We start from the raw sequence: 55,214 nt of genomic DNA on the forward strand, positions 1-55,214 counted from the left end.
ACGGCGCTGCGGCTGACCGAGAAGGGCTACCGCGTCGGCGTGCTGGAGACCGGCCGCCGGTTCGCCGACGACGAGTTCGCGAAGACGTCGTGGCGGCTGCGGAAGTACCTGTGGGCGCCCGCGCTCGGGTGCTTCGGCATCCAGCGGCTGACGTTGCTGAAGAACACGTTCGTGATGAGCGGCTCCGGCGTCGGCGGCGGTTCGCTGGTGTACGCGAACACGTTGTACGAGCCACCGGACAAGTTCTACGCCGATCCCCAGTGGGCGCACATCACCGACTGGAAGGACGAGCTTTCGCCGTACTACGACCAGGCGAAGCGGATGCTCGGCGTGGTCGAGAACCCGGCGACGACGGCCGCGGACCGCGTGCTCCAGGACGTCGCCGAGGACATGGGTATCGGCCACACGTACCGCCACACGCCGGTCGGCGTCTACTTCGGACAGTCCGGAGTGGACCCGTTCTTCGGCGGCGCGGGCCCGTTGCGCGAGTCGTGCACGTTGTGCGGCGAATGCATGACCGGCTGCCGGGTCGGGGCGAAGAACACGACGGTCAAGAACTACCTGTACCTGGCCGAGCAGGCGGGAGCCCGGGTGCACCCGCTGACGACCGCGGTGTCGGTCCGGCCGATCCCCGGCGGGTACGCGGTGGACACGCGACGCACCGGCCGCCGGTCCCACCGGACGTTCACGGCGTCCCAGGTGGTGTTCTCGGCGGCTGCTCTGGGGACGCAGCGGTTGTTGCACCGCATGCGCGACACCGGTGTTTTGCCTTCGCTTTCCCCACGACTGGGTCTGCTGGCGCGCACGAACTCCGAAGCGGTACTGGCGGCGCGGTCGCTGCGCCAGGACACGGACTACACGCGCGGCGTGGCGATCACGTCATCGATCCACCCGGACGAGGTGACGCACGTGGAGCCGGTGCGCTACGGGCGCGGCAGCAACGTGATGGGCCTGATGGCAACGGTGCTGGTGGACGGTTCACCCGGGCGCCGTCGTTGGGTGCTGGGGCTGCGCGAGCTGTGGCGGCAGCGTGGTCAGCTGCTGCGGATCCACAACCCGCGGCACTGGTCGGAGCGGATGATCGGGCTGCTGGTGATGCAGACTTTGGACAACTCGGTGACGACGTACACAAAGCGGGGCCTGTTCGGGCGCCGGATGACGACTCGCCAGGGTTCCGGAGCGCCTTCGCCGTCCTGGATCCCGGCGGGGCACGAGGTGACGCGCCGGGTGGCCGCGAAGATCGGCGGGCTGCCCCAGGGCGCGTGGACGGACATGGCGAACATCCCGATCACGGGCCATTTCATCGGCGGCTGCGCGATCGGGGACTCGCCCGATACGGGGGTCGTCGATCCCTACCAGCGGTTGTACGGGTACCCGGGGCTGCACGTGGTGGACGGGTCGGCGATCTCGGCGAACTTGGGGGTGAACCCGTCGTTGACGATCACAGCACAGGCCGAGCGGGCGATGGCGTTCTGGCCGAATCGCGGCGAGGCGGACCCGCGGCCGGCGTTGGGTTCGCCGTACCAGCGGGTGGCGGCGGTGGCGCCATCGAGCCCGGTGGTACCGGCGGAGGCCCCGGGAGCCCTGCGGCTGCCGATCACGCCGGTGTAGCAGTTCGCTCGCTTCGGGCGACTCTGGGCAGGTGAACCGGCCGGAGCCGGTTCCCGACGAGACCGGAGGCCGGAAGTAACCGTCACCTACCCGACGACGCCCGGGCCTCGCGGAGCCGACCGGGGCACCCAGCTGACCTCGGCCCAGACCGGGGGAACCGTGCGGCACGAGGGAAATGTCAGCATCGCGCGCGACTTCACGGTAGACCTCGACAGCCCCGCGTCGGATCCGCAATGGGGCACCACCGGCTCCTTCACCGGCAAAACGACCTGAGCTTCAACGGTCGCGACTTCGGCTGGAGCGCGACGGTGAAGCTCCCCTGATCTGGCGGCCGACCAGGGCTACTGCGTCAAGACCTCCGACGGACGCTTCGCGGCGGTCCGCCTGACTGCTGCGTCGAGCCGTCGCCTCGTTCGCCGATCCGGGCGTGATCGTCGAGCGCGTCCTATCCGGCCACAGGCCGGCGGAGTTGTCCACAACTCCGCCGGCCTGTGGGCAATCCAGGCCCTACTTGCCGAACCCGGCCCGCCGAAGCGCGTCCGCCATGGAGCCGCTCGACCCGGATCCGGACCCGGAGCCGCCGCGCTGACCACCGCCACCACCGCGCTGACCGCCGCCACCCGAACCACCACGGCGCTGCTGACCGCCACCGCCGCCGCCCTGGCCCCGGTCACGACCACCGCCACCGCGCGACGAGGGAGCACCCGGCTCATCATCCAGTCGCAGCGTCAGCGAAATCCGCTTCCGCGGCACATCGACCTCGAGAACCTTCACCTTCACGATGTCCCCGGGCTTCACGACCTCGCGCGGATCCTTCACAAAGTTCTTCGACAGCGCCGAAACGTGCGCCAGCCCGTCCTGGTGCACCCCGACGTCGATGAACGCCCCGAACGCCGCCACGTTCGTCACGACACCCTCGAGCCGCATCCCCGGCTTCAGGTCGCCGATCTTGTCGACACCCTCCGCGAACGTCGCCGTCTTGAACGCCGGGCGGGGGTCGCGGCCCGGCTTGTCCAGCTCGGCCAGGATGTCCGTCACCGTCGGGAGACCGAACGTCTCGTCCACGAACTCGGCGGGCTTGAGCGACGACAGCGTCCGCGTGTTGCCGATCAGCGAGCGCAGGTCCGTGCCCGTCTTCGTCAGGATCCGCCGCACCACCGGGTACGCCTCCGGGTGCACCGACGACGAGTCGAGCGGGTCGTCGCCGTCCGGGATGCGCAGGAAGCCCGCGCACTGCTCGAACGCCTTCGGGCCGAGCCTCGCGACCTCCTTCAGCGCCGTGCGGGAGCGGAACGGCCCGTTCGAGTCACGGTGCGAAACAATGTTCTCCGCCAGCCCCGTCGTGATGCCCGAGACGCGGGTCAGCAGGGGCGCGGACGCCGTGTTGACGTCGACGCCGACCGCGTTCACGCAGTCCTCGACGACCGCGTCGAGCGAGCGCGACAGCGACACCTCGGACAGGTCGTGCTGGTACTGCCCGACGCCGATCGACTTCGGGTCGATCTTCACCAGCTCGGCCAGCGGGTCCTGCAGCCGCCGCGCGATCGAGACCGCGCCGCGCAGCGAGACGTCCATGTCCGGCAGCTCCGCCGAAGCGAACGCCGACGCCGAGTACACCGACGCGCCCGCCTCGGACACGATCGCCTTCGTGAGCTTCAGCTCAGGGTGCTTCTTGATCAGCTCCTGCGCGAGCTTGTCGGTCTCGCGCGACGCCGTGCCGTTGCCGATCGAGATCAGGTCGACCTTGTGCCGGGCCGACAGCGCCGCCAGCTCCGCGATCGACTGGTCCCACTTGTTCGCCGGCTGGTGCGGGTAGATGACGTGGGTGTCGACGACCTTGCCGGTCGCGTCCACGACGGCCACCTTGACGCCGGTGCGGAAGCCCGGGTCGAGGCCCATCGTCGCGCGGGTGCCGGCCGGCGCGGCCAGCAGCAGGTCGCGCAGGTTGGCCGCGAACACGCGCACGGCGTCGTCCTCGGCCGCCTGGCGCAGCCGCATCCGCAGGTCGATGCCCAGGTGCAGGAGGATCTTGGTGCGCCACGCCCAGCGCACGGTGTCGCCGAGCCACTTGTCACCCGGGCGCCCCTGCTGGGCGATGCCGAACTTCGCGGCGATGCGCGCCTCGTAGTCGGTCGGCCCGACCTGCGGCTCGTCGGTGGGCTCGTCCGGCGACATCGTGAGGTCGAGGACCTCCTCCTTCTCGCCGCGCAGCATCGCGAGGATCCGGTGCGAGGGGAGCTTGGTGTAGGGCTCGGAGAAGTCGAAGTAGTCGGAGAACTTCGCGCCTTCCTCCTCCTTGCCCGAGCGGACCTTGGCGACCAGGTGACCCTGGCCCCACATCTTCTCGCGCAGGTCACCGATGAGATCGGCGTCCTCGGCGAAGCGCTCGACGAGGATCGAGCGGGCGCCGTCGAGGGCGGCCTGCGCGTCCGCGACGCCCTTGTCCGCGTCGACGAACACCGCGGCCGCGGCCTGCGGGTCCGTGGTCGGGTCGTTCAGCAGGCCGTCGGCCAGCGGTTCGAGCCCCGCTTCACGCGCGATCATGGCCTTCGTGCGGCGCTTCGGCTTGTACGGGAGGTAGATGTCCTCCAGCCGCGACTTGGTGTCCGCGGCGAGGATCGAGGCTTCGAGGGCCTCGTCCAGCTTGCCCTGGCTCCGGATGGATTCGAGCACCGCGAGGCGGCGCTCGTCGAGTTCCCGCAGGTAGCGCAGCCGCTCCTCGAGCGTGCGCAGCTGCGCGTCGTCGAGCATCCCGGTGACTTCCTTGCGGTACCGCGCGATGAAAGGCACGGTCGAGCCGCCGTCGAGCAGGTCGACGGCGGACTTGACCTGTCCTTCGCGCACGCCCAGTTCTTCGGCGATCTTCTGCTCGACCGACACGCTCACTGCTACACGCTCCTGCTTCGCCTTCGGGGTTCCGATTCTCGCATTCTGCCGTTTCCATCGCCCCGACTTTCGGATGGGGCTCCTTGACAATCATATTGGTCTAGTCCATTTTGTGGTGACCTGCCTCACCGCCTTCGTGGAGGTCGCCCGTGGTCCCCAAGGTTCGTCTAGCCCTGCTTTCGTTACTTTCCGTGGTCGCGCTGAGTCTCGGCGTGACGTTCGTCCTAGCCGGCAACGCCTCGGCGGCGAACATCCTGGCCAACCCCGGCTTCGAAGCCGGCACCTCGGGCTGGACGTGCACCTCCCCGCCGACCGCGGTGAGCAGCCCGGTCCACAGCGGGAGCCGCGCCCTGAACGTGACGCCGACGTCGTCGGACAACGCGCAGTGCTCGCAGACGCTCACCGTCTCGGCGAACACGGCGTACAAGCTGTCGGCGTGGGTCCAGGGCAGCTACGTCTACCTGGGCGTTTCCGGCTCGGCGACGTCCAGCACGTGGACGCCGGGCACCAGCGGCTACCAGCAGCTGTCGCTGAGCTTCACGACCGGCTCGAGCACGTCGCTGACGGTGTACCTGCACGGCTGGTACGGCCAGCCGACGTACTACGCCGACGACGTCAGCCTCGACGGCCCGGGCACCCCGCCGCCGACGACGCCGACCACCCCCACCACGCCGACGACCCCGCCCACCACCACGACCCCGCCGACGACGACCACGCCGCCGCCCACCCAGGGTGACCTGCCGAAGCACGTCCTGACCGGCTACTGGCAGAACTTCTACAACGGCGCCAAGGCGCTGAAGCTGGCCGACGTCCCGACGAAGTACAACATCATCGCGGTGTCGTTCGCGGACGCGACGGGCACGCCGGGCGCGGTGAGCTTCACGCTCGACTCGGGCCTGTCTTCGCAGCTCGGCGGCTACACGGACGCGCAGTTCAAGGCCGACATCAAGACAGTCCAGGCACGCGGCCAGCGGGTCATCATCTCGGTCGGCGGCCAGAACGGCACGATCAGCGTGAGCGACTCGTCGTCGGCGAACAACTTCGCGAACAGCATCAAGTCGCTGATCTCGAACTACGGCTTCGACGGCGTCGACATCGACCTCGAGAACGGCATCAACGCGACGTACATGGGCCAGGCGCTGCGCAGCATCTACAACGGCGGCGGCAAGGTCATCACGATGGCGCCGCAGACGATCGACATGCAGTCCACGCAGGGTGGCTACTTCCAGCTCGCGCTGGGCATCAAGGACATCCTGACGGTCGTCAACATGCAGTACTACAACTCCGGCACGATGCTCGGCTGCAACGGCAGCGTGTACGCCCAGGGCACGGTCGACTTCCTGACGGCGCTGGCCTGCATCCAGCTCCAGGGCGGCCTGCGCGCGGACCAGGTGGGCCTCGGCCTCCCGGCGTCATCGCAGGCGGCGGGCGGCGGGTACCAGGCCCCGGCGAACACGGTGTCGGCGCTGAACTGCCTGGCGCGAGGAACGTCGTGCGGCTCGTTCAAGCCGTCGACGACGTACCCGACGATCCGCGGCGCGATGACGTGGTCGATCAACTGGGACGCGTCGAACGGGTACGCGTTCGCCAACACGGTGTCGGCCGGGCTCGCGGGCCTGCCGTGACCGTGCGGTGAAGGAGGCCCTCCCGGAAGCGCGGTCCGGGAGGGCCTTTCCCGTTCTAGCCGCGCAGCTCGGCCCGCAGCGTTTCGACGTCGGCTTCCGCGGCGAGGAGGACGGTCCGGAACGGGACCCCGGCGTTGCGCGGCCGGCCCAGCGGGTTCGCCCACTCCCGCGCGGCCCGTCCGAGGATTCCGAGGAGGATCCGCCGGCCTTCCGCGTCGCCGCCCAGCAACCGCATCGGCTCTTCGACGACCACCAGGTACCGGTCCGCCGGCAGCCAGTTCAGGTCGCGCAGGCAGTCGGAGAGGGCGTCCCAGTTCCAGCCGAAGTAGTCCGGGAAGCGCAGCGCGTCCGAGAACTGGCCGAACAGCTCGTCCTCGCTCCCGGCGGCGGCACCATCGATCCGGGCGACGGCGATCACGCCTGGCGGCGGGACGGCGTCGATTGCCGCGATCCCCTGGTCCCGTTGCAGGACGATGATGCCGGGTGTCGTCCGCATGGGGACATTGTCGTCACCGGCCGCTCACTTCTCGTAGGTGGTGACGTCGAAGCTGACTTTCGTCGCGCTCACAGCACGGCTCCGCCAACGGTGAAGTGAGCCTCGATCGGCGACCTTGCCGGAACCCAGCCCGAGCGGCGGCTCGCCACCAGCCTCAGGCCCGCTTCGACGAGGAGCCAGCCGAGGCGTTGCCGCCGGGTTTCGGCTCGGCCGGTCACCCTGGCCATGTCCCGTCTCAGCTCGGTCTCTCGCTTGCGGACCAGGTCGATCGCGGCGCTCATCGCGGCTGTCTCCTCGGGTGTCAGGGACAACCTCGCGTCGCCGAAAACCGCCTTGTCGTACCACTGCTCCGTCCACCGCGGCAGTTCACTCAGGAACCGTCCAAAGGGCCGGCGAGGTCCGGGTCGTCGATGAAGTCGGCCGCCCGCATCCGGGTTGTCTCCTGGGCGGAGCGCCACCAGCGTTCGCGCTTGTTCCCGCGTTCGGTGTCCTCCACCACCAGACCGGCCTCGGCCAGCAGTCGGAGGTGCCAGCTGGTGGTCCCGGAGCTTTCGCCGACCCGCTTCCCGAGCCCGGTCGCGGTGGCGGGGCCGTCCGCCTGCTACACCGCAAAGAGTCCTCTGCGATCAGCGCAGCGCGACCAGGCCCACCACGAACAGCACCACCGGAACCACCGCGGCCGCCGAGCTGATCAGCCAGTTTCCGCCGTGCCAGCCCTCCGGGGACGCGTCGACGACCAGCCTGCGGACCAGCGCCGCCTCCACCACCGCCGCCAGCAGGAACCCGAATCCCACGCTGAAGATCGCCGCCGCGCCCACGAAGAACAAGCCCGACGTCGACGCCGCCCCCAGCGGGGCCGCCACCTCCCACCGGACCAGACCCGCCGACACCGCGAGCAGCGCCAGCACCAGCACGAACGCCACCAGGAAGCCGGTCCGGGCGTTCGTCTGGTGCTGGGCCTGCGCGAACCACCAGAATCCCGCGTCGAGCGCCGTCACCACTCCGGCCACCACCAAGAACCCGGCACGGAACGTCAGCACCCGATCACCCTAACGAAACCTGGCTCATGATCGCGGTCGTGTGCCCGTCCGGGTCGGTGAAGAACGCCATCCACTCCTCCACCCCGGACTCGTGGCGGAAGATCAGGTGCGGCGCCCCGACGAACTCGACACCCCGTGCGCGCAGCGTGTCGTAAGCCGCGTTGATGTCCGGGACGGTGAAGTACAGCACCGACTCCGCTCCGCGCGGCTCGCCCGCCGTCAGGAACAGGCGGGTGCCGTCGCAGTCGAAGAACGCCAAGTCCCCGAACGTGTAGAGATGCGTGAGGCCCAGTACCTCGCCGTAGAACGCCTTCGCGCGGTCGAGGTCCGCCACCGTCCGCGAAACCTGCCCGATCGGTCCCAGCATCGGTGCCTCCTCCGAAACCCGGCCCGTGAGCGCACTGCCCGCCGGGGCGCCGCGCCACGCTCGGAGCTCCGCCCGCCCGGACAGGCCGAGCTTGCGGACCGCGTTGCCGACGTGGAACTTGACCGCGTCCCGGCTGGTGCCGCGCCGCCGGGCGATCTCGCCGTTGGTCAGGCCGTGGCGGACCGAGTCGACCACCCGCCACTCGGCGGGGGTCAGCCGGTCGGGGTGCCGTGGCCTGCCGCGCTCGCCAACGCGACGAACTACTCTACCCCGGCGAACCGCACCTCGACGCCGCCCAGCGGGCCGAAGTCCGCCGCCACGTGGCCGCCCGCGTGGATCGGGCACGGCGGGGTCGCCGTCCCCGTCGTCACGATGTCGCCGGGGCGCAACGCGAGGCCGTGGCGGGGCAGTTCCATCGCCAGCCAGTGCAAAGCCAGCCGCGGGTCGCCCAGCACCAGACTTCCGCTGCCGCGGGAGAACTCCTCGCCGTCCGCGTGGAGGACCACCGGGCTGCGCGGCAGGTCGAGGTCGCGCCAGCCCGGCACCGCCCGCCCTTCGACGAACCGGCCCGCGCACGCGACGTCGGCGAGCAGCTGCGGCCCGCCCGCGTGCTGGTGGTCGGTGTAGCGGCTGTCCGGCATCTCGAGCGCGAGGAACATCGTGTCGACGGCGTCGAGCACCGCGGTCAGCGACGGCGACAACCCCGGGTCGGCCTTGAGCCGGAACGCGAACTCGGGCTCGGCGACGCCCATGGTCATCGTGTCGGCCGGCACCGGCTCGCCCTCGGCGTGGCGGTAGCGCTCGAACATCACGCCCGGCAGCGGGCCGGGGACGTCGAGGTACTGCCGGGCGTATGCGGTGGTCGCGGCGATCTTCCAGCCGGACACCGGTCCGGCCAGCCCGGCGAGCGCCACCTGCGCGGCCATGCCCTCGGCGAGGTCACGCGGGCGGGCGTCGTCGGGAAGGCCGTCGAGGCGCTTCCCGGTCTGCCACGCGTCCCAGATCAGCTCGGCCGCCCGCTCTCGGTTCACCCTCGCGATCTTGCCAACCGGAAGACCGGGTGTCGATCGGCTTCCGCGGCGAAGGCCTCGGCCGGGTCGGTGAGCTTCGCGTCGAAGAACGGCGCCGTCACGGGGATCTTGCGGACGTACGCGCGCAGCACCGGCCCGGCCGCCGCGGCGTCGGCCTCTTCGACGGACCACGTCTCGCGCGTGCGGCCGCGCCGCAGCCGGGCGGTGGCGTCGGCGCGCAGGTTGTGCACCCAGCCGACCTGCCCGTACGGCGAGACGAGCCAGCGGTCACCGCCGACCTCGAGGACGTTGACCGGAGTGGTCCGGTCCACTCCGCTCTTGCGTCCTCGCGTGGTCAGCAGGTAGCCGGTGCGCCCGTTGACCGGGATCCCGCGCTCCAGCAACGCCGTCACGACGACGTTCGCGGCCTTGCGCGTCACGCCGAGCTGGTACTTCCTGGCCATCACGGGTGCATAGCGTAGACCCCGGAAAGCTCGCGGACCCTCGTCCAGACGTTCTCGAAGCGCTCGGCGTCCACCACCGGTTTGCGCAGCGCGGCCAGGGCGATCGCCTGCTGGGCCTCGGTCGAGCTCGCCTTGCCGTTGAGGTCGACCGCCGCGGCGCTGAAGTCCTGCACCAGCACGGCGAAGATCTGGTCGACGACCTCCTCGTCGAGGCCGGTGATCTCAGCCTGCTCCAGGACCAGCTGGCCGTACACGATGAGCGTGAACAGCTCGGTCAGCGCGAGCCCGAAGTCGAGGTCGGCCTGCTGGGCCTCGTCCGGCGCGGCCTCCGTCAGCAGCTTGACGAGGTAACCCGCCTGCTCGGTGAACAGCGCGACGTTCGGGATGTGCGACGCCCCCGCGTACGCGGTCTTCCAGTCGTGGAAGCGGACCTTCGACAGGCCGCGCGCCGGGCCCTGGCGGAAGAGGAACTCGTCGTCCGCGGCGTCGGTGCGGGTGCCGACCGGCGCGTACTCCTGCGGCGCGAAGAGGTACGCGGGCATGAACTTCGCGATCAGCGCGAGGTTCACCGCCACCGTGCCTTCGAGCTTGGGCAGGCCGTCGATGTCGTTCTTGGACATCGCGAGGTACGTGTCCGCCTCGAAGCCCTTGGCCGCGACGACGTCGGCGACCAGGCCGATCACCTTCTGCGCCTCGGTCGTCACCTTCATCTTGGTGATCGGGTTGAACAGCAGGTAGCGGCGGTCTTCGGCGTGAGCGCTGCGGAAGTAGTCGACGGCACGGTCGGAGAACAGCTTCATCGCGGTCAGCCGCGCGTACGCCTCGACGAACTCGCGGCGGACGTGCGGGAAGTCCGTGACGGGCTTGCCGTAGAGGACGCGGTTGTGCGCGTGCGTGATGGCTTCGTACAGCGAGTGCGTCGCCATGCCGATGCCGCCGAAGCAGAGGTTGAACTTGCCGATGTTGACGGTGTTCAGCGCGGCGCTGAAGGCTTCGGCGCCGACGTGGAGGATGTCGTCGGCGGTCACCGGGTAGTCCTCGAGCCGGAACTCGGCGACGTACATCTGCGACGGCACTACGTTCTTGACCACGTGGTAGTTCGGGTGCTCGGAGTCGGCGTAGAAGAAGACGTACTGGTCCGGGCCCTCGACGCCGTCGATGCGGCCGAAGACCGACACCGTGCGCGCGCAGTTGCCGTTGCCGATGTAGTACTTCGAGCCGGTGGCGCGGTAGCCGTCGCCGTCCTTGGTCAGCACCAGGTCGGACGAGTAGATGTCGGCGCCGTGGTCCTTTTCGGACAGTCCGAAGGCGCCGACGCCGCCGGCGTCCAACGCCGCCGCCGCGCGCTCACGCGCCGCGGAGTTGCCGCTCTGCCACACCGGGCCGAGCCCGAGGATCGTGACCTGCCACGGGTACCAGTAGTTCAGGCCGTAGAACCCGAGGATTTCCGACAGCGCGGCGACGCGGGCGGTGTCCCAGCGCTTGTCCGGGTTGCCGCCGGCGTTCGCGGACGGCGTCAGGAAGGTCGAGAACAGGCCTTCCTTGCCCGCGAACTCGAGGAAGTCCGAGTAGAAGGTGCGGGCGTGGTAGTCCTCGGCCAGCTTCGCCTTGCCGCGCTGCTCGAACCAGTCGATGGTGGCCCGGAGCAACCGGCGCGTTTCCGCGTCGAAGTGAGCCGGGTCGTACTCGTGCGGGTTCAGCAGCATGGACGCTCCTCCTTGATTACCGACCGGTAACTTAGCAAGACCCCTAGGTGCGGGCAATCTCACTGGGGCCACGTCACCCTCATTGGTACACTGATCATGCGGGCCGCTCAGTTCTGCCTCGGCCCGCTGCTGTTGTCGACTACCACGCGCCGCGGCCGTTGACCGGTCTGCGCCGGGCAGGACAACCCTTCTCAGGTAACGGAGACCAGGGCGCCCCTGCGCCCACATGCACTTATGACGACTTTCGCTGAACTCGGCCTGCCCGCCACCCTCGTGGACTCGCTGGCCGCTCAGGGCGTCACCGCGCCCTTCCCCATCCAGGCGGCGACCCTGCCGCACACCCTCGCCGGGCGCGACGTGCTCGGCCGCGGCCGGACCGGCTCCGGCAAGACCTACGGCTTCGTGCTGCCCCTGCTGGCCCGCCTCTCGGCGGGCCCGACGCGGCGCAAGCCCGGCCGTCCGCGCGCGCTGATCCTGGCGCCGACCCGTGAGCTCGCGACGCAGATCGAGGCGTCCATCCTGCCGCTGGCCAAGCCGCTGGGCCTGAAGACGACCACCATCTTCGGCGGTGTCTCGGCCAACCCGCAGATCACCCGGCTGCGTGACGGCGTCGACATCGTCGTCGCCTGCCCCGGCCGGCTCGCCGACCACATGCGCTCCGGGCACGTGAAGCTCGACGCGATCGAGATCACCGTCCTCGACGAGGCCGACCACATGGCCGACCTGGGCTTCCTGCCCGAGGTGCGCCGGATCATGGACCAGACTCCCTCGCGCGGGCAGCGGATGCTGTTCTCCGCGACCCTGGACAACGGCGTCGACGTGCTGGTCAAGCGCTTCATGAACGACCCGATCACGCACAGCGTCGACTCGGCGCAGTCGCCGGTGTCGACGATGGAACACCACGTCCTGCACCTCGAGGAGACCCACCGGCTGCCGGTGCTGGTCGACCTCACCGCCGCGCCGGGCCGCACGCTCGTCTTCACGCGGACGAAGAGCCGCGCGAAGGCGCTGACCCGCAAGCTCGTGGCGTCCGGTGTCCCGGCCGTCGAGCTGCACGGCAACCTCGGCCAGAACGCGCGCACGCGCAACCTCGAAGCGTTCTCGTCCGGCGCGGCGAAGACGCTGGTCGCGACCGACATCGCGGCCCGTGGCATCCACGTCGACGACGTCCGCCTGGTCATCCACGCCGACCCGCCGGTCGAGCACAAGGCGTACCTGCACCGCTCGGGCCGCACGGCGCGCGCGGGCGCGTCGGGCACGGTCGTGACGCTGATGACCGACGCGCAGGTCCGCGACGTGCGGGACCTGACGCGCAAGGCCGGCATCAAGCCGACGACGACCCAGCTCGGCCCGGGTCACCCGCTGCTGGCGGAGCTGGCCCCGGGTGAGCGTTCCTTCACGGCGTCGCCGAAGCGCCCGCCGGTGGACAACCGGCCGAAGAAGGTCACGGCTTCGGGCGCGGCGCCGGGCGGCGGCCGCGGCCGCCGTGGCGCCCCCGCCACGCCCAAGGAGAACCGGGGCGGACAGCGGTCTCGCGCCGCCGGCCAGGAGGCCCGCTCGGCCGCCGCCGAGAAGTCCGGTGGCCGCAGGTCGGGTGCCGCTTCCGGTGGTTCGCGACGCTCCGGTGCCGCCGCCTCGGGCGGTTCGCGACGGTCGGGTGCCCCGGCCGCCTCGGGTGGCGCGGCCCGTTCCGGCGCTTCGGCCGCGGGCAACCGCGGCTCCGGCGGCGCGGCTGCCTTCTCGTCCGGCACTCGCGCGGGCGGCCGCCGCGGCCGCTGAGCCTCACGCACAGAAACCCCGGGCGTTCCGTCCGGGGTTTCTGTCGTCCCGGCGAGCGGCGCGGCCGCGGATCGCGTGTCATGCTCTCGGCATGGACGACACGGACCTGGTGCAGACCGGAATCGGCCTGCTGGCGTCGGTCTACCGGCTTCGCCTGAACCTGCAGGGCGAGGGCGACGAGCCCGGCTCGAGCGGCTATCCCGAACTGCTCGAAGGTGCCCTCGACTTCACGCTGACCGCGGACTCCGCCGTGCCGCCGGAATACGCCGAAGAGGTCCAGGACGTCGTCAAGCAGGCCGTCGACGAGCTGGCCCGCCGTCAGGAGGCCGTTCTGCGCGGTTTGCTGCTGGGGTTCGTCAAGGTCGTCGAAGCCTATGAAGAAGACCAGCCCGGACCCGACGTCCTGCAGCTCCTTCAGCAGCTTTCGCTCGAGGTCGCGGTGGAGTGAGCGCCGGCGAGGACCGGGTGGGTCAGGATCCGGCCGGTCCGCTCCGCCTCACCGACTCCTCCCAGCCCGCGCCACTCCTGCGACACCAGGTAGAGCGTGTCCTCGCTGAGCGCGCACGCGAAACAGCCCTGTTCCAGCGTCAGCAGCTCCAGGACTTCCCCGCCCTCGCGGACCCGGGTGCACGAGCGCCCCGGCACGTCGGACACCCACACCGCGCCCGAGGCGTCGAGGGCGATGCCGTCCGGGACGCCCTGGCCGAGGTCTGCCCACACCCGGCGGCCGGTCAGCCCGCCGTCCGGGAGCACCGAAAAGGCCGTCAGCCGGTTCGCGTACGACTCCGCGACGATCAGCGTCCCGCCGTCCGGGGTCAGAGCCATGCCGTTGCCGAAGGCGATGCCGTCCGCCACTTCGCGGACCACGCCCGCCCGGCTGACGTGCCGGATCGACCCCGGGCGGTACTCCTCGCCCGCCATCAGGTCGAACCCGCCGCCGTTGACGTAGCAGCCGCCGTCACCCGCGACGACGATCTCGTTGAAGCCGCTCCCGCCGAGGTCGGCGTGGGTGGTCAAGCCGTCGGGGGAGAGCCGCAGCAGGAGGCCGTCCGACGAGGACACGATCAGCGGCTGCCCGTCGAGGAAGTCGAAGCACATCGGCATCGTCGGGAAGTCCGCGCGGAACACGACCTCGCGGCGTCCGGCCGGGGTGACCGCGACGATTTCGTGCGCCACCCAGTCGGCGAACCACAGCCGGCCGTCGTGCCAGCGCGGTGACTCGCCGAACGCGATCCCCTCCAACAGCACGTCAACCACAGGAACTCCTTCGCTCGAGCGACGCTTGCGAAGGGTACGTCGAGGCCGGGAGCCCGGCTTCGACATCCGCGGGGACTAGAGCGACGCGGTCAGCCCGCGGGCCCGCAGCACCGCGCGCTCCAGCGGGCGGAACACCAGCAGCTCGATCCCGACGCCGACCAGCAGGATCAGGAAGATCGCCGCGATCACCGTCTCGATGCTGTTGAGCGACGACCCCTGGTTGAGGTACGCGCCGAGCCCGACGCCCAGCTGCGGCGACAACGCGATCAGCTCCGCCGCCATCAGCGAGCGCCACGAGAACGCCCAGCCCTGCTTGAGCCCGGCGAGGAACCCCGGGAGCGCGGCCGGCAGCAGGATGTGGCGGGCCGAGGAGAGCCGGTTCGCGCCCATCACCTGGCCGACGCGCGGCAGGATCGGCGGGATCTGGTCGATGCCGGACACCAGGCCGTTCGCGATCGACGGCACCGAGCCCAGGAGCACGACGAAGTAGATCGCGCCGTCGTTGATGCCGAACCACAGGATCGCGGCCGGCACCCACGCCACCGACGGCAGGCTCTGCAGCCCGGAGAGCAGCGGCCCGATCGCGGCTCGCACCACGCGGACCTTCGCCACGACCAGGCCCAACGGCGTGCCGATGAGCACGCCGGCGACGAAGCCGAGCGCGGCGCGGTGGACCGACGTCCAGACGAACCCGAACACCTCGCCGGTGACGACGCGACTCCAGAACTCGTCCCACACCGCGAGCGGTGCGGGCAGCTGCGCCTCCGACCAGAACGCCGCGGCCCAGAGGACCTGCCAGACGACGATCAGGAGGAGTAGCGCGGCCGCCGGCGGCAGGAAACCCCAGGCGAACCGCTTCCAGAAGCTCGGGCGGCGCTCGCCGACCGGGGCGTCGAGCGAGTCCAGTCCGGCGCCGACCGCGTCGAGGTCGGGCTCCCCGGCTTGGTCAAGCTGCGGCATGGGTGCTGATCACCTCTCGCAGGTGCGCGGTGATCTCTTCGGTGAGCTCCTCGGCGTCGGCCAGCGGCACGTCCGTCCACTCGCGCACGACCTTGCCCGGCCGCGACGACAGCAGCACGACGCGCTGCCCGAGCCGGACGGCCTCGCGCACGTCGTGGGTCACGAACAGCACCGACGTGCCGGTGCTGCGGTAGACGCGCAGCAGCTCGCCCTGCAGGACGTCGCGGGTGATGGCGTCGAGCGCGGCGAACGGCTCGTCCATCAGCAGCAGCGCCTGCTCCGGGTCGCCGCCGACGCGCAGGGTCGCGGCCAGCGCGCGGGCCAGCGCGACCCGCTGGCGCATCCCGCCGGACAGCTCGTGCGGCCGCTTGCCGCCCGCGTCGGTCAGCCGGACCAGGTCCAGCAGCTCGGCGGCCTTTTCGCGGCGCTCGGCACGGCCGAAGCCGGCCAGGCGCAGCGGCAGCTCGACGTTGCGGGCCGCGGTCAGCCACGGCATCAGCGCGGCCTCCTGGAACATGACCGCGGGCCGCGACGTGTTCAGCGTGATCTCCCCCGCCGACGGCGCGTCGAGCCCCGCGACCAGGTTCAGCAGCGTGCTCTTGCCGCAGCCGGACGCGCCGAGCAGGCAGACGAACTCGCCGGGCGCGACCGTGAGGTCGACGCCGTCGAGCGCGACGACCGCCCGCCCGGCCGGGCCGAACGTCTTGCGGACGCCGTCGAGCCGGACCGCGGTCGCGCCGGTGAAGCTGCTCCGGCCGGTCGGGAGGGTCGTGGTCATCGCTGGCTGCCTCTCGAGATCACTTGGCGAGTTCGGGAGCGTTCACGGCGGGCTGGTTCGTCTCCTTGAGGACCTCGTTCAGCGGACCGAAGTCGGCGAAGCCCTTCAACGCTACCGCCGACTTGACCACACCCGCCGTGACCGAGTCCTGCGCGAGCTGCGGGAACTCGGCCGGGATCGGGTCAGTGGTCAGCTCGATGCCGGAGAACGCGCGGTCGATGACGCCCTGGCTCAGGCTGCTGCCGGCCAGCTCCTTGAGGGCGCCGTTGACGACGGTCTTCGCGTCCGCCGGGTTGGCCTTCGCCCAGTCGATCGCGGCCAGCTGGCCCTTCAGGACGGCCTTGACGGTGTCCGGGTGCTGTTGCAGGAACTCGCTGCGCACGATGACGACGGTGGTCGGGAAGCGGCCGCCCGGCCACAGGGTCTTCTCGTCGACCAGGACCTTGGCGCCGGCGTCGAGCACCAGCCGCGAGGACCACGGCTCGGGCAGCCAGCCGCCGTCGAGCTCGCCCTTCTTGAAGGCGTCGAGCGTCTTGGAGTTGTCCAGGTTGGTGATCTTGACCTGGCCGGTCAGCTGCTTGCCGGCCAGGAACTTCTTGAGCGCGACGTCCTGGGTGTTGGCCAGCTGCGGCGTGGCGATGGTCTTGCCCTTGAGCTGGTCGACGCTGGTGATGTCCGGCTTGACGACCAGCTGCGCACCGCCCGAGACGGCGCCCGAGATCAGCTGGATGGTGCCCTTGGACTTGGTGAAGGCGTTGATCGCCGGGCCGGAGCCGATGAAGGCGATGTCGAGGGAGTTGCCCAGCAGCGCGTTGACCTCTTCGGGGCCCGCGTTGAACGTCTGGGTGGTGAGCTTGGTCGAGCCCAGCTCCTTCTGGAAGAAGTCCTTTTTGACGCCGATCAGCGCGGGCGCGTGCGTGACGTTCGGGAAGAACCCGAGCCGCACCTCGCCGGCGCTGCCCTCGTTCGCGGCCGGGGTGGCGGTGTTCTCCGCGGCGCGGGAACAGCCCGCGAGCACGCCCACAGCGGTCAGGGCGGCCAGCGCCGAGGCCAGGAAGCGGGTTCTGTGGTGGGTGCGCACGTCGGCATCGCCTTTCGGGGTCGGTATCGGGGCGAGGTTCGCACGGTCACCCACTAGGGCGCATAGCCATCCGCATCTCGGGAAATCCGGTGAGATTTCTTGACATCGGCGACCAGGTGCGCTTATGGCAACCGTCCGGACCGCTCGCGCGTGGTGCTCTCGACGACTTCTCGAGGGGGACGCATGAAGACGGTCGCGGAGATCCGGCTGGTCACCTTGGTGACGCTCGCGACGTGGGCGAGCCTCACGCTCGGTCCGATCGGCGCCGACTGGCTGACCGCGCTCGGCGTGGGCGAATGGACGGCCGTGGTGCTGGTGGTGGCCCTCATCCTGACCGGCCCGGCCGCCGGTTTCCTGTACTGGCGGTCGACGGGGAAGCGGCCGGCCCGCCGGGAGCTCCCGCTGCTCGGCTCGGCCGCCCCGGTCACCGTTCTCGGGCTGTTCGGCCTGGTCACCGGGTCGGCGTCCCGGGGTCACACGTTCGTGCTCGTCTTCATGGCGGTCCCACTGGTGATCTTCCTGCTGGTCGTGGCCGCGCGGTGGCGAACCGTCCGGCGCACCGAGGCAACCTCCGACGTCACCCGGACGTGGTACGAGTGACGACGAACTCGGGAGGGAACATGACGAGCCGACGGGGCCAGGGAGCCACCGGCGTCCGCGTGGCGCTGGTCGTGCTGTTCATCGGAATGGGCCAGGCGACGTTCGAGTGGTTCAAGTCGCTCGGGATGGACGCGGTGACGAGCCTGGTGGTCTGGGCGATCCCGGTCATCACCGGAGCGGCGGTGACGCTGGTGCTGTGGCTGGCCTCCGACCGGGCGTTCGCGCTGCGGAACTGGCTGCCGGTGGCGGTGAGCATCCCGGTGTACCTGGGCGGGGCGTTCGGCCTGGTCACGGGCGAGGCGACCATGGTGGCTTCGATCGTCACGGGCGTGGGGCTCGGGATCGCGGTGGTGTCGGTGGCCGGGCTTCTCCGGTCCCGGCGGGACCACGCGGAGGCTCGGCACTAGTTGTCCACAGCCCTGGCCTGATGTGGGTAATCGGGGCCCGGGCTGCGGTTTTCCGGCTTTTCGTCGGGATGCGGCGATACGCTGGAACAGGGGTGGCCCCCAGGGTGGGCGGGCCCTGCTGGGGGGGCGTTCTGGGGCTCGGTCACGCGGCTCGGTCACGCGGCTCGGTCACGCGGCTCGGTCACGCGGCTCGGTCACGCGGCTCGGTCACGCGGCTCGGTCACGCGGCTCGGTCACGCGCCTCGGTCCGGGGGCTCGGTCACGCGGCTCGGTCACGCGCCTCGGTCTGCGGGGCTCGGTCACGCGGCTCGGCCCGGAGGCTCGGTCACCGGAGCAGGAATCCTGCCGGCACCCCCTGCGGCCGGCTTGGCCAAGCGCTCGCTCCCGCTGAGCCCCGGTGTGGCGTCCGGCGTCCCGCACCGAACGCCACACCGAAGTCAGAGGCGCAGCAGCAGGGACACGTCGCCGAACTCGTGCCACAGGTATCGGCGCTCCACCGCCGCGTCGTACGCGCGCTGGACCAGGGCTCTTCCCGCCACCGCCTCCAGCAACAGCAGGTGGGACGCGTCCGGGGCGTGCAGGCCCGTCACGATTCCGTCCACCACCCGCGCCGGGCGGTCCGGGCCCAGGACCAGGTTCGTCCAGCCCTCCGCCGGCCCCTCGGGCAGTGCGGACTCCAACGCCCGCGCGACCGTCGTGCCCACCGCGATCACCCGGCCGCCTCGGGCACGCACCCACGTCACCAGTGCCGCGGTCGTCGGTGGCACCCGGAACCGCTCGGCCTGGGGCGGCTCGCCCGCCTCGGGCGAGGACACCCCCGTGTGCAACACCAGCGGCGCGAACAGCACACCGTCCGTGACCAGGCGCGTGACCAGCGCATCCGAGAACGGCCGCGCCGCCGAGGGCATCTCCGCGCTGCCCGGCTCGCGGGCGAACACCGTCTGGTAGTCCGGCAACGGCCACGCGCGCGGCACGTACCCGTAGCGGATCGGGCGCCCCACCGCCGTCAGGAACCCCTCGACCGGCCCCTCGACCGACACCGCCGCGCGCCACAGCCGCGTCGAGCCCGGTGCGGCCGGGGCCAGCAGGCTCAGCGACGCTCCCCCGGGCAGCTCCAGCCGCTCCCCTGCCCGGCCGTCGAGCAGCGGCCCGCCGGGTGCTCGCAGCTCGACGACCCAGGTGCCGTCGTCGAGCTCCGTCGAGAAGTGGACGACGACCGGACGGCCGCCCCGGACGGCGTCGACCGCCGCCGGCAACGTCCCCGATGTGTTCACCACCAGCAGGTCGCCGGGGCGCAGGTGCGAACCCAGCGACGAGAACACCGTGTGGTGGACTCCCGACGGCGAAGCGACCAGCAGCCTGACTTCGTCCCGTGCCAAGCCACGCGCCTCGGGCGGAGCCGATGCCGACAGCTCCTCCGGCAGGTCGAAACGGATGTTCATGCGCTCACCAGCAGGTCCGCGGCCCGGTAGCGGCCGCTGGGCGGACGCGAGTCCAGCAGCCGCAGGAACGCCGGGACGGCCGTCTCAGGCAGCGGCCGGTCCGAGATGTCCTCGCCCGGGAACGCGCGCTGGTGCATCGCCGTGCGCAGGTCGCCCGGGTCGACCGCGTACACCGCCAGGTCCGGGTTCTCCGCGCCGAGCACCGCCGTGACGTGGTCGAGCGCGGCCTTCGCCGAGCCGTAGCCGCCCCAGCCTTCGTACGCTTCGACGGCGGCGTCCGAGCTGATGTCGATGATCGTGCCCCGGGACGCCGTCAACGCCGGCAGCAGCAGCTGGGTCAGCGCGAGCGGCGCGAAGACGTTCACACGGTAGACGTTTTCCAGCTCCGCCAAGGGATAGCTCCCCAAGGACGGCAACGGGCTGACGCCCAGGGAGCTGGCGTTGTTGACGAGCAGATCGAGGGACGGGCAGGCGTCGGCCAGCGAAGCGCGGTGGGCCGGGTCGGCGACGTCGCCGGGGACGGCCGTGAAGCCGATCTCCCCGGCGGCGGCCGACAGCGTGGCCGCGTCCCGGCCGTCGCCGACGACTGTCCACTTGCGACTCACCAGTGCGGCGGCCAGGGCACGGCCCAGGCCCGCGGACGCCCCGGTGACGAGTGCGGTTGGCATGGTTCCTCCTTCGAGGGGTACCACACCATCGTCAAACCTCTACCTTACTTGATGTCAACCGAAGCCCGGCCGCGCAGCAGGAAGTACGCTGCCAGCGAAACGACGAGCCCGACGTAGTACGCGAGATCCGCGCCGTGCAGCGCCGACGCGACCGGTCCGGTGTAGAGGGACGTGTTCATGAACGGCACCGCCGCCCCGAAGCCCACCACGAACGCCACGAGCGCGGCCCAGGGACGCACGGACGTCGACTCCAGGACGTCCACCCGCCGCCCGCCGCGGGTCCGGGCGAGCCAGTCCGGGATGACGACGCCGAGGAACGGCGGGATCCAGTAGCTGACGAACAGCAGCACGTTCTGGAACTTGGCCGCCAGCTCGCCGCTGTGCATCCAGAGGATCAGCGCGAACGCGAGCACCGTGACGACGACCGCCGACACCGGACGCCGCAGCCGGACACCGACGGTCTGCAGGGCCAGCGAGCCGCTGTAGTCGTTCATCGCGTTCGACGACACCGCCGCGAGCGCGATCACCGTCAGCGCCAGCGCGCCCAGGAACCCGCCGCCGAGCAGCGCCGCGACCCCGGTCGCCGTCTGGTCGCCCAGCGACGACCCCAGCGCGAGCCCGAGTCCTTCGCCGATCGCGTACGACGCCGTCAGGCCGAGCAGCGTCGCCCAGAACACCGACCGCGACGACGTCCCGGCCGGCAGGTAGCGGCTGAAGTCCGACGCGTAGGGCGCCCAGGAGATCGCCAGCGACAACGTGATCGTCGTGAACAGCACGACACCGCCCGCCAGGTCGGCGCCCGACGCCGTGTCGGCGGTCGCGATCGCGTGTCCGGAAAGGACCTTCACGGCGAGCGCGGCGAACGCGAGCACCAGCAGCACGCTCATCACGGCCTGCACGCGGTGGATCAGGGCGTAGCCGAACACACCGAGCGCGCACTGCAGCACCAGCACGATCAGCACCGCGGCCCAGAACGGCAGCCCGGTCAGCTCGGCCAGCGCCTCACCGCCGAACAGGCCGACCAGCGCGTCCCAGGCGATCGAGCCGAGCCACTGGATGAGCCCCGGCAGCACGACGCCGCCACCGAAGGGCAGGCGGGCGAGCGGCAGCTGGCCGGTGCCGGTGCGCGGTCCCCAGGTGGACAGGTACGCCACCGGCAGCGACCCGAGCACGGTGCCGGCGAGCATCGCGGCCAGGCCCGTCCAGAACCCGAGGCCGAGCGACGCCGCGAGCGTGCCGGTGAACACCGCCGTCATGGTCAGGTTCGGCGCGAACCACACGCTGAACAGGCGCCACGGCCGCCCGAAGCGGTTGCCCTCCGGCACCGGCGCGATGCCGTGGGTCTCGATCGCCAGGTCACGGCCGCCGGTGGGCATGCGCCCGCCGAAGACCTCCGCACCCAGTCCGTTCATGTGGCGCCTCCTGTTCCGGATCACCCTAAAGCGCGCCCGCGTGGTGTAACGCGACGGCCCGAACGGACGAATCACGGTTAGCCGCTGCCGGACCGCCGCACACACCCGCCAGGATTGACCGGCGAGGCTCACCGGGGAGGGTTGCGTGGTCCAGCATCCGCGGACGCTCGTGATGACCGGCCTGCTGGCGGCCGGTCTCGGGCTCGGCGTCACGGCGTTGGTCCTCAAGGCGGGCGAAGGCAGCCACACCGCGCTCGACACGGCCCTGAGCACCGTCACCGGGTTCCTGTTCCTGCTCGCCGGCGCGGTCGCGCACGTGCGGCGCCCGGCGAACCCGATCGGCGTGCTCATCGCGCTCGCCGGCGTCGCGCTGTTCCTCGAGGACCTGCAGTTCGCCCCGGACCCGGTGCTGTACACGATCGCCGTGCCGCTGCGCGCCGCGTCCGGCCCGGTGATCGCGCACCTCGTGCTCGCCTTCCCCCAGGGCAGGCTCCGGTCGCGGTGGGAACGCCTGCTCGTCTCCGCGTCCTACTCGGTGGTGTTCGCGCTGGGCGTGCTCGGGCTCCTGTTCAACGACGACCCGCGCGACCTGCTGGCGATCTCCGCCGGCCACGACGGCAGCGGCGTCGCCGACCGCGTGCTGGAGCTCGCCGCGACGGCGATCAGCGCCGGGGTGATCGTCGTGCTGCTCTACCGGTGGCTGACCGGCCGGCTGCCGCAGCGGCGGCTGCTGTCGCCGGTGATCGCCATCGCGCTGCTCGGCGCGCTCGCGTCGGGGATCGGTACGGCGCTCGGGGACGCGCACCCGCTGTCGGAGCCGATGCTGCAGGCGTACCGGATCCTGTTCTGCCTGTGGCCGCTGGCGTTCCTGGCCGGCGTGCTGCGCGCCCGCGTCGGCAACGCCGAAATGATCCGGCTGCTGCTGGAGCGCGACGGCACCGGGCTGGCGGCGCTCGTGCAGGACGACGAGGTGTGGAAGGACAGCCGGTCGATCGACGCGCTGAACGCGGCGGCCGGGCTGGTGCTGGACAACCAGCGGCTGACCGCGGAGCTCGAGCAGCGGCTGACCGAGGTGCGGGCGTCGCGGGCCCGGCTCGTCGCGGCCGGCGACGAGGAGCGCCGCCGCCTGGAACGCGACCTGCACGACGGCGCCCAGCAGCGGCTGGTCAGCGTCGTGCTGCTGCTGCGGATGGCCGGCCGGCGGCACGGCGGGTCGCTGCCGGCGGAGGTCCGGGCACTGCTGACCCGCACGGTCGAGGAGCTGCAGACCGCGATCACCGAGCTGCGCGAACTGGCCCGCGGCATCCGCCCGGCGATCCTCACCGAAGCTGGCCTGGTCCCGGCCGTGCGTTCGCTGGCCGACCGGATCCCGATGGAGGTCGCCCTGACGGTCGGCACGGTGCCCCGGCTGGACGCGGCCGTCGAGGCGACCGCGTACTTCGTGGCGTCCGAGGCGCTGACGAACGCCCTCAAGCACGCGCAGACCGATTCCGCGGAGGTGCGGATCGCGGTGGCGGGCCGCGAGCTGCGCGTGTCGGTGACCGACCACGGCGTCGGCGGCGCGTCCCTCGACGGCGGCAGTGGCCTGGCGGGCCTGCGCGACCGAGTCGAGGCACTGGGTGGCGAGCTCGAGGTGCGCGGCGGCACCGGTGGAACGACAGTCCGCGCGCTCATCCCGCTCAGGACGTGAAAGGGCCCCCTCGCCGCAGCGACGAGGGGGCCCTTTCGGAATCACTCGCTAGACGAGCAGCAGGAACAGCAGCCCGTTGGGCGTGCCGAGACCCGTCACGTCGTCGTAGCCCGGGGTCGTGTGGATCGTCAGACCCTGGTAGTCGAGCGTGCGCACCGAGGTGAGCAGGCCGCCCGAAGCGTCGACCGAGTTGGCGAAGTCGACGCGCTCCACCGCGGCGTCCACGTGCTTCACGTCGCTGATCGCCGGCGTGCGCGAGGTCAGCTTGTAGATCACGGGGTTGATGAAGCCGTGGTGGAAGTGGTCGCGGCTGTCGGCCACGGCCATGATGCCGGCGAACACCGGCGACGCGAGGCTCGTGCCGCCGATCCGGTACTGGTCGTAGTAGGCGCCGTCCGGGAAGGTCTGCGTCTGGCCGACCAGGAAGCCGGTGTTCGGGTCACCGATCGCCGAGATGTCCGGCACCACGCGGCCCTTGTTGTTGCCGGTCTGGTTCTTCTTCGCCAGCGCGTCCGGCACGACACCCTTCTGGTAGAAGGGCTGCGCGAACAGCCGGCTCGTGCCGCCACCGGAACCGCTGGTGTAGGCCGCCGGGCCGTAGACGCCGTTGGTCAGCGTCGACTTGCTGGTCTCCCAGCCGGTCTCGAAGATCCGCTTGCCGTCCTTGCCGATCGCGATGGACGTGCCGCCGACCGCGGTGATCCACGGCGCCGAGGCGGAGAAGTCCGGCGACGGCGTGCCGAGGCGCGCGACCTCGTCGCCGTTGTCACCCGAGGAGAAGTAGACGCCGATGCCCTCGAGCACCGCCTGCAGCGAGATCTGGTTGAACACCTTGACCTCGTCGGCCGGGATGTCCTCGCCGGTGTCGCCGTAGGAGTTCGACACGATGTCGGCCTTGTGGCCGGCGATCACGTAGTTCAGCGCCTCGTCGAGGGCGTTGTCCTCGCAGGACTCGCCACCGACGTACAGGATGTCGGCGCCCGGCGCGAGACCGTGGGCGGCCTCGACGTCGAGGGTCTCCTCGCCGTACCAGCCGGCCGCGTCGCACTGGTCCGGCGGCTCGAGAACCGGGTTCGCCGGGAAGACGTGCTGCTTGAACTGGCTCTGCTTCAGCGGGTGTTGCGGGTCGTTCTTCTTCGCGTAGGTGCTCGCGTCGGAGTAGATCGTCGGCGAGGCGAACGCGTCCACGATGGCGATCGTGGTGCCCTTGCCGTCCGCGCCGACCTTGTCGACACCGTAGGCCGAGCGCAGCTGGGCCGGGGTGTAGCCGCAGGGGGCGTAGGGCAGGTGCTTGCCGTTGTAGGCGGGATCGGTGGTGTCGACCTTCTCGCCGTAGTAGGCGCTGCACGGCCGCGCGTTGCGGAACCCGGGGCCGGGGGCGACGTCGGACGGCGTCGCGGAACCCGTGTCGTGGTCCGGCTTGAACAGGTTGGTCGCCTGGTCGACGCCGACGACGCCGAGCACGTCGGCCGCCAGGTTCGCCGGCACCGACAGGTTCTTGTCGGCGGCGCGCAGGGTCTGGCCCTTGACCTTGTACTTGCCCAGCTTGACCCCGAACGCGTTCTGCGTCTGGCCGGCGGTGCCGGTGGCCTCGACGTAGGCGCGGTTCGACGGGATGTCCCCGATGCTGAACCCGCTGCCGGTCAGCCACGCCTTGACGGCGTTCACCGTCGCGTCGCTCGCGGCGAACCGGTCACGCACCTGGTCGGTGCTGAGGTACTGCCGGTAGGTCTTGCTGTCCGGGTCGGACACGGCCTGCGCCAGCGCCTCGGCACCGGCGTTGTCGCGCTGGTTCAGGTAGACCCGGAAGCTCAGCTTGGACGCGGCCGCCGTGTCGGCGACCTTCGCCTGCGCGTTCGCCCACAACGGGTGCGACTGCGGAATGTCCTGACGCCCCTGCGCGGACGCCGTGGCCGGCAGGGCGCCGGTCAGGCCACCCACCACCGCGAGCGAAAGGAGCAGGGTGGAGCTTCTTCGCACAGAAATCTCCCTCTTCTAAAGCGGCCCCCAGTAAATGGGCCTGGAACACCGGACGAGACTAGATCGGTGTTCCGCTCGCGGGGAAGTACTTGCGGAACCGTTATCTGGTCGCGAATTCACGGATCCCGGAGCGTGGTACGGAAATCCGATTTGTCACTCGAATTACGCGAGGAATAGCCCCCGATGAGAGGTACGTCCGATTCGTAACGGTAGTGCGGACCACGCGGGCCGGGCGCCCACCACCTACGAAAGTCGGTTGCTCCGTCCACTCCGGACAGTCCGCGGCTGACGGTACTTCGGCCGTCAGGCGCGCGCTTCGAGCCGCCGGTCCACCGCGGCCGCGGCGAACTCGGCCTCGACGACCATCGCCACCGCGCCGCCGAGCGCTTCGCCGCGGCCACCGATTTCGACGCGAAGGTTCCGCGTCGAACGCGGCAGGGCGCGCCGATAGAGCACTTCGCGCACGCCGGCCACGAAATGCGGTTCGGCCAGGTCGCCGGCGATCACCAGCACACCCGGGTTGACCACGCAGACCAGCGTCGCGAGCACCTCCCCCACCTCCCGCCCCGCCTCCTCGGCCAGGCGCACCGCCTCGGGTTCACCGGCCAGAATTCGCTCGCGGACGCCCGAGCCCGACGTCGTCGGCAGGCCCAGTTCCGTCAGCCGGGCGGCCAGCGCGCCGCCGCCGGCGACCGCGGCCAGACAGCCGAGCGAGCCGCACAAGCAGCGCGCGTCGGGGTGGCCGGGCAGCCGGACGTGCCCGATGTCGCCCGCGCCGCCGTCGATGCCGCGGTACACCTCGCCGCCGATGACCAGGCCGGCGCCGATCCCGGTGGACGCCTTGACGACCACCAGCGCGGCCGAGTCCGGGTACCGGGCGCGGTGCTCGCCCAGCGCCATCAGGTTCGCGTCGTTGTCGACCAGCACCGGGGCACCGAAGCGGGCCTCGAGGTGCGCGTCGATCGGGTAGCCGTCCCAGCCGGGCATGATCGGCGGCTGCAGGACCCTGCCGCGCTCGACCGGGCCCGGTACGGAAATCCCGACGCCGCACACCGGCCGGTCCACCTCGGCCAGCATCTCCTCGAACCACTCCGTGATCCGGCCGAGCACCGGCACCGGGCCGTCGGCGACGCGCAGGTCACCCGCGCGGTGGGCCAGCCGCCGTCCGGCCAGATCGGTGAGCGCGGCCTCGGCGTGCATGGTGTCGACGCTCGCGGCGAGGACGACGGCGTGCCGGTCGTCGAAGCGCAGCTGCCGGGCGGGGCGGCCGCCGGTGGAGTCCTCGTGGCCACCCTCGGCCAGCAGGCCCGCGTCCAGGAGCCGATCGAGCCGCGCGGTGAGCGTCGTGCGCGACAGCCCGGTGCGCGTGAGCAGGGCTTTTCGCGTGGTCGCCTGCCCGGTCCTGACCAGCTGCAACAGCTCGCCGGCGCTGGTCGTCATCGCCCTCCCCTCGGACTTTTGTCCATTGACAATACACAAGTCGGAGATAGATTGGACACATGGACGTAACATGGGGGCGTGCCGCGGCTGTCCTGGACGGCAACTGGCTCGGCTCGTCGACCGTGCCCTCGCGCTCGCTCTACCCGCACCAGTGGAGCTGGGACTCGGCGTTCATCGCGATCGGCCTGCGGCACCTGTCACCCGCGCGAGCGCGGCGCGAGCTGCTGACGCTGTTCTCCGCGCAGTGGCGCGACGGCCGCGTCCCGCACATCCTCTTCAACCCCGACACCCCGCCGGAGGCGTACTTCCCGGGCCCGGAATTCTGGCGCGCGCGGCGGACGTCGGGGCTGGTCCAGCCGCCGGTGCACGCACGGGCGGTGCTGGCCGTGCACGAGGCCGAACCCGACCGCACGTTCCTCGCGACGCTGTACCCGAAGCTGCGGGCCTGGCACGAGTACCTGCGGGTTTCGCGGGACGCCGGCGGGCGCGGGCTCGCCGCGATCGTGCACCCGTGGGAGTCCGGGATGGACAACAGCCCGGCCTGGGACGGCCCGCTCTCCCGCGTGACGCCGACGAACGGGTTCGTCCGCCGCGACCTGCAGCACGGTGACGCCGCCGACCGGCCGAGCGACGAGGACTACGGCCGGTACGTCCGGCTCGCGGCCGACTACCGGGACCGCGGCTACGAAGGCTTCGGCGAGTTCGTCGTCGAAGATCCCGGCTTCAACGCGATCCTGGCCGACGCCGACCTGGCGCTGGCCGAAATCGCCGACGTGCTGGGCCTGCCCGCGGCCGCCGCCACCCACCGCGAATCCGCGGCGCGCGTCGAGAAGGCGTTGCAGGAAACACTGTGGGACAACGGCTTCTTCTTCGCCCGCGACGTCCGGACCGGCGCGCTGACCCGCGCACACACGTGCGCGGGCCTGCTGCCGCTACTGCTGCCGGACCTGGCCGTCGCCCCGGCCCTGCTGGCGACGGCCACCGGGCCGCGGTTCCGCCTCGGGCGCGTCCACGGCGTCCCGAGCCACGACCTGACGGCGCCGGACTTCGACGCGGGCCGCTACTGGCGCGGCCCGTCGTGGGCCAACGTCGGCTGGCTGGTCCGCCAGGGACTGGTGCGCCACGGCGAGCACGCCCTGGCCGAGCGCCTGCGCGACGACCTCGTCTCGACGGCCGCACGCACGGACTTCGCGGAGTACGTGGACCCGCTGACCGGCGCGGGACACGGCGCCCGCTCGTTCGGCTGGACCGCGGCGCTGACCCTGGACCTGCTGGCTCAGCCCGCCGCCGTCGCGTAGTCCGAGCCCAGCCACGTCTCGTCGATGCGGAGCCGCTTGTAGCGCGTGCTGTCGCTCGATGCCGCGTACGTGCTCGTCACCTGCAAGCGGACGTACCTCGACGTCACCGCCGACAGGTCGACGAACTGGACTCCCCGGTGACTCGGAAGGGTTCCGGACTTCACCGCGCTGCCCCAGTTCTTGCCGTCGCTCGACACGAACACCTGGTACGCCTTGATGCGCGCCGACTGTTCCGTGTCCGAACGGGCGTAGCTGACCGAGTCCTCCCGCTGGTTGACGCCGAGGTACTGGACCTTCTTCACCGAGCCGAGGTCGTAGTCGAGGTTCACCGGGAGGGTCTTGTTGTTGTCGAAGTACGTCAGGTAGTCGCCGTCGCTCGCCGACTGCCCACTGTGGCCGCTCGCGGACGCGCTCGCCTTGAGCGTCACCGTCTTCGGGTCGTACGTGCCGGTGCGGCCGGCCGTCTCGACCTTGAACACCGTGTCGTACGTGTCCCATCCGGACAGCCCCGACAGCGTCAGGCTGCCGCTGCCCTGGGTGAACGCGATCGCCGCGCCGGTGCGGAGGTTCGTGACGCCGCGGACGCGGTAGCCGTTGTCGCGGATCTTCAGGGTGCCGCCCGACGGCTTGGTCAGGACGTGCACGTACTGCGTGTCGCCCTTGATGGTGATGACGCCGTGCGCGCCGTCGTTCCAGAAGCCCGGCTGCATGCCGCCGTACATGTACCCCGCGCCCTGCGTGCCGCCCAGCGACTCCCAGATCGCGCTCAGGTACGTGTTCGCGAAGTTGTTGAACGCCTCCTGGTTCGACGGGAACTTGCCGTTCACCATCGCCGTCTCGGCCATCAGCGACTTGATCGACGAACCCGAGTTCGTCACCAGACGTCCGATGTTCAGCGCCTTGTTGACCGCCGAGTTCGACCCGCCGTACCACCACGAGCCGGTGTCGGGCAGCTTGAAGCACGCCTCCGTGAGCCGCGGCATCGCCGTGTACGTCGCCTGCGGGTAGTCGTACGACGGGGACATGCCGGTCTTCTGCTCGTTGCTGATCGTGTCCATGATCGGCGTGTCTTCGTTGTTGTTGCTCAGCAAGTAGTCCGGCCGCTGCTGGTAGATCTGCTGGTACAGGTCGTGCGACTCCCAGTACGCGTTGTCGTTGTCGATCCAGAACCCGCCGAGGTCCGGGTAGTTCTTCATGACCTCGAAGAAGTTGTCGTAGCTGAACTGGCCGAAGCCGTCCTGGCTGTCGAGGTTCACGGTCTTGCCCTTGTACTTCGAGTAGCCGGCGGAGTCGAGCCACTCGTGGCCGCCCTCGTCGTGCCACTGCGCGTCGTTGGTCATGTAGAGGATGACCTTGAGCCCCTGGGGTTTCGCCGCGGCGATCAGCTCGCCGAGGAAGTCCCGCTTCGTGGTACAGCTGCCGGGAATCTTCGACGGCCAGGCGCGCGAGTAGCCGAGCCGGCTGTGGAACGACGCGAGCACGAGGTACGACGCGTGCAGCTTCTTCGCTTCGGTGACCCAGTAGGCGGGATTCCACCCGCCGTCGGTGATCGCCTTTTCCCAGGCGCTGCAACTGGTGTAGCCGGGCGACGTGCGCATGCCCCAGTGCAGGAACAGGCCCGCCTGGCTGTCGCGCAGCCATTGCTGGGACGGCTTCTGCAAGTCCGCCGACGCGGGCGCGGCGACGAGCCCGGCGACCACCAGCATCGACGCACAAGCGGCGAGTACCCGCCGCAGGAACTTGGCTGACATCAGTGACCTCCAAGTGGTCTGGTCCACTCGGTGGTGTACTCCTGACTTCCGGCCACGGTCAATACTGAGATCCGACCTTTTCGCGACGTCCCAGCGGCCGGTACATCCTGACTGCGGCCAACCGGGTTAAATATCTGATATATGACACGAGAGATCCGATCTCTCTTGACTCGACCTCCCGGAGGCGGGTAAATGTTCTCCCCGAGAGCGCTTTCACTCTCCCCCACCGCTCCGGCGACACGGGCAGCACGCCGCGCCCCCCCAGAGCTGGTCGGGATGCCGACGGACGGCGGATCGGCATCCCGGCCACCCATTCCGGGGCGGGGCACGCGTCCCCGACCGTGCCCTGCCCCGGTACTGCCCGCACCACCGGGGCCCGTGCACGAAAGGACAACGAATGTCCGAGCACCCCCTTCGCCCGACCCGGCGCGCGGTCCTGGCCGGCTCCCTGGGCGCACTGGGCGCCCTCGCCGCGGCAGGGCCCATCGCGCGCGCGGCGGACCGGCTCCCCCCGATCGGCGGTGCGGCGGCACCGGCGGACTGGTCCCGCGCGGTCATCGACTCGACGATGAAGCGCTACACGCCGGCGAAGATCGGCGGCTGGGGCTACACCCTCGGGCTGTACCTCTACGGCCAGTACCTCTTCTACAAGCGCACCGGCGAGCAGAAGTACCTCGACTACATCGTCGCGTGGTACGACCGCTTCATCACCGACAGCGGGATCTCCAACAGCTTCACCAACCTCGACTCGATGCGCTCGTGCCAGATGCTGCCGCTGCTGTACGCGGAGACGGGCCGCAAGAAGTACAAGACGGCGGCCGACCAGCTGCGCAAGCGGTTCCCGGCCTACCCGCGCACGTCCGACGGCGGCATGTTCCACGCGACGAGCAAGGTCGGCCAGCTGTGGGGCGACGGCGTCTACATGGCCCAGCCGTTCCTCGCGCTGTACGGCGCGGCGTTCGCCGACGGCGGCTACTGCTTCGAGGAGTCGGCGAAGAACCTGGTCGTCTACTTCAGCCACCTGCGCGAACCGGCGAAGGGCCTGCTGTACCACGCGTACGACGAGGACGGCTCCGAGTCGTGGTCGTCCGGCACCGGGCACCACTCGAAGTACCACTGGGCACGCGCGATCGGCTGGTTCGGCATGGCGGCCATCGACATCCTCGAGGTGCTCCCGGCCAACCACCCGCGGCGGCCCGCGCTGATCGAGATCGTCCAGTTCCTGGCGGCGGGCTACCAGCGCTACCAGGACGCCTCGACCGGCCGCTGGTACCAGGTCGTCGACCGCGGCGGGGACTCGAAGAACTGGCTGGAGACGTCGGCGTCGTCGATGTACACGTTCACGATGGCCCGCGGCGTCCAGCGCGGCTACCTGCCGGCGTCGTACCAGGCGGTGGCGGACCGCGGGTACGCCGGTGTCCTCAAGAAGGTCTCGGTCGGGTCGGACGGCCTGACGAACATCACCGACATCTGCGAGGGCACGAACGTCGGCGACCTGTCGTACTACTACGCCCGCGCCCGCAAGACGAACGACTTCCACGGCCTGGGCGCGTTCCTGATCATGAACGAACAGTATTCGCACTGACCTCGAGGCGCGCCGCAGAAGGGGCCCCGGCCAACCGGCCGGGCCCCTTCGTCCGTGCGGAAAGAGGCATCACGCGTGATCGAGGAGGCATCACGCGTGACTGGGGAGGCATCACGCGTGACTGGGCGGGCATCACGCGTCATGCCCCTCTGATCACGAGTGATGCCGCTTCAATCACGCGTGATGCCTCTCCCGACACGCGTGGGGCCCCTTCCCGCTCGCGGGAAGGGGCCCCGGGACGCTGGTCAGCAGGTCGAAGTCGAGCCGGAAGCGTTCAGCCGCAGGGCTGAGCCCGACGTTGTCGCCGAGTTCTTCACGCAGTAGCCCGTCACCGTCTGGAAGCCGATGTCGAACGGGCTCTTCGAGCCCTTCTCCGCCGTGAAGTGGTCGAACGTGATGTCCGAGCTGTTGTTCACGATGCTCGCCGGACGGCCGTCGTCCTTGGCGAACTCCACCGAGCTGTCGACGAACTTCACACCCGCCGCGTAGTGCAGGTACCAGCCGTACGACGGGCGCGTGCCGATGCTCTTCGGGTTGTAGTCCGTCGAATCGTTGCTCGGGACGCCCGTGCCCGCCGTGCCGTTGCCGCCGGGGACGTTCAGGTGGACGCCGGTGAACGTGACGTCGGAGACGCGGTGGGTGCTGTCCGCGCCCCAGATCGTCGGGCTGAAGTTGGTGCCCGTGTGCGTTCCGGTGATGTTGTCGAACGTGATCCCGCTGATCGAGCCGACGCCCGGCTTGTTGCCGCACCGCTTGCGCGTGCCGATCTTCATCATGATCGGCGAGTACGTGCCCGACATCGTGATGTTGCGGTAATGAACGTCAGAGATCTTCGCGCCGTCCATCGAAACGATCCCGATGCCGGATTTGTGCGCGCCGGTGATCGTGATGTCCGAGAACTGGTAACCGGTGAAGTCACCGCACGTCTCGGAACCGAACATCAGCGCGTTGCAGCAGACCGCCGACAGTTTCGCGTTGTTCACCGTGACGTTCCCGTTCGGCAGTTTCGCGCCGAGCGCGTAGTCGCTCTTGAACACGAGTGCGTCGTCGTTCGCCGCGATGGTCACATCGGTGATCTTGACGTTGGTCGTGCTGATGATGTTCCAGCCGTCGCGGTCGCTCGACGTGTCGATCGTCAGCTTGTCCGAGACGACGTTCGTGCAGCCGTTGATCAGCGCCGCGAAGTGGCCGCCGCGGCGCAGCTTGATCCCGGACAGCGTGAGCCCGTCACAGCGGGTGAGCGACAGGATCTTGTCGGCCTCGCCGGACTTCGGGTTGCCGGTGATGAGGTTGCCGCCGCCGTCGATCGTGCCGGCGCCGGTGAACCCGATGTTCGTGAGCTTGTCGCCGTAGAACATCGCGTTGTGGAAGTGGCTGTGGCCGTAGTCCTGGTAGTCGTCGTTCGGGTTCGACTCGGGCTTGTCGTAACTGTCCGCACTCGACCCGGTGATCGTCGACCCCGCGTCGAGCTGGATCGTCACGTTGCTCTTCAGGTGGACGGTGTTGGCCGACTTGTAGTTCCCCGAAGTGAACCGGACGGTGCCGCCGCCCGCGGCGTTGGCCGCCGTGATCGCCTTGTCGATGGCGCCGGAATCGTTGGTGGACCCGTTGCCCTTGGCGCCGTAGTCCTTGACGTCGTAAACGCCGCCGGGTGCGGCGGCGGACACTCCCGCACCGGCCACCACCAATGCCGCGACCGCGCCGGAGATCAGCAAGAATCTTTTCACCGTGAACCGCCTTGTCGTGATTCGGAGAAAGTGAGGCAAGACGGCGGAGCACTCAGCCTACGAGTGCCGCGAGCGGAGTGTCAAGATCGCTGGGAAAGCGGGGAAAGCCCATTCCCCGTGAGGCCCGGGGGACCCGCGACACCCCCAGTCGGACGCGGGTCCCCCGGTGTTCGGTGGTGCCGGAAAGCGCCGGGGACACCGGGGAGCTGACACCGATGTCCGCACAGGAATCGCAGTCTACCTTCGAAGAGCCCGGGGAAAACGTGCATCCGTCATGGTCCGGACCATGAATCCGTCATGATCCGGACGGTTCACGGGAACCCTACTCCGGACGCCAGCAGGTGGAACGCCCGTTCGGCGGCCGCGGCCGCCTCCGGGTGCCGCCGGTCCGCCGGGACGCCGGCCGCGACCGCGTCCATGTTGGCCGTCGCGAGGGTCCGGCGGACGGCCGCGATCTGCGCGGCGGCCAGCCCGGCGTCGAGCGGCGGGACGCCGGCCTCCCCCAGAGCGGCGGCCAGCGCCGACTCCCCCGCGGACGTGAACTCCGCCAGCCGCGCCACCAGCGCCGGCGTGCCGGTGACCAGCCGGAACACCGCGAGCACCGCGGGCTCGTCGCACAGGCCCGTCACGGGCGACCGCTCGGAAAGCCCCCGCAGGAACGCCTCCCGCAGGGCCGCCAGCGCGCCCTGCCCGGGACGCCGGGCGCGGACGACGTCGGCCGCGTCGGTCTCGTGGTCGGCGAACCGGTGCAGGACCAGGTCCTCCTTCGTCGGGAAGTAGGCGAAGAGGGTCCGCTTGGACACCTCGGCGACGCGCGCCACTTCGGCGACCCCGACGGCGTCGAACCCGCGCTCGAGGAAGAGCGCGATGGCCGCCGTCGAGATCGCCGCCCGCGTGCGGAGCTTCTTGCGCTCCCGCAGGCCCAGTTCTTCGGTCACATCACGCAGCGTAGCGCTCCGCGTCAGGCTTTCTGCAGGCCAGGCTTGCCTGCTTGCACTACGTAGCTGATGTCGTTCTTGATGACGACCGACGCCGGGTCGTAGACGCTGGTGTCGGACGTGGTCATGAAATCGGCTCGCATCTGCGACGGCGTGGTCGTGACGCGGACGTAGCCGCGCTCGCCCTTGCAGTACTTGATGTGCGGGTTGTTCGCGAGCCAGGCCGCGCTGGGCGCCGCGGCGTCGTCGCTGTTGCTCGTCACCGACGTCGTGACCAGCTCCGAGCCGATGAGCGGGTCGCTGTGGTCGAAGTAGTCGAGCCGCAGGTCGGCGGCCCAGTGCCGGTGGACGTCGCCGGTGAGCACGACCGGGTTGGCGACCTTCCGGTCGACCCAGCCCTTCGCGATCCGGTCGCGCGAAGCCTCGTAGCCCTGCCAGGAGTCGGGGCTCTCGCAGGTGGCCTTGTTGCCGTCGCCGTCGCGCGTGGCGAAGAAGACCTGCTGGCCGAGGAAGTCCCAGGTGGCCGGGTGCGACTCGAACTGCTTGAGCAGCCACGCCTCCTCGGTGCTGCCCAGGATGCTGCGCGAGGTGTTGCGCATGTCGGTGCAGGCCGGGCCGGTCGACCCGGACGGGTCGGCCACCTGGGCGTTGCGGTACTGACGCGTGTCGAGCATGTGGAACCGCGCCAGGTTGCCCCACATGAGCTGGCGGTACAGCTGGATCGACGCGCCGTTCGGCTTCGCGGTGGAGCGGATCGGGGTGTGCTCGTAGAACGCCTGGAACCCGGCGGCCTTGCGCGCGGCCGGCGCCGGCGAAGTCGTCCCGTTCCAGTTGTTCATGACCTCGTGGTCGTCGAAGACGACGATCCACGGCGCGATCGCGTGCGCGGCCTGCAGGTCCGCGTCGGTCTTGTGCTGGCCGTGGCGGGCGCGGTACAGGGCCAACGTGGTCGCGTCGTCGGCGACGGCGAGGCTGCGCGGGTTGCGCTCCGCCGCGGCGCGGCCCGACTTCTTCTCGTAGATGTAGTCGCCGAGGAACAGCACCAGGTCCGGGTCGTCGGCGACGACGCCCTTGTACGCGTGGTAGTAGCCCTCCTCCCAGTGCTGGCAGGAGGTGAAGCAGTACTTGAGCTGGTTGACCGCGGCCCCGGCGGCGGGCGCGGTGCGCGTGCGGCCGACCGGGGAGATGTAGCCGGAGCTCTTGAAGCGGTAGAAGTACTCGCGCGCCGGCTGCAGCCCCACCGGTTCGATGTGGACGCTGTGCGCGGCCGCGCGGACCGCGTTCACCGAACCGGTCTGCACGATCGAGGAGAACGCCTCGTCGTTCGCGATCTCCCAGTCGACCGCGTAGGTGGCGTCCGGCATGCCGCCGTACCCGTCGGCGTTGAGCGGCGCCGGCGCGAGTCTCGTCCAGAGCACCACGCTGTCGGGAAGCGGATCGCCGGAGGCGACGCCGAGCTGGAAGGGGTCGTGGATGGTGGGGGCGGCGGCCGTGGTGCGGGCGTTCGCCCAGGACGGCAGCGCGGCCGACGCCGCGGTCGCGGTGACGGCGGCGAGCCCGCCGAGGAGCACCTTGCGCCGGTTGACCTGAACCATGTCGGATTGCCTTTCGGGGGAAGGGGGACGCGGTCAGGCCGCGAAGTCGGTGATGCCGTCGCTGCAGGACTTCAGGTCCGGCTTGGCGGTCGTGTAGTTGGCGACGCAGACCTTGTAGAAGACCCAGCCGCCGTGCGGGACGCTGACGGCCTTGTCGACCTTCGTGCCCTCGCCACCGGAGTTCCAGACGTAGAACGGCCCGGCGCCGCCCTTGAGCCAGTACGCGACGACGGCCGAATAGCCGTCGGCGTCCGTGTCGTAGACCAGGAAGTGCGAGTCGGACGAGCGGTACTGCCCCTCCCCCGCGCAGGCGTCGGCGCACTGGCCGCTGCCCGAGCCGACCCCGCAGTCGGGCGCGATCCGCTGGTCGGAACCGGTGTAGACGTAGGTGTCCGAGATGTACCCGCCGAGCGCGGGCACGTAGTCCCACAACGTGCTGGTGCCGTAGGTCCCGGTCACCGACGAACCGGTGATTTGGCAGTCGATGGTCACGGACGCGCCGGTGGCGACGGTCTTGACGGCCGTGGCACCCGCGGTGGGCGCCCGGCGGACGTTCAGCGGGTCGCCCGCGGTCTTGACGGTGCCGGTCGCCGCGGCCGACGCGTCGAGCGCGCCACCCACCGCCAGCGCGCCGACCGTCGCGAGGACGACTCCCAGTCCGGCCATCCGCCGGAGGTTCGAAGGCTTCATGGCGGGAGCGTGACTCCGGCTCGTACACGACTCGTACAAAGGCACGGACACTCCGAATGGATCTATCCCCGGGGTCGAACGGGTCATAGCATCCGGCTCATGGGGGAACTCATCGGGCAGGTTGAGGCCACCTCGCTTAAGATCCGCGTCCTCGGTCCGCTGGAGGTCACCGCCGCCGGGCAGGTGGTCGCGCTCGGCGGGCCGAAGCCCCGGCTGCTGCTGGCCGCGCTGGCGCTGCAGCCGAACGTCGTCGTGTCCGCCGACGTCCTGGTCGAGGTGCTGTGGCCGGATTCGGCCCCGCGGTCGGCGGCGGCGAACATCCGCACGTACGTCCATTCGCTGCGCAGACGGTTCGCCGAGATCGACCCCGGCCTCGGCGAACGGATCAGCAGCCGGGCCTCGGGCTACCTGCTGACCGCGTCGCCGGACGAGCTGGACCACCTCGCGTTCACGGCCTTGGCCGGGGAAGCGCAGGAAGCGTTCGATCGTGCCGACGCGGAGAGCGCTCTCAAGCTGCTCGACCGGGCCGACGCGCTGTGGCGCGGCGAAGTCCTCGAAGGACTCCCCCACGACCACAGCTGGGGCGCGAGCGTCGCCCGTCTCGCCGAGCTCCGCCTGTCGGTGCAGGAGCAGCGCCTGCGCGCGCGGATCGACCTCGGCCGGTGCGGCGAAGCCGTCGCCGAACTGCGCGGCCTGGTCACCGAGCACCCGCTGCGCGAAGAGCTGTGGGCGCAGCTGATCGTCGCGCTACGCGCCGCCGGCCGGACCGCGGACGCCGTCGAGGCGTACGAATCGGCCGAACGCGTGCTGCGCGAGGAGCTCGGCGCCGAGCCGGGCGCGCGGCTGCGGGAGCTGCGCGCGACGCTGGTGACCGAAAGCGTGCCCGCCGGGCGTCCGGCGGACTTCGTCCCGGTCTGCCAGCTGCCGCTCGACCTGCCGGACTTCACCGGCCGCGACGACGTGCTCCGCGAGGTCGCCGGCCTGATGCGCGAGCGCGCGGACTCGGGCACGCCCGCGGTGGTCGTGCTCTCCGGTGCCCCCGGCGTCGGGAAGTCGGCGGTCGCCGTCCGGGTCGCACACGCCGTCCGCGAGGACTTCCCCGACGGCCAGCTGCACGTCGACCTGGCCGGCACGTCGTCGTCGCCGCGGGCGCCGATGGGTGTGCTCGCGGAACTGCTGCGCGCGCTCGGCATCCCGGACGCCGGCCTGCCGCGCGAGCCGGCCGAACGCTCGGCGCTGCTGCGCTCGCGGCTGGCCGGGCGGCGGATGTGCGTCGTGCTCGACGACGCCGGCAGCGCCGCCCAGGTCCGCCCGCTGCTGCCCGGTGCGGGCGCGTGCGCGGTGCTGGTGACCAGCCGGCTCCGGCTGCCCGGACTTCCCGGGGCGACGCCGGTCGACGTCGACCTGCTGCCCGAGGACGAAGGCGCGCGGCTGCTGGAAGGCATCGTCGGCGCCGAGCGGGTGGCCGCCGAGCCGGAGAGCGCCGCGGCGATCCTGCGCCAGTGCGGGCACCTGCCGCTGGCGATCCGGGTGGCCGGCGCGAAGCTGACGAACCGGCCGGGCTGGACGCTGCGGCTGCTGGCCGACCGGCTGCGCGACGAGCACCGCCGGCTCGACGAGCTGCGCGTCGGCGACCTCGCCGTCCGCGCGAGCGTGACGCTCTCCTACGACCTGCTGCCGATGTCGGCGGCAACGGCGTTCCGCGGGCTCGGCCTGCTCGGGCCGGTCCAGTTCCCGGCGTGGGCGGTCGCGGCCGTGCTGGGCCGGCGCGAAGCCGAGGATGTCCTCGACGTGCTGGTCGACGGCCACCTCGTCGAGCTCGTCGGCTCGGATTCCGCCGGGCAGCCCCGGTACCGCCTGCACGATCTCTTGCGCGTGTACGCGGTGGAACTGGCGGAGCAGAGTGACGCGGCGAAGACGCGTGCCGCGCTTCGGCGGGTCCTTTCCGGTTATCTCGCGCTGGCTCTGGAAGCCGCGCGACGGATGCCGCTGCACTTCTTCGGCATGTACTGCGACGACGAGCTGCCGCGCCCGGCGGTGCCCGCCGACGTGCTGCCCGACGACCCGGCGGCGTGGTTCGCGGCCGAGCGCCACACCAGCGTCGCGGCGGTCTCGCTGGCTGCCGAGCACGGCTTCGACGACCTGGCCTGGCAGCTGGCATCGGCGCTGACGCCGTACTTCGACCTGCGCGGGCACCAGGACGACTGGCACAGCACCCACACGATCGCGCTGGCCGCGGCCCGCCGGACCGGGTCGCTGCGCGCGGAGGCGATCGTCCAGCGCAATCTCGGCCAGTACCTGCTCTACCAGGACGAATACGCCCGGTCGCAGGTGGCGTTCGACGAGTCGAGGGCGCTGTTCGAGCAGGTCGGCGACGCGCAGGGAGTCGGCATCGCGCTGACCGGGCTGGCCACGATCCTGCGCATCGAGGGCGACGACGACCGCGCGCTCGACCACTGCCACGAGGCGCTGAAGCTGTTCGCGGAGACGGACGACCCCAACGGGGAAGCCGTGGCCCGCCTCGGCGCCGGCGCGGTGTGGATGTCGCGCGGCTGCTACGCGGCGGCGAAGCGCTGGTTCACCGACGCGCTGGAGCTGTCGGCGGCGATCGGCGACCGGCACCGCGAGGCGCACGCGTTCAAGCGACTGGGGTTGCTGTTCCAGCACCAGGGCAACCTGGCGGCGGCCCGCGAGCACGTCGACCAGGCGATCGCGATCTTCACGGAACTGGGCGACGACCACTGCGTCGGGTACGCGAACCAGAACCTCGGCGAGCTGTGCCTGCACAGCGGCGACTTCGCGCACGCGCAGCTGCTGCTGGTGAACTCGCTTTCGGTGCACCGGCGCAACGGCGACCGGCGGTCGGAGGCGGAGGTCTCGCAGCTGCTCGGCGAGCTGCACCGGGCGTTGGCGCAGCCGGAGCGGTCCCGGGACTATTCGGAGCGGGCGCTGGCGATCTGGCGGGAGCTTTCGTCGCGGCCGCCCGAGCCCGTGACCTCGGTGGAGGAGCCGCCGCACATCGTTTCGGCTTGATGCTTGTACGGATCATGTACGCGCCCCGGTCAGTCTTTCGCCACGTTCGAGTGAACGCATGCGAGAGGAGAACCGGGGATGATCCGGATCAAGAAAGCCGGCCGCGTGACCGCGGCGGTCCTGGCCGCCGGGGCGGTGACGGCGCTGGCCGGAGCCCCCGCCCAGGCCGCGACCACCAGCGGCACCTGGAATGCCAACCTGTCCACTGTGGACAGCGACGACGTCAACGTGACCGGGGCAGGGGGAACACTGACCCTGGCCGACGCCGCGTGGCACAGAACCGCGCGGGTGTTCGCCGGCAGTGAAGGCAGCCTCATCACCGCCGAGCACGCCTTGAGCGCCCCGGCGAACCGCGTCAGCGCGCAGCTGTCCGCCGACACGCCCAAGGGCACCGAGGTCGAGGTCGACGTCCGCGGCCAGATCGGCGCGGACGACTGGACCGAGTGGACGCCCGCCGGGACGGCGTTCAAGAGCAGCGTGAGCTCCGTCCAGGTGCGCATCGGCCTGCACAGCGACACCGACGGCGTCCGCCCGTCCGTCCGCGGCGTCGCGCTGAGCGCCGACAGCGCCCCGCAGGTGAACGCGCTGGCCGCCACGGCCGCGTCGACGTACAAGGTCTACGGGACCCGCGAAGGCCTCGTCGGCGGCACCACCGCCAACGGCCACGTCATCACCAGCCACGACCACTTCGTCTCGTTCCCGTCTGGGAAGTCCGTGTCCCCCAAGGGCACCGGCAACTACACCGCGAAGGTGTGCCGCACCGACGGCAGCAAGTGCGAGTACGCGCCGGTGTGGGAGATCGGCCCGTGGAACGAGCGCGACGACTACTGGAACCCGGCGTCGGTCCGTTCGGAGTTCAAGGACCTGCCGCAGGGCACGCCCGAAGCGCAGGCGGCGTACCTGCAGGGCTACAACGGCAAGAAGGACGACTCCGGCCGCACGGTGCAGAACCCGGCGGGCATCGACCTCGCCGACGGCGTGTTCTGGGACGGCCTCGGCATGTCGGACAACGGCTACGTGAACGTGACGTACCTGTGGACCGGCACCGGCCCGACCGGAACGGTGAAGACCGCGGGCGACCCGATGAACGTCCGCGCGAACGCGAGCACCTCGGCGGCGATCAAGGGCCTCGCGGCGAACTACGCCAAGGTGAACATCGAGTGCTACGTCCTGGGCGACAGCGTCACCGGCACGTTCGGCACCAGCACGATCTGGGACCGCATCGGCCCGAACAACTACGTGTCGGACACGTACCTGCAGACGGGCTCCGACAACCCGGTCGCACCCCTGTGCTGACCCGCGGCTCGATCGAGCCCCGAGTTTCGCGTGGTTGACTGCCCTCACCCCCGCGAGAAAAGCGAAGGCCCGGCGTTCCCCCGCCGGGCCTTCGCCCTTTTCACGGATATCCTGGCTGTCAAAGGGTTTCGCCAGAGGCAGCGTCGTCCACATCGAGATCGACCAGAGCTTTCGTCAGCGAGGGGCGTATGGCCGATGCCGAGACTGCCGGTCATCGTCAGCACGATGCGTTCCGCCTCAGCGGCAAAGGTCGCGATCCCGACGCCAGGACATCTGCGCGTCGTCCGGCATCGATATCGGTGGCGAGCCCCACCATGCCACGTAATTCATTGTCCGAGTCCTAACCGACCAAGACGACGCCCGCGAATTCCGGCCCGCACGCTTCGACCTCGAGGGCGAAGACGTCGACGTTCGCCGCGGTAGCAGCCCCTACCACAGGGAAGACGGACGTGCGCACCCAGCCGTCCGAAACCGTCGGCCTCAAACGCCACCTGTCGACTTGCCGCCGTCTCCTCTCGCCAAACCTCGAATATCCCACTCACCGGTCCATCATTCACATTCATGAACTATTGTCCGCCCGCTGTACAACGTCGTGACGATTGTGGAAAACTTCCGGGCACCTGGAGCATTTCCCCATACGGAATGGCGGGCACCTGTGAGCGTTTCCCGGAGAACCCTGCTGACCACCGCGGCCGGTGCCGCGGTGGTGGCGAGCGCCAGTACCTCCGCCGCCGCGGCGGCAAGCACTTCGACCACCTTCGACCAGGCATCCGTCACCCGGACGCTCCGCCAAGCGGCCGACTACGCGGTAGCCAAGCTGCGGGCCGTCGCGCCGAGCGTCACCGCGTTTCCGGTCGGTACGAAGTTCGAGAAATGGACCTATTCGCAAAACGGTGACTGGGTCGGCGGATTCTGGCCCGGCCAGTTGTGGCTGGCCTGGCTGCACAGCGGCGACGAACAATTCAAGACCCTCGCGCTGGCGTCCGCGGAGAAACTCGCGCCGCGGCAGAACGACACCGGTACGCACGACCTCGGTTTCCTCTTCTACCCGTCGTGGGTCACCGCGTGGCGGCTCACCGGGGACGACAAGTGGCGGGCGGGCGCCGTGCAGGCCGCCGCGTCGCTGATCAAGCGCTACAACCCGGCCGGGAAGTTCATCCGCGCCTGGGGTTCGCTGACCGATCCGAAGGACGCGGGCCGCGTCATCATGGACACGATGATGAACCTCGACCTGCTGGCGTTCGCGAGCAAGCAGACCGGGGACCCGCAGTACCTCGAAATCGCCGTCGCGCACGCGAAGACCGCGCAGAAGAACTTCGTCCGCCCGGACGGGTCGACCCCGCACGTCTTCGACTTCGACCCCGTCACCGGCGCGCCGATCGGGCCGAACACCGTGCAGGGCTACAGCCCCACGTCGTGCTGGTCGCGCGGGCAGGCCTGGGGTGTCTACGGGTTCACGACCATCTACCGCCGCACCGGCGACAAGGAGTTCCTGGCCACCGCCGGGAAACTCGCGGACTTCGCGCTGGCGCACCTGACGTCCGACCACGTGCCGGTGTGGGACTACCTCGCCCCGCAGGCGCCGAACGACGTCAAGGATGCCTCCGCCGGGGTGATCATGGCCTGCGGCCTGCTCGACCTCGCGGAGATCACGCACCGCTCGCAGTACCGGGACAGCGCGCTGCGGATCCTGTCGGCGGTCTCGCAGACGTGCCTGACGACGAAGTCCACCCGGGCCGAGGCGAGCGTCGCGCGCTGCACCCGCAACCGGCCGGCCGAGGACGGCATCGAGGTGTCGCTCCCCTACGCCGACTACTACCTGCTGGAAGGCATCCTGCGAGTGCTCGACCGGCCGAAGGTCGACCGCGCCGTCGACCTTTCGCGCGTCTGACCCACCGGGGAGGCCGCCACCTCCCCCGCGTCAGTGCTGGTGGTGGGCGTGCACCTTCGCGTGGCCGAGACCGCGCCCGATCATCCACTTGTTCACCGGCACCGTGACCACGAACGCGATGGCCAGCGAAAGCGCCAGCGCCAGCCAGAAGAGGAAGCTGGCGAGGCCGGCGTCCATCGCCCCCGGGATCGCCACGACGACCGTGTTGTCGATCAGCTCCATGACCGCGATCGACACGGTGTCCGCGGCCAGCGCGACCTTGAACGCCGCCGCCAGGGGCAGCCCCGACTTCAGCACCCCCCGCATGGTCAGGCCGTAGCCGAAGACGAACGCGAGGACGATCGACAGGACGACGGTCGCCGCGTTGTGCAGGCCGAACGCCGTGCCGAGGACCATGCCGAGCACCTCACCGATCGCACAGCCGGTCAGGCAGTGCAGGGTCGCCTGGATCGCCGTCGCCCACGAAGCTCCGTGCTGTTCGCTCATGCCCGCCACCATACCCCCAAGGGGTATCAACGCGCCTGTCTCGCGCGTCACGCGCGACCTCCGGGTGACGTGTCGACCACAGAGTGACGAATCGTCGTCACTCACCGTGTCCAAAGCCGCTGACCAGGCCAATCCCCGCCAGAAAGCCACGAGGTAGAACTCGCTTCCGTAACCCTTTGCGCACATCCCGTTGACCACCGTTACGCGGGGCCCTACCTTCCCCCTTGGTCTCCACCGCGCGCAGACCGTTCGAGAGTCCCGAGGAATGGGTGGGGATGCGAGGGCCGACGAAGACGTTCCGGCTGTTCGCGACGCTGCTGCTGGGTGCGGCGCTCGCGCTCGGGGGCTGCTCGGACCAGCTGGGCAACGCCCCCGCGCCGGCGCCGGAGCGGATCGCGTTCGTGCCCAAGGTCGCCGACATCCCGTACTTCCAGGCGATGAACACCGGCGGCCTCGAAGCGGCGAAGCAGCTGGGCGTGCAGTGGTCCATGGTCGGCCCGAAGACCGTCGACCCCGCCGACCAGGTCGCCATCATGCGTGACCTGATCGCGAAGAAGGTCGACGTCATCGTCGTCGCCCCGAACGACCCGGCCGCGCTCGCGCCGGCCATCGCCGAGGCGCGGGCGAAGGGCATCCACGTGCTCACCTCCGACACCGACGCGCCCGGCACGCAGCGCGAGGTGTTCGTCAACCAGGCCAGCGCCGAGGGCATCGGCGCCGCGCTCACCGACGCGCTCATGAAGCGGACCGGCGGCACCGGCAAGTACGCGATCGTCTCGTGCGGCCCGGCCGCGGCGAACCTCAACACCTGGATCTCGGTCCAGAAGGCCTACACGGCCGACCACTACCCGAAGGCGCAGGTCGTCGAGACCGTCTACGCGGGCGAGGACCAGGACAACGCGACGAGCCTCGCCAAGGAAGTGATGGCCCGCCACCCGGACCTCAACGGCCTGGTCGGCGAGTGCACGACATCCGCCCCCGGCGTCGCGAAGGCCGTGCGCGAGCAGCAGAAGATCGGCCAGGTGTTCACCGTCGGCATCGGGACGCCCCAGTCGATCAAGCCGTTCCTGCTCGACGGCTCGTGCTCCGAGTCGGTGCTGTGGAACGTCGAGTCGCTCGGCTACCTGACCGCGTGGACGGCGAAGCAGGTCGCCGACGGCAAGCCGCTCCAGGCCGTCAACAAGGTGAGCCTGGAGTTGCCGGCGGTGAAGTACGACGCCGCGTCGAAGACCGTCCTGCTGGGCGATCCGCTGCTCATCACCGCCGACAACGTCGACCAGTTCAAGTACTGAGCGTTACCGCACGTCGATCGTGACGGTCGCGGTGCTCGTCGCCGCCGGGAGCTTCGTCGTGTCGACCGCGAGGTACTCGCCGTCGTCCTGACGGCCGTCCGGCAGCGTCTTCGGGTGCAGCGCGTACGGCGGGGCCGCGTTCGTCACGCCGTCGATGCCGAAGTCGTTGTCGTTGCTGATCACGAGGGTCCGGCCGCCGTCGGTCGTCGCGACGCCCTCGACCTTGTCGTGCCCGAAGAAGCCGCCGCTCGGGTCCAGGCCCGTCACCAGGGCGCCCAGGTCGAGGTACAGCTTCTTGGAGACCGGCTTGATCCCGGCGGCGGCGAGGTCCTTCGTCGCTTCGGCCGTGGTGTCCTTGCCGACGTAGGCGTCGATGCTCTTCCCGCCGACGAGCAGGCCGCCCTTGACGGCGTCGTACCCCGCGGCCCGCGGGCCGACGTCGGTGGCGCCGGTCAGGTCGATCTCGAACAGCTTCTTGAACGCGCCGGGCTCCGGCTTGCCGTCGCGCTCGTCGACCAGGAAGCGCGTCGCCGAGAGCGCGGTGATCTCGCTGACCGCGGTGCCCGTCGTGTCCGGGTCGTCGAGCAGGTAGAGGTACTCGTGGGTGGCGCGGGCGCGCAGGTCGACGGTGACGATCCGCAGCGTGGTGACGTTGCCCGGCTTCTTCGTCAGGTCCGGCTGCTGCAGCGCCGACTGCATGACGCCGACGAGCGTCCGGCCGTCCGGGGTCAGCGCGAGGCCTTCCATGCCCTTGTTCGGCACGCGGTACTTCAGCTCGGCCGGCAGCGAGCCGTCGAACGGCGAGAGACGCTCGAGCGCGCGCCCGTCGCGGCCGAAGTGGGTGATGAAGGGGCCGTACTCGTCGGAGACCCAGAAGGTGCCGTCCTTCTGCGCGACCAGGCCTTCGGAGTCGTAGCCGTTCGCCGACTTCGGCAGGACGTTCCCGTTCAGGTCGACGATCTTCTCGCCGGTGTCCGCGAGCGGGCTGACCTGGCCGTTGTAGGGCGTGCCGTCCTTGGCGCGCAACGGGATGGTCTTCTCCAGCACGGCCTTGCCGTCGCGGAGGCGGAACTTCCCGATGGCGGGGGTGAAGGCGGGCAGCGGCTCGATCTTGCCGCCGTCGGGCGCGTCGACGTTCGGGCCGCGGTCGGTGAGGCCGTAGAACTCGTCCTTCTCGCCGGGCACCGGGGTGAGCGCCGAGCCGTACGCGCCGCCCTTGATCGGCACGCCGCCGATGGTGGCGAGCGGCTTGAGGTTCGTCGGGTAGAGCTTCACGGCGTCGGAAACCGTGTAGGTGAAGGAATCCCGGCCGGTGAAGCCGGGCGCGGGGGTGTAGCGGAGGGTGCCGTCGGCGGCGAGGTCGACGCTCCCGTGCGCGGCGGCGGTGTGCCGGACGACGGCGGTGGCGCGGTCGTTGCCGAGCACGTCCGCGGTCAGGCTCCGCCCGCCGTGGACCCGGAGGTGGTCGTCCTTCGCCCGCGGCCCGTGGTCGTGCGCTTCCGCCGTCCTCGCGACCAGGGGTAGTGCCAGTACCCCGGCGACCAAGGCGATTGTTGCCCGCTTCATCCCGTTTCTCCTCTTCCGGCGCGTGCACCGCGCTGGAGCAGGAGTCTTCGTGGCCGAAGTGGACGTTGCCCGGATTCGAGGAGGCCAGGACGTTAACGGTGCGGCCGGCGAGTCTGCCGCGGCCGGTCGTGAGTGAGAAACCGTGTTCTAACCCTGTTTCCCACTCACGACCGGCCACCGGGTCAGCGGTGCCGGCGGACGTGACCCACCGCCGCTCCGCCGCCCAGCACCAGGATCAGTGCCGTCAGTCCCCAGCGGCGTTTCTCCTTCGTCTTCACCGCCGTGCCGTCGGCCACCGGCGCCGGGGTGGGCGTCGGCTGCACGTGCCGCTTCGACGGTGGCGGGGGCGGCTCCACGGCCCTCGGCGCGGGCGTGGCCACCGGAGGCGGGGTGGGTGCCGGGGGCGCGGCGACCGCTACCGGCTGCTCCACCGGGGGCGGCCGCGACGGCGGTGGTGGCTCCGGCACCGGCGTGGCCGACGGCGTCGGAGCCGGGGTCGTCGAGTTCGGCGGCGGCGTCTCGGAAGGCGGCGTGTTCGGCGGTATGGGCGGACTCGACGTCGGTGTCTCCGAGACGGTCGTGGGCGGCGGCGGGGTGGCCGCGGCGAAACACCCGGCCGCGTCGCCGCTTACCAGCGCCGGCCCGGTCGACACCTCGACCGCCGGGCCCGAACCGTCCCGCGGCAACCGGTACGTCACGCTCCGGCGCCCGTCGCGGTTCGCCGTCGCGTAGATCTCCCCTGGCGCGAGCCCCACCGACCCGTACGCGCCGCCGGGCGGGAAGCGCAGCCCCGGCACCACCGCGACCGTCCCCGTCGACGGGTCCAGCGTCACCACGGAACTGCCCCCACGCGAAGTCGTCGAGACCCCGTACAGCAAGCCGGACGACGAGTCGTACGCGAAGTCGTCGACCCCCACCGCGAGCGACACCGGCCGCAGCGCCGTCCGGTGCACCACCCGCACGTAGTCCGCGGAAGCCGGGTCGACGTCCACTGTGTACAGATCGCTGTCCTGCCGTACGTACCAGCGGTTCCCGGCGATCGCCCCCGCCGTCGCACCGGTGACCTGGCTCCACACCGGACGCCGCGCGCCCGCCCGGCCGACCACGCCGAGGTCCGTCACCGACCCCGACGCGTCGATCCGCACCGCGTGCGAGCCGTGGTCGTACCGGCCACCGCGCGTTCCGTCGGCGACGCCGTACACCACGCCCTGCGCGGCCGAGTACCCCATCGCGTTGATCCAGTAGCCCGCCTGGGTCAGGCGTTTCGTCGTCCCGTCGGGCAGGGACAGCAGCCGCAACGTCGTCGGCGCGCCGTCGCGTTCGTTCTCCGCCTGCAGGATCGTGCAGCCGTCCTGGCCCTGGGCCGCCGGATGCTTCGGTGACTCGGGCGCGAGCCAGCCCGTCGCCGCCAGCAGGGCCGAGACCGCCGCGGCCACGCCGAGCATCGCCGCCCAGCGGGCCCGCCCGCCGGTCAAGCCAGCCTTTCCAGCGCGCCGGTGAACGCCTCCGGCGGGATCTTCGCGCCGCCGCTGAACGGGTTCTGCAGCTGGTGGATCGCGAACAGCAGCAACGTGATCGTGCCGGCCAGGGTGGAGACGATGATGACGTGCGCGGCCAGCCGCGTGCCGCCGAACAGGTTCGGCAGCAGGATCGCGGTGATCAGGCTGCCGAGGATCAGCGCGAACCAGACGACCGCCCCGACGCCGCCGCCGGAGGCGTTGTTCAGCCGCTGCGTGCGGGCCTGGTAGACCGACCAGAGCTGGTTGCTCGCCTCGGTCTTGCGGTCGATCTGCCAGTCGCCGTCGACTTCGGCGGCCGCGACGGCCTGGCGCATCTGGTCGAGCTGCGTCCAGCCCGTGGCGGGGATCTCACCGCCGTCGGACAGCCGCGGCCACTCCTGCTGCTCGACGGTCCGCGCGTAGGCGACGGCCAGCTGGTGCACGCGGTCCTTCGTCTCGGCCGGCAAGGCGTCGGCCGCCCACGTCGCCGCGACCAGGCTGTCCGCCTCGGTCTGCGCGTCCTGGCTCGCGGCGCCGACCGAGTCGAACAGCGAGATGAGCACGAACGCGACCAGCACCGCGTGCAGGCCGCCGACGATGGTGAAGACCTGGCCCGCCGCGTCGTTGTTGTCCGGCCGTCCCTCGTCCCAGCCGAACCGGCGGACCAGGTACGCGATCACGCCCCCGACGAGCGCCGCGCCGGCCACCCACAGACCGCCGGCCACGAAGATGTTCATCCACGTCCTTTCCCACCGGGCGGATTCACCGCCGGATCGCTCAAGTTAGCCACGCATTTCCGGAGGGACAACCGGGAATTGTTCGGTTCATCCGAGTGGCCTCACCCAGGCCGCGACCATAGCCGGTTCGGCGCAGTTCACCGACACCGCGGCGCCTTCCACCGCTCCCCACCGCGACGACGAATTCCCCTTACGAGCAGGGATCTTCCCGACCGGGTGACGACCGGGAACGGCGGGTGATGGGCAGCGGACGAGCGAGCGGGAAAAGTGCCCGAAATGGCCGGAAGCCAACCAGGTAACGATCCCGCCGACCCGATCGTGTCATTGTGCGCGCGGACGCCGTTGCTATGTTGATTCTTCGTTGCCAGCCTCGGGCATTCCCGGCTTCCGAATGATTGGGTGGTTCTCGTTGTGACTGTCACCGACCCGGTGGACACCGACCAGGCACCGCAGAGCCTCGGACGGGCCGCGGCCCGCACCCTGGCCACCACGACCAAGTCGGTCCCGCAGATGCAGGGCATCTCCTCCCGCTGGCTCCTCAAACTCCTGCCCTGGGTCGAAGTCTCCGGCGGCGCCTACCGCGTCAACCGCCGCCTCTCCTACTCCGTCGGCGACGGCCGGGTCACCTTCACCACCACCGGCGCCGAAGTCCGCGTCATCCCACCCGAACTCGGCGAACTCGCCCCCCTCCGCGGCTACGACGACGAAGACGTCCTCGCCGAACTCGCCTCCCGGTTCTCCCAGCACGAATACGTCCCCGGCGACACCCTCGTCGAGTTCGGCTCCCGCGCCGACCAGGTCTTCCTCATCGCCCACGGCAAGATCACCAAGGTCGGCACCGGCGCCTACGGCGACCAGACCGTGCTCGGCACGATGGCCGACGGCGACTACTTCGGCGAAACCGCCCTCATCCGCGACGACGGCATCTGGGAGTTCACCGCCAAAGCCGTCACCACCTGCACCGTCCTCTCCCTGCCCCGCGACGTCTTCGAAGACGTACGGTCCCGGTCGGACACCCTCCAAGCCCATCTCGAGGCGTTCGTCGCCGGCGGCGCCTCGGCCCGCAACGACCACGGCGAAGCCGAAATCTCCCTCGCCTCCGGGCACGACGGCGAGCCGATGCTGCCCGGGACGTTCGTCGACTACGACGCCCAACCGCGGGAGTACGAGCTGTCGGTCGCCCAGACCGTGCTGCGGGTGCATTCGCGAGTGGCGGATCTCTACAACCAGCCGATGAACCAGATCGAACAACAGCTGCGGCTGACCATCGAGGCGCTGCGGGAACGCCAGGAACACGAACTGGTCAACAACACCGACTTCGGACTGCTGCACAACGCCGACTTCGCCCAGCGCATCCCCACCCGCACCGGACCACCCACCCCCGACGACCTCGACGAACTCCTCGCACTGGTCTGGAAGGACCCCGGGTTCTTCCTGGCGCACCCGAAGACGATCGCCGCGTTCGGCCGGGAATGCACCAAAGCCGGTGTCTACCCCGACGCCGTCGACTTCGGCGGCCACCACGTCCCCGCCTGGCGCGGCATCCCGATCCTGCCGTGCAACAAGATCCCCGTCACCGAGACCCGCACCAGTTCGATCTTGTTGATGCGGACCGGGGAACAGGCCCAGGGCGTGGTCGGGTTGCACCAGACCGGACTCCCGGACGAGTACCAGCCGGGGCTGAACGTCCGGTTCATGGGACTTTCCGAGCAGGCGATCATGTCGTACCTGGTGTCGGCGTACTACTCCGCCGCCGTGCTGGTCCCGGACGCGCTGGCCGTGCTGGAAAGCGCCGAACTCGGCCGGGAGGCGTGATGCCGGAGCCCGCGACCCCGCCCCGCAAGCCCGACGCGGAACCGCCGCGTCCCGGGCCCGGCCTGCCGCCGTCGGCCTTCGGGCCGACCGGGCTCGGCACCGCCGCGGCCCGGGTCGTGCCCAAGCCCGCGGCACCCGGACCCGATCGGCGCGTGACCCCTTGACCGTCACCGAAGAACAGCTGTCCCTGGGCGTCAAGGCCGCGCGGACGCTGACCACGACGACGAAGTCGCTGCCGCAGATGCGCGGCATCACCACCCGCTGGCTGCTCTCGCAACTGGCCTGGGTCGACGTCCCCGCGGGCAGCTACCGCGTCAACCGCCGCCTCACCTACACCATCGGCGACGGCAAAGTCAGCTTCTACACCACCGGCGCCCGCGTCCAGGTCGTCCCCGCCGAGCTCACCGAACTCGAACTCCTTCGCGGCTTCGGCGACGAGCAAGCGCTGAGCGCCCTCGCCGAAGCCTTCGAACAACGCGAGTACGAACCCGGCGCCACGATCGTCGACGCGGACACGCCGCTCGACACGCTGATCCTCGTCGCCCACGGCAAAGTCACGCAGCACGGCCGTGGCGAGTACGGCGACGACATCACCCTCGGCACCGCCACCGACGGCGACCACTTCGGCGCCGAGCTCCTCGCCCGCGACGACGCGCGGTGGAGCTTCACCGCCCGCGCCGCGACCCGCGTCATCGCGCTGGTGCTGTCCGCGTCGGCGTACGCGCGGCTCAACGGGCGGTCGGAGTCCCTGCGGACGCACGTCGCCGAGGCGGTCGGACGGCCGCGGAAGCCGCAGAACAAGGCCGGTGAGGCCAGCATCGACCTGGCGGCCGGCCACGACGGCGAGCCCGTGCTGTCCGGCACGTACGTCGACTACGACCCTTCGCCGCGGGAGTACGACCTCGCCGTCGCGCAAACCGTGCTGCGCGTGCACAACCGCGTCACCGATCTCTACAACAACCCCATGAACCAGCTCGAGCAACAGCTCCGGCTGACCGTGGAAGCGTTGCGGGAACGGCAAGAGCACGAGCTCGTCAACAACACCGACTTCGGGCTGCTGCACAACGTCGACCTCAAACACCGTCTCACGACCCGCAGCGGGCCACCGACGCCGCTGGACCTCGACGACCTGCTTTGCCGCCGTCGCAAGACGAAGTTCTTCCTCGCCCACCCGCGCGCGATCGCCGCGTTCGGCCGCGAGTGCACCGCAAGCCGGCTTTACCCCGATACGACGGTCCTCGACGGGAAGCGCGTCACGGCCTGGCGCGGGGTGCCGATCCTGCCGTGCGACAAGATCCCCGTCACCGACACCGGCACGACGTCGATCCTGGCCATGCGCGTCGGCGAGGACGACGCCGGCGTCATCGGCCTGCGCCCGAAGTCGCTGCCGGACGAATACCAGCCGGGGCTCAACGTCCGGTTCATGGGCATCAGCGACCGGGCCGTCACGTCGTACCTGGTCAGTGCCTACCACTCCGCCGCCGTGCTCGTGCCGGACGCGCTCGGCGTGCTCGACGACGTCGAGATCGGACGCTCATGACGACCATGGACTCCCGGACCGCCGCCCGCCCCCTCGCCGACGTCCTCGCGTGGAGCAAGGGCCTGGTCGACCCGGCTTTGCGCACGGCGGCCGAGCGGCTGCCCGAGGTGATGCGGCGGATCGCCGGCTACCACTTCGGCTGGGAAGACGCCCACGGCGAACCGTCGTCCGCGGACGGCGGCAAGGCGTTGCGGCCGGCGCTGGTCCTGCTGTGCGCGGAAGCCGCCGGTGGCGTCCCGGCGGACGCCGTGCCCGCCGCCGTCGCGGTCGAGCTCGTGCACAACTTCTCGCTGCTGCACGACGACGTCATGGACGGCGACACCACCCGGCGGCACCGGCCGACGGCGTGGACGGTCTTCGGCACCGGGCCCGCGGTGCTCGCCGGGGACGCGCTGCTGAGCGTGGCGTTCGAACAGCTGCAACCCGAGGGCTCGAGACTGCTGTCCCAGGGTGTCCTCGAACTGCTGGAAGGTCAGGCCGCCGACGTCGACTTCGAGCAGCGCGACGACGTCACGCAGGCGGAGTGCGTCCGGATGGCCGTCGGCAAGACGGCGGCCCTGATCGGCGCCTGCTGCGAGCTGGGCGCGTTGCTCGCCGGGCGGCCGGAAGCGGTGCCGCGGTTCGGCGAGTTCGGCCGGTCGATCGGGCTGGCGTTCCAGCACGTCGACGACCTGCTCGGCATCTGGGGCGACCCCGCCGAGACGGGCAAGCCGGTGTACTCGGACCTGCAGAACCGCAAGAAGTCGCTCCCGGTGGTGACGGCGCTGTCGTCCGGCACGACGGCGGGCGCGGAGCTGGCGACGCTGTACTCCGGCACCGACCCGCTCGACGCCGTCGAGCTGGCCCTCGCGGCCACCCTCGTCGACGAGGCCGGCGGCCGCCAGTGGAGCCAGGCCCAGGCGTCGGCGTTGGTGGCGAAGGGACTCCGCGACCTAGCGGCGGTGAACCCGGTCCCCCGCCCAGCCGCCGAACTGGCGGCCTTGGCCCGCCTGATCACCACCCGCACCCACTGACCCGCGTACCGGAACGGACGACACGCGTACCCCGGTGGACGACACGCGTACCTGGATGGACGACACGGCGAGCACGTGCCCGGCCCGGCGTGTCGTCCGTCTGGGTACGCGTGTCGTCCGCGCAGGTACGCGTGTCGTCCGCGCAGGTACGCGTGTCGTCCGTTACTTGCCGGGGCGGGTGAGGCCGTCTTTGTCTGCTTTGAGGCTCAGGATGTTCTTGTCCGTGTCGCCCAGGGCCTTGGTGACCTGTGATGACACTGGTGATGTCGACAAGTCGATCAGGCGGATCGGGGCGTCTAGCTTGATCAGTGTCGGGATGTACTCGGCCTTGTCGACCTTCCAGCGGTCGCCGTCGCGGACGAAGCGGAAGCGGGCCGCCGCGCCCTCCTCCGTGTCACCCTTGGGTTCGGAATGGCGGGCGACGCTGTTGCCGAGCCCGTAGGCAACCCACTTGTCGCCGATCTTCTCGAACGGCTGGACGACGTGCGCGTGGTGGCCGACGATCAGGTCGATGTCGTCCGACGCCAGGAGCTTCTTGGCCTGCGACCGCTGCTCGGCCGTCGGCTCGTGCTGGTACTCCACGCCCCAGTGCAGGCTCGCGATCACGACCTGCGCGCCGGCCTCACGCGCCTTCCGGGCCGACGCCAGGACGTCGTCGACGTCGATCTGGTTGGCCAGCCACGGCTTCCCGGCCGGCACCTTGATGCCGTTGAACCCGAAGGCGTACGACACCTGCGCGACCTTCACGCCGTGGACGTCGAGGACCAGCGGTTTCGCCGCCTCGGCGGCCGACCGCGCCGAGCCGGTGTGCTTGATCCCGACGTCGTCGAGCTTGTCCAACGTCCGCTTCACGCCGTCGGCACCCTGGTCGATCGTGTGGTTGGACGACGTCGAGCACGTGTCGTAGCCGGTGTCCTTGAGCGCGTCCGCGATCTCCGGCGGCGCACTGAACGACGGGTACCCGCTGTACGGGCCGCCTTCCGGCGCCAGCGGCGTCTCGAGGTGGCAGATCCCGAGGTCGGCGCCGGAGATCAGCGGCTTGATCCCGGCGAGCAGCGGCCGGTAGTCGATCTTTCCCTTGCCGTCGGCCTCGGCCTGCTCGGTCAGCGCCGGGTGGATCAGGACGTCGCCGGTCGCGACGACGCTGAACGAGCCGTCCGGAGCCGCCTCGGCCGAAGACGGCGTCTCCGGGAACGGCGTCGGCGCCGGGCCGGACTGCGGCGGGCTGCTGCACGCGGCCGCCAGGACGGCGATCCCGGCGAGCGCGGCGACGCGGAACTTCGTCATCGGTCCCCCTGCTGCTGTGGTCGGGTCATCCTCCCATCCGGACGAACCCGACACGTGCGCGCTCCTGGTCAACGGAAACTTCCACCACAGTCGACAACACCGATCAGAACATTCGCACAGGACAAAACCGGACAACGCGCAGGACAGCCGCTAAAAAATACGATAAATCACTCGGGTGCGTGCCACGATGCAACTACGGAGAGTAGGTATCGCTCCGCTAACTGCGGGTTGACGCTGCACGAACGGGTGTTTTGTAATACCAGTCACCCAGTGGCGCCCCCACGCGCCACTCGAACCTCGGCCTCCTTGGGAGCAACGATGTCCCCACACTCGCACAGGCTGCGCACCTGGAGCGTTGTTGGTTGTTGTTTGATTTCCGGTGTCCTGATGGCCTCGTGCTCCTCGGGCAAAGACACCGCGGCACCGACGCAGCAGGCACCCGCCAACGGCAAGATCACCCTCTACTACCTGCAGAAACAGGGTGACCAGCAGTACTTCGTCGAGCAGGCCCAGGGTGCGCAGGAGAAGGCGAAGGAGCTCGGCGTCGAGCTCAAGGTCGTCAACCTCGGCCAGGACGCCAACAAGGCGATCACCGAGCTGGACGCGGCGGTCGCGCAGGGCGCGAACGGCGTCGCCATCGTCGTCCCCGACCAGGCCATCGGCCCGCAGGTGATCGACAAGGCGAAGAGCGCGGGCATCCCGATCATCGCCTCGGACGACGTCATCAAGGACGGCACCGGCGCGAAGGCCCCGTTCGTCGGCTTCAACGGCAGCCAGATGGGCGACTCGGTCGGCACCGAGGCCGGGAAGCTCTTCAAGGCCGCCGGCTGGACCGCCGCCGACACCAAGATCATCAGCGCCTACAAGCAGGACCTCACCGTCTGCACCGACCGCGTCGGCGCCGCGAAGTCCGCGTTCGCCAAGGCGGCGGGCGCCGAGGTCCCGGTGATCGACGTCGGCACCGACAACTCGCCCGTCGACGCGCAGAACCGCTCCGGCGCGGTGATCAGCTCCAACCCGGGCGTCAAGCACTGGGTCGTGTGGGGCTGCAACGACGAGAACGAGACCGGTGTCGTGACCGCGCTCGCCAACTCCGGCGTGCAGGCGAGCAACATCATCGGCGTCGGGCTCGGCGCGTACCTCGACTGCAAGGACTGGGCCGCGGGCAAGGACACCGGCAACAAGTCCGCGCTCTACATCTCCGGCGCCGAGGTCGGCCGCTCGGCGATCCAGGTGCTGGTGGACAAGGTGAAGAACGGCAAGGAGCTGCCCGCGGAGACGATCGCGAAGACCACGATCGTCAACAAGGACAACTACAAGCAGGCCGGCGTCAACTGCACCTGACCGATCCCGTCGTGGGGGGGGAAAAAGGGTGGGAAAAGGGTTTCCCCTCACAAACGTCGTGCGGAAGGGGGGTGTGGCCCGCTCTCCTGTCGCGTTTGTCGTTGGGGGGGGCGGCAAGGAGTTCTTCTGTGT

The 55,214-nt window shown here is 70.5% G+C and carries 46 protein-coding genes (1 of these 46 running past the window's edge); 18 read left to right on the top strand and 28 right to left on the bottom strand.

Translation table 11 applies throughout. From position 1 onward, the window contains the following. Positions 1-1,611: the 3' portion of a GMC oxidoreductase gene (locus ACZ7PG_RS44975; protein ID WP_470245329.1), read on the top strand. The gene continues 48 nt to the left of window position 1, outside the view; only the last 1,611 of its 1,659 coding nucleotides appear in the window; its start codon lies off the left edge, out of view; it ends in the stop codon at positions 1,609-1,611. A gap of 507 nt (positions 1,612-2,118) precedes the next feature. Here ACZ7PG_RS44975 and ACZ7PG_RS44980 read toward each other — a convergent pair. Beyond that, entirely contained in the window at positions 2,119-4,497 is a 2,379-nt protein-coding gene (locus tag ACZ7PG_RS44980) for a Tex family protein (RefSeq protein ID WP_470245330.1), read from the bottom strand. Between the two features lie 149 nt (positions 4,498-4,646). On the opposite strand from ACZ7PG_RS44980, the gene ACZ7PG_RS44985 reads away from it, so the two are divergent. Then, positions 4,647-6,122, top strand: a complete 1,476-nt coding sequence (locus tag ACZ7PG_RS44985; RefSeq protein ID WP_470245331.1) for a chitinase — start codon at positions 4,647-4,649, stop codon at positions 6,120-6,122. Between the two features lie 55 nt (positions 6,123-6,177). Here the strand turns inward: ACZ7PG_RS44985 and ACZ7PG_RS44990 are convergent, their stop codons facing one another. From ACZ7PG_RS44990 to ACZ7PG_RS45025, 8 genes are all read right to left on the bottom strand, one after another. Continuing rightward, positions 6,178-6,618, bottom strand: coding sequence for a barstar family protein (locus ACZ7PG_RS44990; protein ID WP_470245332.1), 441 nt, complete (start codon positions 6,616-6,618; stop codon positions 6,178-6,180). Between the two features lie 68 nt (positions 6,619-6,686). Beyond that, the gene (locus tag ACZ7PG_RS44995) at positions 6,687-6,899 is read right to left on the bottom strand and encodes a hypothetical protein (RefSeq protein WP_470245333.1); all 213 of its coding nucleotides are present in this window, start codon (positions 6,897-6,899) and stop codon (positions 6,687-6,689) included. Positions 6,900-6,988: 89 nt separating this feature from the next. Beyond that, the gene (locus ACZ7PG_RS45000; protein WP_470245334.1) at positions 6,989-7,114 is read right to left on the bottom strand and encodes a hypothetical protein; all 126 of its coding nucleotides are present in this window, start codon (positions 7,112-7,114) and stop codon (positions 6,989-6,991) included. 130 nt (positions 7,115-7,244) lie between these two features. Then, positions 7,245-7,658, bottom strand: coding sequence for a hypothetical protein (locus ACZ7PG_RS45005; RefSeq protein ID WP_470245335.1), 414 nt, complete (start codon positions 7,656-7,658; stop codon positions 7,245-7,247). Positions 7,659-7,662: 4 nt separating this feature from the next. Next, entirely contained in the window at positions 7,663-8,370 is a 708-nt protein-coding gene (locus ACZ7PG_RS45010) for a VOC family protein (RefSeq protein ID WP_470245336.1), read from the bottom strand. Continuing rightward, the gene (locus tag ACZ7PG_RS45015) at positions 8,286-9,056 is read right to left on the bottom strand and encodes a 2-keto-4-pentenoate hydratase (protein ID WP_470245337.1); all 771 of its coding nucleotides are present in this window, start codon (positions 9,054-9,056) and stop codon (positions 8,286-8,288) included. The genes ACZ7PG_RS45010 and ACZ7PG_RS45015 overlap by 85 nt, the downstream gene beginning before the upstream one ends. Further along, complete coding sequence (locus ACZ7PG_RS45020; protein ID WP_470245338.1) at positions 9,053-9,499, bottom strand: nitroreductase family deazaflavin-dependent oxidoreductase; 447 nt, start codon at positions 9,497-9,499, stop codon at positions 9,053-9,055. The genes ACZ7PG_RS45015 and ACZ7PG_RS45020 overlap by 4 nt, the downstream gene beginning before the upstream one ends. Further along, entirely contained in the window at positions 9,499-11,205 is a 1,707-nt protein-coding gene (locus ACZ7PG_RS45025; protein WP_470245339.1) for an acyl-CoA dehydrogenase, read from the bottom strand. The genes ACZ7PG_RS45020 and ACZ7PG_RS45025 overlap by 1 nt, the downstream gene beginning before the upstream one ends. A 234-nt stretch (positions 11,206-11,439) precedes the next feature. On the opposite strand from ACZ7PG_RS45025, the gene ACZ7PG_RS45030 reads away from it, so the two are divergent. After that, complete coding sequence (locus ACZ7PG_RS45030; protein ID WP_470245340.1) at positions 11,440-12,984, top strand: DEAD/DEAH box helicase; 1,545 nt, start codon at positions 11,440-11,442, stop codon at positions 12,982-12,984. Positions 12,985-13,075: 91 nt separating this feature from the next. Beyond that, positions 13,076-13,432: a hypothetical protein gene (locus tag ACZ7PG_RS45035; RefSeq protein WP_470245341.1), complete on the top strand. Its 357-nt coding sequence runs from the start codon at positions 13,076-13,078 to the stop codon at positions 13,430-13,432. Here the strand turns inward: ACZ7PG_RS45035 and ACZ7PG_RS45040 are convergent. The 4 genes from ACZ7PG_RS45040 to ACZ7PG_RS45055 all read right to left on the bottom strand — a co-directional run bounded on the left by ACZ7PG_RS45040 (position 13,399) and on the right by ACZ7PG_RS45055 (position 17,060). Next, a complete protein-coding gene (locus tag ACZ7PG_RS45040) occupies positions 13,399-14,241 on the bottom strand; it encodes an SMP-30/gluconolactonase/LRE family protein (RefSeq protein WP_470245342.1) in 843 nt (280 codons plus the stop codon). The two genes, ACZ7PG_RS45035 and ACZ7PG_RS45040, sit on opposite strands and share 34 nt — an antisense overlap. A 75-nt stretch (positions 14,242-14,316) precedes the next feature. After that, positions 14,317-15,201, bottom strand: coding sequence for an ABC transporter permease (locus tag ACZ7PG_RS45045; RefSeq protein WP_470245343.1), 885 nt, complete (start codon positions 15,199-15,201; stop codon positions 14,317-14,319). Continuing rightward, positions 15,188-15,979 (bottom strand): ABC transporter ATP-binding protein, encoded by a 792-nt coding sequence (locus ACZ7PG_RS45050; protein ID WP_470245344.1) that lies wholly within the window; start codon positions 15,977-15,979, stop codon positions 15,188-15,190. The genes ACZ7PG_RS45045 and ACZ7PG_RS45050 overlap by 14 nt, the downstream gene beginning before the upstream one ends. Before the next feature lie 19 nt (positions 15,980-15,998). Beyond that, a complete protein-coding gene (locus tag ACZ7PG_RS45055; RefSeq protein WP_470245345.1) occupies positions 15,999-17,060 on the bottom strand; it encodes an ABC transporter substrate-binding protein in 1,062 nt (353 codons plus the stop codon). 183 nt (positions 17,061-17,243) lie between these two features. Between ACZ7PG_RS45055 and ACZ7PG_RS45060 the strand changes: the two genes are divergently transcribed. Further along, entirely contained in the window at positions 17,244-17,660 is a 417-nt protein-coding gene (locus ACZ7PG_RS45060; protein ID WP_470245346.1) for a hypothetical protein, read from the top strand. A gap of 20 nt (positions 17,661-17,680) precedes the next feature. Beyond that, positions 17,681-18,067: a hypothetical protein gene (locus tag ACZ7PG_RS45065; protein WP_470245347.1), complete on the top strand. Its 387-nt coding sequence runs from the start codon at positions 17,681-17,683 to the stop codon at positions 18,065-18,067. 437 nt (positions 18,068-18,504) lie between these two features. Here ACZ7PG_RS45065 and ACZ7PG_RS45070 read toward each other — a convergent pair whose 3' ends face one another. From ACZ7PG_RS45070 to ACZ7PG_RS45080, 3 genes are read right to left on the bottom strand one after another with little or no spacing between them, the layout of a single operon-like run. Next, positions 18,505-19,509 carry an S-adenosylmethionine:tRNA ribosyltransferase-isomerase gene (locus ACZ7PG_RS45070; protein WP_470245348.1) on the bottom strand — a complete coding sequence of 335 codons (1,005 nt, stop codon included), beginning with the start codon at positions 19,507-19,509 and terminating at the stop codon, positions 18,505-18,507. Then, the gene (locus ACZ7PG_RS45075) at positions 19,506-20,177 is read right to left on the bottom strand and encodes an SDR family NAD(P)-dependent oxidoreductase (RefSeq protein ID WP_470245349.1); all 672 of its coding nucleotides are present in this window, start codon (positions 20,175-20,177) and stop codon (positions 19,506-19,508) included. The genes ACZ7PG_RS45070 and ACZ7PG_RS45075 overlap by 4 nt, the downstream gene beginning before the upstream one ends. Positions 20,178-20,221: 44 nt before the next feature. Continuing rightward, complete coding sequence (locus ACZ7PG_RS45080; protein WP_470245350.1) at positions 20,222-21,589, bottom strand: purine-cytosine permease family protein; 1,368 nt, start codon at positions 21,587-21,589, stop codon at positions 20,222-20,224. Between the two features lie 172 nt (positions 21,590-21,761). Between ACZ7PG_RS45080 and ACZ7PG_RS45085 the strand changes: the two genes are divergently transcribed. Beyond that, complete coding sequence (locus tag ACZ7PG_RS45085; protein ID WP_470245698.1) at positions 21,762-23,279, top strand: sensor histidine kinase; 1,518 nt, start codon at positions 21,762-21,764, stop codon at positions 23,277-23,279. Positions 23,280-23,327: 48 nt separating this feature from the next. Here the strand turns inward: ACZ7PG_RS45085 and ACZ7PG_RS45090 are convergent, their stop codons facing one another. After that, a complete protein-coding gene (locus tag ACZ7PG_RS45090; protein ID WP_470245351.1) occupies positions 23,328-25,259 on the bottom strand; it encodes a S53 family peptidase in 1,932 nt (643 codons plus the stop codon). 303 nt (positions 25,260-25,562) lie between these two features. Next, positions 25,563-26,699, bottom strand: a complete 1,137-nt coding sequence (locus tag ACZ7PG_RS45095) for an ROK family transcriptional regulator (protein WP_470245352.1) — start codon at positions 26,697-26,699, stop codon at positions 25,563-25,565. A 59-nt stretch (positions 26,700-26,758) separates the two neighbouring features. Here ACZ7PG_RS45095 and ACZ7PG_RS45100 point away from each other — a divergent pair, with 59 nt between their 5' ends. Beyond that, a complete protein-coding gene (locus ACZ7PG_RS45100; protein ID WP_470245353.1) occupies positions 26,759-27,997 on the top strand; it encodes an amylo-alpha-1,6-glucosidase in 1,239 nt (412 codons plus the stop codon). Here ACZ7PG_RS45100 and ACZ7PG_RS45105 read toward each other — a convergent pair. Further along, complete coding sequence (locus tag ACZ7PG_RS45105) at positions 27,976-29,748, bottom strand: alpha-L-fucosidase (RefSeq protein WP_470245354.1); 1,773 nt, start codon at positions 29,746-29,748, stop codon at positions 27,976-27,978. The two genes, ACZ7PG_RS45100 and ACZ7PG_RS45105, sit on opposite strands and share 22 nt — an antisense overlap. A 397-nt stretch (positions 29,749-30,145) precedes the next feature. Between ACZ7PG_RS45105 and ACZ7PG_RS45110 the strand changes: the two genes are divergently transcribed. After that, positions 30,146-31,333, top strand: coding sequence for a glycoside hydrolase family 88/105 protein (locus ACZ7PG_RS45110; protein ID WP_470245355.1), 1,188 nt, complete (start codon positions 30,146-30,148; stop codon positions 31,331-31,333). A gap of 245 nt (positions 31,334-31,578) precedes the next feature. Here the strand turns inward: ACZ7PG_RS45110 and ACZ7PG_RS45115 are convergent, their stop codons facing one another. The 4 genes from ACZ7PG_RS45115 to ACZ7PG_RS45130 form a co-directional block, all read right to left on the bottom strand. Continuing rightward, positions 31,579-33,060, bottom strand: coding sequence for a glycoside hydrolase family 28 protein (locus tag ACZ7PG_RS45115; protein ID WP_470245356.1), 1,482 nt, complete (start codon positions 33,058-33,060; stop codon positions 31,579-31,581). Positions 33,061-33,371: 311 nt separating this feature from the next. After that, positions 33,372-33,998, bottom strand: coding sequence for a TetR family transcriptional regulator (locus ACZ7PG_RS45120; protein ID WP_470245357.1), 627 nt, complete (start codon positions 33,996-33,998; stop codon positions 33,372-33,374). A 23-nt stretch (positions 33,999-34,021) separates the two neighbouring features. Further along, positions 34,022-35,593 (bottom strand): alkaline phosphatase D family protein, encoded by a 1,572-nt coding sequence (locus ACZ7PG_RS45125; protein WP_470245358.1) that lies wholly within the window; start codon positions 35,591-35,593, stop codon positions 34,022-34,024. Between the two features lie 33 nt (positions 35,594-35,626). Beyond that, a complete protein-coding gene (locus ACZ7PG_RS45130) occupies positions 35,627-36,283 on the bottom strand; it encodes an SH3 domain-containing protein (RefSeq protein ID WP_470245359.1) in 657 nt (218 codons plus the stop codon). 99 nt (positions 36,284-36,382) lie between these two features. Here ACZ7PG_RS45130 and ACZ7PG_RS45135 point away from each other — a divergent pair, with 99 nt between their 5' ends. The 3 genes from ACZ7PG_RS45135 (at position 36,383) to ACZ7PG_RS45145 (ending at position 42,503) form a co-directional block, all read left to right on the top strand. After that, positions 36,383-39,316: an AfsR/SARP family transcriptional regulator gene (locus ACZ7PG_RS45135; RefSeq protein ID WP_470245360.1), complete on the top strand. Its 2,934-nt coding sequence runs from the start codon at positions 36,383-36,385 to the stop codon at positions 39,314-39,316. A 78-nt stretch (positions 39,317-39,394) separates the two neighbouring features. Then, a complete protein-coding gene (locus tag ACZ7PG_RS45140) occupies positions 39,395-40,612 on the top strand; it encodes a hypothetical protein (protein WP_470245361.1) in 1,218 nt (405 codons plus the stop codon). Positions 40,613-41,267: 655 nt separating this feature from the next. Continuing rightward, positions 41,268-42,503 (top strand): glycoside hydrolase family protein, encoded by a 1,236-nt coding sequence (locus tag ACZ7PG_RS45145; protein WP_470245362.1) that lies wholly within the window; start codon positions 41,268-41,270, stop codon positions 42,501-42,503. 30 nt (positions 42,504-42,533) lie between these two features. Here ACZ7PG_RS45145 and ACZ7PG_RS45150 read toward each other — a convergent pair whose 3' ends face one another. Next, positions 42,534-42,989 carry a DUF4396 domain-containing protein gene (locus tag ACZ7PG_RS45150; protein WP_470245363.1) on the bottom strand — a complete coding sequence of 152 codons (456 nt, stop codon included), beginning with the start codon at positions 42,987-42,989 and terminating at the stop codon, positions 42,534-42,536. Positions 42,990-43,264: 275 nt separating this feature from the next. Here ACZ7PG_RS45150 and ACZ7PG_RS45155 point away from each other — a divergent pair, with 275 nt between their 5' ends. Next, entirely contained in the window at positions 43,265-44,281 is a 1,017-nt protein-coding gene (locus tag ACZ7PG_RS45155) for an autoinducer 2 ABC transporter substrate-binding protein (RefSeq protein ID WP_470245364.1), read from the top strand. A gap of 3 nt (positions 44,282-44,284) precedes the next feature. Here the strand turns inward: ACZ7PG_RS45155 and ACZ7PG_RS45160 are convergent, their stop codons facing one another. From ACZ7PG_RS45160 to ACZ7PG_RS45170, 3 genes are all read right to left on the bottom strand, one after another. Beyond that, positions 44,285-45,847, bottom strand: a complete 1,563-nt coding sequence (locus ACZ7PG_RS45160) for an esterase-like activity of phytase family protein (RefSeq protein WP_470245365.1) — start codon at positions 45,845-45,847, stop codon at positions 44,285-44,287. A gap of 182 nt (positions 45,848-46,029) precedes the next feature. Further along, on the bottom strand, positions 46,030-47,322 hold the full coding sequence (locus tag ACZ7PG_RS45165) for a DUF6923 family protein (RefSeq protein ID WP_470245366.1): 1,293 nt from the start codon (positions 47,320-47,322) through the stop codon (positions 46,030-46,032). Next, complete coding sequence (locus ACZ7PG_RS45170; RefSeq protein ID WP_470245367.1) at positions 47,319-48,083, bottom strand: bestrophin-like domain; 765 nt, start codon at positions 48,081-48,083, stop codon at positions 47,319-47,321. The genes ACZ7PG_RS45165 and ACZ7PG_RS45170 overlap by 4 nt, the downstream gene beginning before the upstream one ends. 411 nt (positions 48,084-48,494) lie before the next feature. Between ACZ7PG_RS45170 and ACZ7PG_RS45175 the strand changes: the two genes are divergently transcribed. From ACZ7PG_RS45175 to ACZ7PG_RS45190, 4 genes are read left to right on the top strand one after another with little or no spacing between them, the layout of a single operon-like run. Next, on the top strand, positions 48,495-49,898 hold the full coding sequence (locus ACZ7PG_RS45175; protein ID WP_470245368.1) for a family 2B encapsulin nanocompartment shell protein: 1,404 nt from the start codon (positions 48,495-48,497) through the stop codon (positions 49,896-49,898). Then, positions 49,898-50,062 carry a hypothetical protein gene (locus tag ACZ7PG_RS45180; protein WP_470245369.1) on the top strand — a complete coding sequence of 55 codons (165 nt, stop codon included), beginning with the start codon at positions 49,898-49,900 and terminating at the stop codon, positions 50,060-50,062. Before ACZ7PG_RS45175 ends, ACZ7PG_RS45180 begins: the two co-directional genes overlap by 1 nt. Continuing rightward, entirely contained in the window at positions 50,059-51,438 is a 1,380-nt protein-coding gene (locus ACZ7PG_RS45185) for a family 2B encapsulin nanocompartment shell protein (RefSeq protein WP_470245370.1), read from the top strand. Before ACZ7PG_RS45180 ends, ACZ7PG_RS45185 begins: the two co-directional genes overlap by 4 nt. Then, positions 51,435-52,451 carry a family 2 encapsulin nanocompartment cargo protein polyprenyl transferase gene (locus ACZ7PG_RS45190; protein ID WP_470245371.1) on the top strand — a complete coding sequence of 339 codons (1,017 nt, stop codon included), beginning with the start codon at positions 51,435-51,437 and terminating at the stop codon, positions 52,449-52,451. Before ACZ7PG_RS45185 ends, ACZ7PG_RS45190 begins: the two co-directional genes overlap by 4 nt. A 162-nt stretch (positions 52,452-52,613) precedes the next feature. Here ACZ7PG_RS45190 and ACZ7PG_RS45195 read toward each other — a convergent pair whose 3' ends face one another. After that, positions 52,614-53,738: a CapA family protein gene (locus tag ACZ7PG_RS45195; protein WP_470245372.1), complete on the bottom strand. Its 1,125-nt coding sequence runs from the start codon at positions 53,736-53,738 to the stop codon at positions 52,614-52,616. A gap of 369 nt (positions 53,739-54,107) precedes the next feature. Here ACZ7PG_RS45195 and ACZ7PG_RS45200 point away from each other — a divergent pair, with 369 nt between their 5' ends. Beyond that, positions 54,108-55,082: a substrate-binding domain-containing protein gene (locus ACZ7PG_RS45200; protein ID WP_470245373.1), complete on the top strand. Its 975-nt coding sequence runs from the start codon at positions 54,108-54,110 to the stop codon at positions 55,080-55,082. Positions 55,083-55,214: the final 132 nt, after the last annotated feature.

The sequence above is a fragment of the Amycolatopsis sp. NPDC114504 genome (assembly GCF_055633595.1).

What these genes read in the sequence shown, in the direction of transcription:
- ACZ7PG_RS45130 (WP_470245359.1), bottom strand. Translation starts at nt 36,283, where the DNA reads ATGAAGCCTTCGAACCTCCGGCGGATGGCCGGACTGGGAGTCGTCCTC.
- ACZ7PG_RS44990 (WP_470245332.1), bottom strand. Translation starts at nt 6,618, where the DNA reads ATGCGGACGACACCCGGCATCATCGTCCTGCAACGGGACCAGGGGATC.
- ACZ7PG_RS45075 (WP_470245349.1), bottom strand. Translation starts at nt 20,177, where the DNA reads ATGCCAACCGCACTCGTCACCGGGGCGTCCGCGGGCCTGGGCCGTGCC.
- ACZ7PG_RS45070 (WP_470245348.1), bottom strand. Translation starts at nt 19,509, where the DNA reads ATGAACATCCGTTTCGACCTGCCGGAGGAGCTGTCGGCATCGGCTCCG.
- ACZ7PG_RS45060 (WP_470245346.1), top strand. Translation starts at nt 17,244, where the DNA reads ATGAAGACGGTCGCGGAGATCCGGCTGGTCACCTTGGTGACGCTCGCG.
- ACZ7PG_RS45170 (WP_470245367.1), bottom strand. Translation starts at nt 48,083, where the DNA reads ATGAACATCTTCGTGGCCGGCGGTCTGTGGGTGGCCGGCGCGGCGCTC.
- ACZ7PG_RS45140 (WP_470245361.1), top strand. Translation starts at nt 39,395, where the DNA reads ATGATCCGGATCAAGAAAGCCGGCCGCGTGACCGCGGCGGTCCTGGCC.
- ACZ7PG_RS44995 (WP_470245333.1), bottom strand. Translation starts at nt 6,899, where the DNA reads ATGAGCGCCGCGATCGACCTGGTCCGCAAGCGAGAGACCGAGCTGAGA.
- ACZ7PG_RS45095 (WP_470245352.1), bottom strand. Translation starts at nt 26,699, where the DNA reads ATGACGACCAGCGCCGGCGAGCTGTTGCAGCTGGTCAGGACCGGGCAG.
- ACZ7PG_RS45190 (WP_470245371.1), top strand. Translation starts at nt 51,435, where the DNA reads ATGACGACCATGGACTCCCGGACCGCCGCCCGCCCCCTCGCCGACGTC.
- ACZ7PG_RS45020 (WP_470245338.1), bottom strand. Translation starts at nt 9,499, where the DNA reads ATGGCCAGGAAGTACCAGCTCGGCGTGACGCGCAAGGCCGCGAACGTC.
- ACZ7PG_RS45030 (WP_470245340.1), top strand. Translation starts at nt 11,440, where the DNA reads ATGACGACTTTCGCTGAACTCGGCCTGCCCGCCACCCTCGTGGACTCG.
- ACZ7PG_RS45065 (WP_470245347.1), top strand. Translation starts at nt 17,681, where the DNA reads ATGACGAGCCGACGGGGCCAGGGAGCCACCGGCGTCCGCGTGGCGCTG.
- ACZ7PG_RS45155 (WP_470245364.1), top strand. Translation starts at nt 43,265, where the DNA reads ATGCGAGGGCCGACGAAGACGTTCCGGCTGTTCGCGACGCTGCTGCTG.
- ACZ7PG_RS45105 (WP_470245354.1), bottom strand. Translation starts at nt 29,748, where the DNA reads ATGTCAGCCAAGTTCCTGCGGCGGGTACTCGCCGCTTGTGCGTCGATG.
- ACZ7PG_RS45080 (WP_470245350.1), bottom strand. Translation starts at nt 21,589, where the DNA reads ATGAACGGACTGGGTGCGGAGGTCTTCGGCGGGCGCATGCCCACCGGC.
- ACZ7PG_RS45195 (WP_470245372.1), bottom strand. Translation starts at nt 53,738, where the DNA reads ATGACGAAGTTCCGCGTCGCCGCGCTCGCCGGGATCGCCGTCCTGGCG.
- ACZ7PG_RS45025 (WP_470245339.1), bottom strand. Translation starts at nt 11,205, where the DNA reads ATGCTGCTGAACCCGCACGAGTACGACCCGGCTCACTTCGACGCGGAA.
- ACZ7PG_RS45085 (WP_470245698.1), top strand. Translation starts at nt 21,762, where the DNA reads ATGACCGGCCTGCTGGCGGCCGGTCTCGGGCTCGGCGTCACGGCGTTG.
- ACZ7PG_RS45100 (WP_470245353.1), top strand. Translation starts at nt 26,759, where the DNA reads ATGGACGTAACATGGGGGCGTGCCGCGGCTGTCCTGGACGGCAACTGG.
- ACZ7PG_RS45150 (WP_470245363.1), bottom strand. Translation starts at nt 42,989, where the DNA reads ATGAGCGAACAGCACGGAGCTTCGTGGGCGACGGCGATCCAGGCGACC.
- ACZ7PG_RS45035 (WP_470245341.1), top strand. Translation starts at nt 13,076, where the DNA reads ATGGACGACACGGACCTGGTGCAGACCGGAATCGGCCTGCTGGCGTCG.
- ACZ7PG_RS45110 (WP_470245355.1), top strand. Translation starts at nt 30,146, where the DNA reads ATGTCCGAGCACCCCCTTCGCCCGACCCGGCGCGCGGTCCTGGCCGGC.
- ACZ7PG_RS45045 (WP_470245343.1), bottom strand. Translation starts at nt 15,201, where the DNA reads ATGCCGCAGCTTGACCAAGCCGGGGAGCCCGACCTCGACGCGGTCGGC.
- ACZ7PG_RS45050 (WP_470245344.1), bottom strand. Translation starts at nt 15,979, where the DNA reads ATGACCACGACCCTCCCGACCGGCCGGAGCAGCTTCACCGGCGCGACC.
- ACZ7PG_RS45125 (WP_470245358.1), bottom strand. Translation starts at nt 35,593, where the DNA reads ATGGTTCAGGTCAACCGGCGCAAGGTGCTCCTCGGCGGGCTCGCCGCC.
- ACZ7PG_RS45160 (WP_470245365.1), bottom strand. Translation starts at nt 45,847, where the DNA reads ATGAAGCGGGCAACAATCGCCTTGGTCGCCGGGGTACTGGCACTACCC.
- ACZ7PG_RS45180 (WP_470245369.1), top strand. Translation starts at nt 49,898, where the DNA reads ATGCCGGAGCCCGCGACCCCGCCCCGCAAGCCCGACGCGGAACCGCCG.
- ACZ7PG_RS45135 (WP_470245360.1), top strand. Translation starts at nt 36,383, where the DNA reads ATGGGGGAACTCATCGGGCAGGTTGAGGCCACCTCGCTTAAGATCCGC.